Origin of the sequence: Pseudomonas sp. ES3-33, assembly GCF_000952175.1 — a bacterium.
GTDB classification, from domain to species: Bacteria; Pseudomonadota; Gammaproteobacteria; order Pseudomonadales; family Pseudomonadaceae; genus Aquipseudomonas; species Aquipseudomonas gregormendelii.
The window spans coordinates 230266-287936 of sequence record NZ_JZRI01000044.1 but is presented as its reverse complement, the minus strand read 5'-3'; the positions used below and the strand labels follow the sequence as shown (position 1 = coordinate 287936).

General features: G+C 61.7%; 48 protein-coding genes and 3 pseudogenes (2 of these 51 only partly in view). 41 read left to right on the top strand and 10 right to left on the bottom strand.

The annotated features are described in order from the left end of the window. Positions 1-1068: pseudogene (locus UB23_RS06925) on the bottom strand (FAD-dependent oxidoreductase); its annotated part reaches 90 nt to the left of the window's first position; the annotation flags it as partial. Between the two features lies 1 nt (position 1069). On the opposite strand from UB23_RS06925, the pseudogene UB23_RS06920 reads away from it, so the two are divergent. Together UB23_RS06920 and UB23_RS29745 are read left to right on the top strand one after the other, a co-directional pair. After that, positions 1070-1732: pseudogene (locus UB23_RS06920) on the top strand (glycine betaine ABC transporter substrate-binding protein); the annotation flags it as partial. Between the two features lie 8 nt (positions 1733-1740). Next, complete coding sequence (locus tag UB23_RS29745) at positions 1741-1896, top strand: hypothetical protein (RefSeq protein ID WP_160298061.1); 156 nt, start codon at positions 1741-1743, stop codon at positions 1894-1896. Positions 1897-1955: 59 nt separating this feature from the next. Here UB23_RS29745 and UB23_RS06915 read toward each other — a convergent pair whose 3' ends face one another. After that, positions 1956-2420 (bottom strand): YMGG-like glycine zipper-containing protein, encoded by a 465-nt coding sequence (locus UB23_RS06915; RefSeq protein ID WP_045058672.1) that lies wholly within the window; start codon positions 2418-2420, stop codon positions 1956-1958. Between the two features lie 92 nt (positions 2421-2512). After that, entirely contained in the window at positions 2513-2851 is a 339-nt protein-coding gene (locus UB23_RS06910; protein WP_045058575.1) for a DUF7693 family protein, read from the bottom strand. Positions 2852-3103: 252 nt separating this feature from the next. Here UB23_RS06910 and UB23_RS06905 point away from each other — a divergent pair, with 252 nt between their 5' ends. Both UB23_RS06905 and UB23_RS06900 read left to right on the top strand, forming a co-directional pair. Continuing rightward, a complete protein-coding gene (locus UB23_RS06905; protein WP_045058574.1) occupies positions 3104-4177 on the top strand; it encodes an NAD(P)-dependent alcohol dehydrogenase in 1074 nt (357 codons plus the stop codon). Between the two features lie 37 nt (positions 4178-4214). Beyond that, complete coding sequence (locus UB23_RS06900; RefSeq protein ID WP_045058573.1) at positions 4215-5453, top strand: MgtC/SapB family protein; 1239 nt, start codon at positions 4215-4217, stop codon at positions 5451-5453. Positions 5454-5549: 96 nt separating this feature from the next. Here UB23_RS06900 and UB23_RS06895 read toward each other — a convergent pair. Further along, positions 5550-5870 (bottom strand): annotated as a pseudogene (locus tag UB23_RS06895) (GNAT family N-acetyltransferase); the annotation flags it as partial. A gap of 98 nt (positions 5871-5968) precedes the next feature. Beyond that, positions 5969-6523: a cytochrome b gene (locus tag UB23_RS06890; RefSeq protein WP_045058572.1), complete on the bottom strand. Its 555-nt coding sequence runs from the start codon at positions 6521-6523 to the stop codon at positions 5969-5971. 204 nt (positions 6524-6727) lie between these two features. Between UB23_RS06890 and UB23_RS06885 the strand changes: the two genes are divergently transcribed. Genes UB23_RS06885 through UB23_RS06855 form a run of 7 tightly spaced genes read left to right on the top strand, consistent with a single transcriptional unit; the run spans position 6728 to position 13022 of the window. Further along, the gene (locus UB23_RS06885) at positions 6728-7405 is read left to right on the top strand and encodes a thermostable hemolysin (protein WP_045058571.1); all 678 of its coding nucleotides are present in this window, start codon (positions 6728-6730) and stop codon (positions 7403-7405) included. Continuing rightward, on the top strand, positions 7395-8876 hold the full coding sequence (locus UB23_RS06880) for an AMP-binding protein (protein ID WP_045058570.1): 1482 nt from the start codon (positions 7395-7397) through the stop codon (positions 8874-8876). The genes UB23_RS06885 and UB23_RS06880 overlap by 11 nt, the downstream gene beginning before the upstream one ends. Further along, entirely contained in the window at positions 8873-9547 is a 675-nt protein-coding gene (locus UB23_RS06875; RefSeq protein WP_045058569.1) for a TenA family transcriptional regulator, read from the top strand. Before UB23_RS06880 ends, UB23_RS06875 begins: the two co-directional genes overlap by 4 nt. Next, positions 9534-10343, top strand: coding sequence for an SDR family oxidoreductase (locus UB23_RS06870; RefSeq protein WP_045058568.1), 810 nt, complete (start codon positions 9534-9536; stop codon positions 10341-10343). The genes UB23_RS06875 and UB23_RS06870 overlap by 14 nt, the downstream gene beginning before the upstream one ends. Beyond that, positions 10340-10984 (top strand): tetratricopeptide repeat protein, encoded by a 645-nt coding sequence (locus tag UB23_RS06865; RefSeq protein WP_045058567.1) that lies wholly within the window; start codon positions 10340-10342, stop codon positions 10982-10984. Before UB23_RS06870 ends, UB23_RS06865 begins: the two co-directional genes overlap by 4 nt. 11 nt (positions 10985-10995) lie before the next feature. Further along, positions 10996-11658: a response regulator gene (locus UB23_RS06860; RefSeq protein ID WP_045058566.1), complete on the top strand. Its 663-nt coding sequence runs from the start codon at positions 10996-10998 to the stop codon at positions 11656-11658. Further along, on the top strand, positions 11655-13022 hold the full coding sequence (locus tag UB23_RS06855) for a sensor histidine kinase (RefSeq protein WP_045058565.1): 1368 nt from the start codon (positions 11655-11657) through the stop codon (positions 13020-13022). The genes UB23_RS06860 and UB23_RS06855 overlap by 4 nt, the downstream gene beginning before the upstream one ends. Before the next feature lie 37 nt (positions 13023-13059). Here the strand turns inward: UB23_RS06855 and UB23_RS06850 are convergent, their stop codons facing one another. Continuing rightward, positions 13060-13962 carry a LysR family transcriptional regulator gene (locus tag UB23_RS06850; RefSeq protein WP_045058564.1) on the bottom strand — a complete coding sequence of 301 codons (903 nt, stop codon included), beginning with the start codon at positions 13960-13962 and terminating at the stop codon, positions 13060-13062. A 337-nt stretch (positions 13963-14299) separates the two neighbouring features. Between UB23_RS06850 and UB23_RS06845 the strand changes: the two genes are divergently transcribed. The 4 genes from UB23_RS06845 (at position 14300) to UB23_RS06830 (ending at position 18880) form a co-directional block, all read left to right on the top strand. Next, a complete protein-coding gene (locus UB23_RS06845) occupies positions 14300-15640 on the top strand; it encodes an MFS transporter (RefSeq protein WP_045058563.1) in 1341 nt (446 codons plus the stop codon). A gap of 354 nt (positions 15641-15994) precedes the next feature. After that, positions 15995-17836 (top strand): potassium transporter Kup, encoded by a 1842-nt coding sequence (locus UB23_RS06840; protein WP_045058562.1) that lies wholly within the window; start codon positions 15995-15997, stop codon positions 17834-17836. 147 nt (positions 17837-17983) lie between these two features. Continuing rightward, positions 17984-18274: a hypothetical protein gene (locus UB23_RS06835; protein WP_045058561.1), complete on the top strand. Its 291-nt coding sequence runs from the start codon at positions 17984-17986 to the stop codon at positions 18272-18274. Positions 18275-18289: 15 nt separating this feature from the next. Continuing rightward, entirely contained in the window at positions 18290-18880 is a 591-nt protein-coding gene (locus tag UB23_RS06830; protein ID WP_045058560.1) for an isochorismatase family protein, read from the top strand. Here UB23_RS06830 and UB23_RS06825 read toward each other — a convergent pair. Together UB23_RS06825 and UB23_RS06820 are read right to left on the bottom strand one after the other, a co-directional pair. Continuing rightward, positions 18851-20176 (bottom strand): spinster family MFS transporter, encoded by a 1326-nt coding sequence (locus UB23_RS06825; protein WP_177328534.1) that lies wholly within the window; start codon positions 20174-20176, stop codon positions 18851-18853. The genes UB23_RS06830 and UB23_RS06825 overlap by 30 nt on opposite strands. Further along, positions 20173-21156 carry a flavin reductase family protein gene (locus tag UB23_RS06820; RefSeq protein ID WP_045058559.1) on the bottom strand — a complete coding sequence of 328 codons (984 nt, stop codon included), beginning with the start codon at positions 21154-21156 and terminating at the stop codon, positions 20173-20175. The genes UB23_RS06825 and UB23_RS06820 overlap by 4 nt, the downstream gene beginning before the upstream one ends. Positions 21157-21352: 196 nt before the next feature. On the opposite strand from UB23_RS06820, the gene UB23_RS06815 reads away from it, so the two are divergent. From UB23_RS06815 to UB23_RS06795, 5 genes are all read left to right on the top strand, one after another. Further along, positions 21353-22789 (top strand): coniferyl aldehyde dehydrogenase, encoded by a 1437-nt coding sequence (locus UB23_RS06815; RefSeq protein WP_045058558.1) that lies wholly within the window; start codon positions 21353-21355, stop codon positions 22787-22789. Between the two features lie 29 nt (positions 22790-22818). Further along, positions 22819-24399, top strand: coding sequence for an amidase (locus UB23_RS06810; protein WP_045058669.1), 1581 nt, complete (start codon positions 22819-22821; stop codon positions 24397-24399). Between the two features lie 241 nt (positions 24400-24640). Beyond that, on the top strand, positions 24641-26359 hold the full coding sequence (locus UB23_RS06805) for an FAD-binding protein (RefSeq protein WP_045058557.1): 1719 nt from the start codon (positions 24641-24643) through the stop codon (positions 26357-26359). Next, a complete protein-coding gene (locus UB23_RS06800) occupies positions 26359-28059 on the top strand; it encodes an FAD-binding protein (protein WP_045058556.1) in 1701 nt (566 codons plus the stop codon). Before UB23_RS06805 ends, UB23_RS06800 begins: the two co-directional genes overlap by 1 nt. Continuing rightward, positions 28056-28838 (top strand): SDR family oxidoreductase, encoded by a 783-nt coding sequence (locus tag UB23_RS06795; protein ID WP_045058555.1) that lies wholly within the window; start codon positions 28056-28058, stop codon positions 28836-28838. The genes UB23_RS06800 and UB23_RS06795 overlap by 4 nt, the downstream gene beginning before the upstream one ends. Before the next feature lie 212 nt (positions 28839-29050). Here the strand turns inward: UB23_RS06795 and UB23_RS06790 are convergent, their stop codons facing one another. After that, positions 29051-29836, bottom strand: coding sequence for an enoyl-CoA hydratase (locus UB23_RS06790; protein WP_045058554.1), 786 nt, complete (start codon positions 29834-29836; stop codon positions 29051-29053). A 140-nt stretch (positions 29837-29976) separates the two neighbouring features. Here UB23_RS06790 and UB23_RS06785 point away from each other — a divergent pair, with 140 nt between their 5' ends. The 10 genes from UB23_RS06785 (at position 29977) to UB23_RS06740 (ending at position 41387) form a co-directional block, all read left to right on the top strand. Then, positions 29977-30762, top strand: a complete 786-nt coding sequence (locus tag UB23_RS06785) for an SDR family oxidoreductase (protein ID WP_045058553.1) — start codon at positions 29977-29979, stop codon at positions 30760-30762. Between the two features lie 56 nt (positions 30763-30818). Further along, positions 30819-31787 carry a bifunctional MaoC family dehydratase N-terminal/OB-fold nucleic acid binding domain-containing protein gene (locus UB23_RS06780; RefSeq protein ID WP_082069148.1) on the top strand — a complete coding sequence of 323 codons (969 nt, stop codon included), beginning with the start codon at positions 30819-30821 and terminating at the stop codon, positions 31785-31787. A gap of 8 nt (positions 31788-31795) precedes the next feature. Then, complete coding sequence (locus UB23_RS06775) at positions 31796-32929, top strand: acyl-CoA dehydrogenase family protein (protein WP_045058551.1); 1134 nt, start codon at positions 31796-31798, stop codon at positions 32927-32929. Continuing rightward, entirely contained in the window at positions 32901-33320 is a 420-nt protein-coding gene (locus tag UB23_RS06770; protein WP_045058550.1) for a MaoC family dehydratase, read from the top strand. The genes UB23_RS06775 and UB23_RS06770 overlap by 29 nt, the downstream gene beginning before the upstream one ends. A gap of 17 nt (positions 33321-33337) precedes the next feature. Beyond that, positions 33338-34516, top strand: coding sequence for a lipid-transfer protein (locus tag UB23_RS06765; protein WP_045058549.1), 1179 nt, complete (start codon positions 33338-33340; stop codon positions 34514-34516). Positions 34517-34526: 10 nt separating this feature from the next. Next, a complete protein-coding gene (locus UB23_RS06760) occupies positions 34527-35696 on the top strand; it encodes an acyl-CoA dehydrogenase family protein (RefSeq protein ID WP_045058548.1) in 1170 nt (389 codons plus the stop codon). A gap of 64 nt (positions 35697-35760) precedes the next feature. Then, entirely contained in the window at positions 35761-36966 is a 1206-nt protein-coding gene (locus tag UB23_RS06755) for an acyl-CoA dehydrogenase family protein (RefSeq protein ID WP_045058547.1), read from the top strand. Continuing rightward, positions 36963-38105, top strand: coding sequence for an acyl-CoA dehydrogenase family protein (locus UB23_RS06750; protein ID WP_045058546.1), 1143 nt, complete (start codon positions 36963-36965; stop codon positions 38103-38105). Before UB23_RS06755 ends, UB23_RS06750 begins: the two co-directional genes overlap by 4 nt. Before the next feature lie 124 nt (positions 38106-38229). After that, positions 38230-39912: a class I adenylate-forming enzyme family protein gene (locus UB23_RS06745; RefSeq protein ID WP_045058545.1), complete on the top strand. Its 1683-nt coding sequence runs from the start codon at positions 38230-38232 to the stop codon at positions 39910-39912. A 92-nt stretch (positions 39913-40004) separates the two neighbouring features. Further along, complete coding sequence (locus tag UB23_RS06740) at positions 40005-41387, top strand: DUF1329 domain-containing protein (RefSeq protein WP_045058544.1); 1383 nt, start codon at positions 40005-40007, stop codon at positions 41385-41387. A 500-nt stretch (positions 41388-41887) separates the two neighbouring features. Here the strand turns inward: UB23_RS06740 and UB23_RS06730 are convergent, their stop codons facing one another. Continuing rightward, positions 41888-43216, bottom strand: a complete 1329-nt coding sequence (locus tag UB23_RS06730; protein WP_045058542.1) for a spinster family MFS transporter — start codon at positions 43214-43216, stop codon at positions 41888-41890. 254 nt (positions 43217-43470) lie between these two features. Between UB23_RS06730 and UB23_RS06725 the strand changes: the two genes are divergently transcribed. The 11 genes from UB23_RS06725 to UB23_RS06675 all read left to right on the top strand — a co-directional run. Continuing rightward, positions 43471-44556, top strand: coding sequence for an alkene reductase (locus UB23_RS06725; RefSeq protein ID WP_045058541.1), 1086 nt, complete (start codon positions 43471-43473; stop codon positions 44554-44556). After that, positions 44553-46406 (top strand): long-chain-acyl-CoA synthetase, encoded by a 1854-nt coding sequence (locus UB23_RS06720; protein WP_045058540.1) that lies wholly within the window; start codon positions 44553-44555, stop codon positions 46404-46406. The genes UB23_RS06725 and UB23_RS06720 overlap by 4 nt, the downstream gene beginning before the upstream one ends. Continuing rightward, positions 46399-47484, top strand: a complete 1086-nt coding sequence (locus UB23_RS06715; RefSeq protein ID WP_045058539.1) for an MBL fold metallo-hydrolase — start codon at positions 46399-46401, stop codon at positions 47482-47484. Before UB23_RS06720 ends, UB23_RS06715 begins: the two co-directional genes overlap by 8 nt. Positions 47485-47551: 67 nt before the next feature. After that, the gene (locus tag UB23_RS06710) at positions 47552-49219 is read left to right on the top strand and encodes a DUF1302 domain-containing protein (RefSeq protein ID WP_045058538.1); all 1668 of its coding nucleotides are present in this window, start codon (positions 47552-47554) and stop codon (positions 49217-49219) included. A 92-nt stretch (positions 49220-49311) separates the two neighbouring features. Further along, a complete protein-coding gene (locus UB23_RS06705; RefSeq protein ID WP_045058537.1) occupies positions 49312-50523 on the top strand; it encodes a thiolase family protein in 1212 nt (403 codons plus the stop codon). Between the two features lie 4 nt (positions 50524-50527). Continuing rightward, positions 50528-51478, top strand: a complete 951-nt coding sequence (locus UB23_RS06700; protein ID WP_045058536.1) for a bifunctional OB-fold nucleic acid binding domain-containing protein/MaoC family dehydratase — start codon at positions 50528-50530, stop codon at positions 51476-51478. A 288-nt stretch (positions 51479-51766) separates the two neighbouring features. Then, positions 51767-52753: a WD40/YVTN/BNR-like repeat-containing protein gene (locus UB23_RS06695; protein ID WP_045058535.1), complete on the top strand. Its 987-nt coding sequence runs from the start codon at positions 51767-51769 to the stop codon at positions 52751-52753. A gap of 14 nt (positions 52754-52767) precedes the next feature. Further along, positions 52768-55200: an efflux RND transporter permease subunit gene (locus UB23_RS06690; RefSeq protein ID WP_045058534.1), complete on the top strand. Its 2433-nt coding sequence runs from the start codon at positions 52768-52770 to the stop codon at positions 55198-55200. A 147-nt stretch (positions 55201-55347) separates the two neighbouring features. Continuing rightward, positions 55348-56583 (top strand): helix-turn-helix transcriptional regulator, encoded by a 1236-nt coding sequence (locus UB23_RS06685; RefSeq protein WP_045058533.1) that lies wholly within the window; start codon positions 55348-55350, stop codon positions 56581-56583. Between the two features lie 135 nt (positions 56584-56718). Next, positions 56719-57486 (top strand): SDR family oxidoreductase, encoded by a 768-nt coding sequence (locus UB23_RS06680; protein WP_045058532.1) that lies wholly within the window; start codon positions 56719-56721, stop codon positions 57484-57486. A 12-nt stretch (positions 57487-57498) separates the two neighbouring features. Further along, positions 57499-57671, top strand: the 5' end (the start) of a protein-coding gene (locus UB23_RS06675; RefSeq protein ID WP_045058531.1) for an SDR family NAD(P)-dependent oxidoreductase. The gene runs 661 nt beyond the window's last position; only the first 173 of its 834 coding nucleotides appear in the window; it begins with the start codon at positions 57499-57501; the stop codon falls past the right edge of the window.

Sequence of the window (57671 nt, the reverse complement as noted above, 5' to 3'; positions counted from 1 at the left end):
GCGCCCCTCGGGGTGGGTGACGAGGTGCTGCGCATTACCGGCGATCAGGTCATGCTGCTCGACTGCTCCGCCATTGCTGGAGAGCGGGCGCAGCTCGAAGTACAGGTCATCCAGGGGCAGGGTGCCGTGGTTGATTACTACCTGATCGACGACTCGCTGCTTGTGGACCTGTCCGTAATCACTGCCAAAAATCGCAACCAGCGTCCCATCGCGCTTGTGCACCTTCTCAACCCGGTAGGTCACGGTAAAGGTGACGTCCAGATCCTGCAGGCTGCGCATGTAGGGCACCAGGTTCATGGCCATGACTTCGGGGGCAAATGAGCGGTCGGGCGTGACGATTTCAAGGGTCGCGCCGCTCCTGGCGATGACTTCGGCGGCTTGCAGTGCGGCGTGATCCCCCGCGTCGTCGAAAATCAGCACATTGCGCCCGGGCTTGACGTCACCGGAGATGATGTCCCAGGTCGAGACCACCAGTTCGTTGCCCTCGCGCAGGACTTCGGTGTGCGGCAGGCCCCCGGTGGCGACGATGACCACGTCTGGCTCGAAGGCTTGCACGGTGTCGGCCTCGGCCCAGGTGTTGAAATGAAACTTGACCCCCAGGCGTTCGCACTGCGCCATGCGCCAGTCGATGATGCTGATCATTTCGCGCCGGCGCTCGCTCAGGGCCGTCAGGCGTATCTGCCCGCCAGGCTGGTCCGCCGCTTCCAGCACGGTCACGTCATGGCCTCGTTCCCCAGCTACTCGCGCCGCCTCCAGCCCCGCCGGGCCGCTACCCACCACGACCACCCGGCGCTTGACCGCTGCCTTGGGAATGTCGTGGGGCATGGTGGTCTCGCGACCGGTCGCCGCGTTGTGGATGCAATAGGCGGCGCCGCCCTGGTAGATGCGGTCCAGGCAGTAGTTGGCGCCCACGCACGGGCGGATGTCTTCTTCGCGCTTCTCGATGATCTTGCGCACGATGTGCGGGTCGGTCATGTGCGCCCGGGTCATGCCCACCATGTCCACCTTGCCCGAGGCAATCGCATAGCGCGCCGTGGCCACATCGGGAATTTTCGCCGCATGGAAAGTGATCGACCTGATCCCGATGGTCTGGCTGCCGAGCACGCACAAGGCGTTCTATGACAAGTACAAAGACCGGCTCGAAGACCTTGGGGTGCTGTATGAGGGGCGTATCGGCATGGCGGTGCCGAGTTCGGTGCCGTTGAGCGAGGTGGCCAGCGTCGAAGACCTGAACAAGCCTGAGGTCCGGGCCAGGCTGGAAGGCAAGATCCTCACCTCGGAAGTGGGTAACGGCCAGTACAAGCTGACGGTCAAGGCCATCGATGAGTACAAACTTGAGGGCTACAAGCTGGTGGCGTCCTCTGAGACCGGGATGCTCAATGAGCTGGATCGCAATCTGAAGCGCGATAAATGGTCGCTGGTCAATGCCTGAAGCCCGCACTGGATGTTCTCCAAGTGGCCGTTGCGCTACCTGGATGATCCGAAGCAGATCTTTGGCGGCGCCGAGCAAATCCACGCTGTGGCGCGCAAGGGCTTTAGCGAGCAGTACCCCGAAGTGGCGTATTTCTTCGCCCACTATTCGGTGCCCAAGGCGGACCTGGACGCGCTGATGATGGAGGCTCGGCAGAGTTCGTCCGACAAGGTGGTAGCGGCATATTACGCGGCCAACAAACCGCGTTTCGACGCCATGTTCCAGCAGGGCGCAGAGGCCGTCAGCAGCCGTCAGCCCTGAAGGCTGCGGTGACCAGAGGCAGCCATGGAGTGGCGCCATTCGGTCGCCCACGGGTGCCGGTCCCGCAGGGTTGCTGCAAAGCCGAAACCAGCCCGCCGCCGGTGTACCCGGAGTCGCACCTGTCGTTCCTGGCCAACGTCTACAACCACCGCATTGATCCATAGGCGACGCGGCCGGGGTTGCGGCTGCGTTCGCCTTGGCCAAGGTGTGTCCGCGAGAATCCTTATGGCGTTACCTGATAACCACGCTGCTGCATGCAACTGCTGTAGGCGGATGACACCGCCGTCGTATTCTGCTCTGCGCTGCGGCGGTCCTGGCGACGATCCTGGCGCTGGCGGGACCCGCCCACCACTGCGCCAGCCACCGCTGCATCCTTGGCCTGGTTCTGGCGGTATTGCTGTTTGACGTCGTCGTCCACCCGATCATAGAACTCATCGTGCTGACGACCCCGCGCGCCGGCAACCGCAGCTCCGGCAACGGCGCCAGTCGCGGCTCCGCGTACACGCCCACCTGATTGCGGCGTCGTGCTCGAGCTCGTTGTGCTGCCAGCCTGGGACTGGCAGGCGCTGACGTCCTGCTGGATGATTGCCTGCGTCTGTCCTTTGAGAGGGGTGATGGTCTCGGCTGCTGCGCTTGACGAGACCGCGCAAAGGATCAGGGTAATGCAAGGGGCGAAGACGATTTTCATGGTGAACCCCACTGCGGCGAGTGTGCGTTGGAGTTACGACGCTTGAACCTTTACAGATTAGTTCACCTGTCACGCTTGGCTCGCACCTCTCATCATATCGCACGTGCCTCGACGCTTTGCGGGTCGGCCAACAGCCCCTCGACTTGCGCACGCTCCCAGGTACTCAGCAGCTCCACGGGATCAGTCCCATAACGATGCCAGTCGGCAAACGTGGCCGAGCGGCCATCCGCAGCGATGCAGGATTCACAGCGGGTGAGGGTGCCCTGGTCCTGGCACAGGTTGAGCACCCAGCCATCGACTTCAACACGGATCTGGCCCGCGTCAATTCCCGGAGAGGCCTGACGGCTGATTCGTTGGATAGACCGCGTACCCAGGGCCAGGTCTCTCAGGATCTGGCATACCTCACGGCTTGAAAGTGATTCGCGGGTCATTGTTCTGGCAATCTGGGGCAGTCATCAGGAAGGACTACAGCGTATCCGCAGCTCCCGCAAAGATCTATGACCCGTTTGCTGAAGCCAAACTCGTCCGAACTGATGGGCGAGAGGTCATGAGCATAAATGTTGTCAAGCATGCGGTCGTCAAAGCCAGTAACTGTTGATCGTTATCAACCTTTCATCGGTCATTGCGGTGCAATCTGCTGGCTGTGCTGAACTTTGGCGCACACGGACAAAGGAGCAATCAGCATGGCGACCATGAAAGCAGCAGTTTTCGTTGAGAAAAACCGGATCGTGCTGGAGGACAAACCCATTCCCGAGGTGGGCCCACTGGATGCGCTGATCCGTATCACCACCACGACCATTTGCGGCACCGACGTACACATCCTGCGCGGTGAATACCCAGTGGCCAAAGGGCTCACCGTTGGGCACGAACCGGTTGGTGTGATTGAACGACTGGGCTCTCAGGTGCGCGGCTTCGTCGAAGGGCAACGGGTCATTGCCGGAGCCATCACCCCCAGCGGCCAAAGTTACGCCTGCCTGTGCGGCTGCGCTTCCCAGGACGGCCCGGATACCCGCCACGGGTTTCGCGCCACAGGCGGCTGGAAATTCGGCAACATCATTGACGGGTGCCAGGCCGAGTACCTGCTGGTGCCGGACGCAATCGCCAATTTGTGTCCCATTCCCGACGGCCTCAGCGATGAGCAGGTACTCATGTGCCCGGACATCATGTCCACCGGATTTTCCGGGGCCGAGCGCGGTGAAGTGAGCATTGGCGATACCGTTGTCGTGTTTGCCCTCGGGCCGATCGGCCTGTGCGCGGTGGCTGGCGCCCGCCTCAAGGGCGCGACCACGATCATAGGCGTTGACGCCGTACCCGAACGCATGAGCGTCGCGCGGCAGCTGGGCGCGACCCATGTGGTCAATTTCAAGGACGGCAACGTGGTCGATCAGATCATGGCCCTGACCGATGGCCGAGGTGTCGATGTGTCCATCGAGGCATTGGGCACCCAAGGGACTTTCGAATCTGCCCTGCGGGTGCTGCGTCCCGGCGGTCGCTTGTCCAGCCTGGGGGTTTATTCAAGCGATCTGCGCATTCCGCTGGATGCCTTCGCCGCAGGATTGGGGGACTACAGCATCGTCACCACCCTGTGCCCCGGCGGCAAGGAGCGCATGCGTCGCCTGATGGCGGTGGTCAACAGCGGGGGCGTGGATCTGTCACCCCTGGTGACGCACCGCTACAAACTCGATGATATTGAAGCCGCCTATGACCTGTTTGCCCACCAGCGGGACGGGGTGATGAAAGTGGCGATCACACCGTGAGGATCGAACGTGCTTTGCCCAGGCGAATGAGCGCCTCATGATCGAGAGCCCGGGCCTCACGGGAGCCGCCGCTGCGCTTGGAATTGGCCTGCTCATCGGTCTTGAGCGCGAGCGGCACAAAGGCGAGGGGCAAAGCCGTGCCTGCGCCGGGTTGCGCACTTTCGCGATTACCGCGCTGCTGGGCTATGGGGCGATGCAGGTGGCTGGCGGCCTGCTGGTCGCGGCCCTGGCGATCACCCTTGGGGGGCTGGTGACGGTCGCCTACTGGCGCAGCTTAAGCGACGACCCGGGGGTGACCAGTGAAGTGGCCTTGCTCACCGTCTTGGTACTGGGGGCCCTCTGCAGCAGTCAGCCACAACTGGCGGTGACCATGGCGGTGGTGATGGCCGGATTGCTGGCGTACCGCGAGAAGTTGCACCACTTCGCCCGCAGCCAGTTAACCGATGGCGAAATGCGCGACGCACTGGTCCTGCTGACGGCCGCCCTGGTGGTGCTGCCGCTGGCGCCTGATCGCTATATCGGTCCGTATGGGGCGATCAACCTGCGTACCATTTGTACCCTGACCGTCCTGCTGATGGTGGTTGGGGCAGTGGGGCATGTCGCGGTTCGTGCCTTGGGCACCCGCTATGGCTATGCGATCAGCGCCATTGCCTCCGGATTCGCGTCCAGTACTGTGACAATCGCCGCGATGGGCCATATCGCCGCCAGGGAGCCGGTCAACGTCAAGCTCCTGAGCGCCGCCGCGATCTGGTCCAACCTCGCGACCTTCGTTCAAGCGGGCCTGATCCTGGGTGCGGTCGACACCGGTCTGCTGCGGCCGGTTTTCGGTCCACTGGTATGCGGCGCGCTTGCTACCGCCCTGTATGGCCTGTGCCTGATGTTTCCGAAAACCGCGACGAACGCCAGCCAGCCGATCAAGGTCGGCGGTGCGTTCAATCTCAAGCTGGCGCTGGTGGTGACCCTGACCGTGACCGGCATCACTTTCCTGTCCTCGGTGATGCTCAGGTACTACGGGGAAGCGGGGGTGATGGTGACGGCGACCTTCACCGGTTTCGCCGATGCCCATGCTTCGACGGCGTCGATTGCCTCCCTGGCCAAATCGGGTCAGTTGCCATTCGACGCCATTGCCGTGCCTGTACTGATCGCCATCAGCAGTAATTCGCTGAGCAAATGCGCGGTGGCGTGGGTCAGTGGTGGAAGCCGGTTCGCCCTTTACGTAATTCCGGGTCAGGTCCTGCTCACACTGGCTATGTGGGCTGGGATCTGGTTGCTCTGAATGAGGCCTCTACGCAAGCTGATAGAGATCAAGTCGCCCTTCACATAACCCATCAATCCTGATCAACCGTTGGCCGAAAGATCGCGGGGCGACGGTTCACAGTTGCAGACGATGAATGACCTGGTGGCGGTCATCAGGGTCAGTGTAAGTTTCAAACCCAAGCGATCTGGCGAGGTCACGCATGGGCGCGTTGCTGGCGGAATCGACCGAATACATCTGCCGGTAACCGTTGTGGCGCGCCGCCTTGATCAAATGTTCCATCAGCAGTGTACCCAGTCCCAGGTGATTCCATTCATCGGCGACCGTAATGGCGCATTCACATTGCTGTTCACCCGTGGCCGCATAACGACTGACGCCCACCTCAATCAATTGTCCGTTGTCGTGCACCAGGGCGATGAAGGCCAGGCGCCCTCGATTTCTGCACCTGACAGGCCAAGCGGAGTCAAGCCGTTGCCCTGGCTGGACCAGGTCAGCGGTTCAGTAGTGCTGAAGGTTGGAATGATTGCCGTCAGACACTAGCGCACAAAGCGCTTGGGCAGGATCCGGGTCAGGGTGTTATCGCGCATCCAGTAATGGTGGAAAATCCCGGCGCAGGCGTGCACGCCAATCAGCCAGTACCCGGCGTTACCCAGCCATTCATGCCATTCTTTGAATTGCTTCGCCAAATCAGGATCGAGTGCGATAGGCGAGGGCAGGGTAAAAGCAAAGTACGGTATTGGTTTACCGGCGGCACTGAGCATCAGCCAGGCGAGCAGGGGCGTGACGATCATCAGCACATAGAGCGCCAGGTGGGTGAGGTGGGCCAGCGCAGTCTGCCACGCGGGGGGGCGAGGCGTGATGGGCGGACGTTTTTGTAAACGACCGAGTAAGCGCACCCACACCAAGGAAAAAATCGCCAGTCCAAAAAGCGCATGGGTACCCAGTAGTGGTCCTTTCAACGGGTGCTGGCGCGGCAGCCAGCCCCTGATCTCGATACAGGCATAGACCCCGACAAACAGCCCGAGCATCAGCCAGTGCAAGGTGATCGAGAGTTTTGCGTAGCGGTCGTGAGCGAGTAAATCGCGAGTCATAACAGGCCTCTTGGACGTTGGTGTGGCTGCACAATCATTTGCGCGGTCCGGTTTCGTTCGGTAAGCGAACCGAATGACGCCAGCCTGCCTATCCAGTCTTAAGGCAATCTGAAGACTGCCCCTGCCGATCTTTTGGCCACCTTCAGACTCCGTTAAGAAATGCCTCGGATACTTCTCCCACACTTTCCCGGGAGGCGTCTTCCAATGCCCGATATTGACTGGAACATCGCTCTGCCCCTGCATTTCGGCCAAGCCGAAACCCCGCAGCTGAGTCTGGCCCGCGCTCTGCCGGACGAACCCCTGCGCCCCGTCCTGGAAGCCTTTATCCAGCAGCGTTTCCGCAAGGCCCACGGCGCGGACATCCGTCATTTCATGCCGGAGCTGTTCGGCATGAACAACGCCTCAGGTGAACTGTGTGCAGTGGCCGGCGTGCGCCTGGCGAGCCGTGAACCGCTGTTTCTGGAACGCTACCTGGACGAGCCGGTCGACCCGCTGATCAGTGCCGCTGCCGACTGTGAAGTCGCCCGCAGGGGCATCGTTGAAGTGGGCAACCTGGCCGCCAGCGACACTGGCAGTGCACGCATGAGCATCATCGCCATTACCTATCTGCTGGCCATGGGCGGCCTGGAATGGGTGGCGTTCACCGGCAACATCGGCCTGGTGAACAGCTTTCACCGTCTGGGCTTGAAGCCCGTGACCCTTTGCGCCGCCGATCCCGCGCGTTTGGGCGAGGACCGCCACAGCTGGGGCAGCTACTACGAGAGCAAACCCTGGGTGCACGTTGGCAACATCCGCGCCGGCTTCATTCATTTGCGCAACATAGGGATGTTCAGCCGATTGGGGTTGCCAGCGTCCATCGAGGAATCCAGCCATGTCGCCTGAAATCGAGCGTTTCAAACAGACCCTGCGCTCCCATGCCGAACGCAAGACCAATGCCATCGCTATTTGGGGGGATCACCTGAAGCTGGACTACGCGACGCTCTACGCGGAAGTGATGTACCGCCAGCAGCGTCTACGGGATGAAAACGTCCAGGTTGTTGCACTGGCCCTGGACAATGGTGTCGACGCCATGCTGTGGGACCTGGCCGTGCTGTTCGAAGGCTTGACCTGCCTGGCGTTGCCCCCTTTCTTCACGCCAGCTCAACGTAAACATTGTCTCAAGCAAAGCCAGGCTGCCCTGGTGATTGCCGAGCCGGCTCTGGAAGCGGAACTGCAAACGGGCGGCTACGAAAAGAACGGTGAATTCTGGCGGCGCACGTTCAACGGCCCGAACCGAATGCCCGAGGGCACCGCCAAACTGACCTTCACCTCGGGCACCACCGGCACTCCCAAAGGCGTGTGCCTGAGTGCCGAAAGTATCCTTCGGGTCGCCCGCGAACTCGATCAGGCAAGCAAGCCCACTGATCCACAGCATCACCTTGCGCTTTTGCCACTGGCGATCCTGTTGGAAAACATCGGCTGCTATGCGGCGCTGTACGCCGGCGCGAAGCTGAGCCTGCCCAGCCAGAAAACCCTCGGTATCGAGGGGGCCAGCGGTGTGGATGTGCCGCGACTACTCGGTTGCCTGGCCACCCGTGCGCCCGAGAGTGTGATTCTGGTGCCGCAGTTGCTGTTGTTATTGGTCAGCGCCGCCGAGCAAAAAGCCTTCAGCCCCTACTCGTTGCGTTTTGCCGCAGTGGGCGGCGCCCGGGTGAGTGAAGATTTGCTGCACCGGGCGCGACGGGCCGGTCTGCCGGTTTATGAAGGCTACGGGCTGTCGGAGTGCGCGTCGGTGGTGTGCCTGAACCGGCCAGAGGCACGTCGCGCCGGCAGCGTCGGGCGGCCTCTGCCCCACGTGGAGATCCGTCTGGCCGACGACGGCGAAGTGCTGATCAAGGGCTCGACCCTGCTGGGTTACCTCGGCCAGGCTGAGCACTGCGATGAGTGGTGGCCCAGCGGCGATCTCGGTGAATTCGACGCCGAGGGCTTTCTGTATCTCAAGGGGCGCAAGAAACACCAGTTCGTCACCAGTTATGGCCGCAACGTGAACCCCGAATGGGTCGAGTCCGAACTGACTCAACGCCGCGATATCGCCCAGGCCTTTGTCTACGGCGAGGCCATGCCGGGCAATCACGCGCTGCTTTGGCCTCATCGCCTCGATTGCACAGACGCGGAGTTGGCCGCCGCCGTGGCTCAGGCCAACGCGGCCTTGCCCAATTACGCCCAGGTTCACCACTGGACCCGTCTCGCTCAACCGTTCACCTCCGCCAACGGCTTGCTGACTGCCAATGGCCGACCACGCCGGGACGCCATCGTCGAGCAGTACCGCGCGCAACTGACTAACGCTTTTTTTTCAGAGGAATCTGCGTCATGAGTTTTTTCGACAACCTGCAAGAAGCCACTCAACACGAACGCCACGCGCTGTTCAACCTGCCGGTCATTCGCGATGCTCTGGAGGGCAAGGTCAGCCTGGAGAGCTACCGGGCCTTCCTGGCGCAAGCCTATTACCACGTGCGCCATACCGTGCCGTTGATGATGGCCTGCGGTGCACGCCTGCCGTCGCGTCTGGAATGGCTGCGCAAAGCAGTGTGCGAGTACATCGAAGACGAATACGGCCACGAACAGTGGATCCTCAACGATATCGAAGCCTGCGGTGGCGACAAGGCGGCGGTGCGCGACGGTCGTCCCTCCTTGCCGATCGAATTGATGGTCAGCTACCTCTACGACCTGATTGCCCGGGGCAATCCGGTGGACCTGTTTGGCATGGTCAATGTGCTGGAAGGCACCAGTATCGCCCTGGCCACCCACGCCGCCGAGAGCATCCGCGAACGCCTGGACTTGCCGCAAAGCGCGTTCAGTTACCTCAGCTCCCATGGCTCGCTGGATATCGAGCACATGCAGACCTATCGCCGCTTGATGAACACCCTTGATGATCCGTCTGACCAGGCTGCCGTGATTCATGCCTCCAAAGTGGTGTACGCGCTGTACACCGATATGTTCCGCGGCTTGCCGCGCGACGGGGAGACCCCCCATGCGCCTGTCTGAAGCCCGCGTGGTGCTGACCGGCGCCAGTGGCGGCATCGGCCTGGCAATCGCCACGGCCCTGTGCGCCAGTGGCGCCAGGGTATTGGCCGTGGCTCGGCACCGGGAACCGCTGGTGCCTTTACTGGAACGCTACCCACAGCAGTTGTCCTGGGTCGGCGCCGACCTGACGTTCCTCACCGACCGCCGTAAAGTACTGGCCGCCGCCGAAGGCATCGGGGGTCTGAACCTGCTGATCAACGCCGCCGGGATCAATCACTTCGCCATGCTTGAACAGCTCGATGACAGCGACATCAACGCCATGCTGGCGGTGAACGTCAGCGCGCCGATCTGCCTCACCAGGTTGCTGCTGCCGCTGCTCAAGCAGGCTGAAAGCGCCATGGTGGTGAACGTCGGCTCGACCTATGGCTCGATCGGTTACCCCGGCTACGCCAGCTATTGCGCCACCAAGTTTGCCCTGCGGGGGTTTTCCGAAGCCCTGCGTCGTGAGCTCGCCGACACCCGGGTCGGGGTGTTGTACGTCGCACCACGAGCCACCCGCACCAGCATGAACAGCGCGGCAGCGCAGGCGTTGAATGATGCCCTCAAATCCAACGTCGATGATCCGCAAAAAGTTGCCTCGGCGGTGATGCACGCCATTGCCGGTGACCACCGTGACCTGTACCTGGGCTGGCCGGAACGCTTCTTCGTGGGCCTGAACAGCCTGTTGCCCAACCTGGTGGATCGCGGCCTGCGCAAGCAGCTGCCACTGATCCGTCGTCTGAGTCAGAAGCCTGATAACGAGAACCTCAAGCCATGAAAAAAATCTTCGCCTGCCTGCTGATGGGCGCCTTGAGCGCAAACGCCTGGGCGCTTGATGCCGCCGATCAACAACGTCTCAGTGGCATCCAGCAAAGCTGGGCACACATTCAATATGAAATGCCCGCCGATCAACGTACCGCCGCTTTTGAAAAGCTGGCCGGCCAGGCGTCGGCGTTCACGCACGACCGCCAGTCCGTGGCCGAAGCCTGGATCTGGTCCGGAATCGTCACCAGCAGTTGGGCCGGTGCCCAGGGCGGGCTCGGAGCATTGAGCAAGGTCAAGGATGCAAAAGTCGATCTGGAGAAAGCCCTGGCCCTGGACCCCAAAGCCTTGCAAGGCTCGGCCTACACCAGCCTCGGCGCACTGTACGACCGTGTGCCAGGCTGGCCGATCGGTTTCGGTGACGCTGACAGGGCCGATCAGTTGCTCAAGCAGGCCTTGCAACTGAACCCTGACGGCATCGATAGTCTGTACTTCTGGGGCGATCACCTCTACCGTCAAAAACGCTACAGCGAAGCCCGGGGTGCGCTGCAAAAAGCCCTGCAGGCTGCCCCAAGGCCAGGACGGGAACTGGCCGACGCCGGACGGCGCAAAGAGATCGAAGCGCTGCTGGTGGACGTGAACAAGAAAATAGACTGACAGGAGTCCGTGTGCGCTTATTACTGATTGAGGATGACGTGGCGCTGGGTGAAGGCATTCATCAGGCCCTCGGCCGCGAAGGGTACACCGTGGACTGGTTGCAGGACGGTAGCAGTGCCTTGCACGCGCTACTCAGCGAATCCTTCGACCTGGCGGTGCTCGACCTCGGCCTGCCACGCATGGACGGGCTGGAAGTGCTGCGCCGCCTGCGTGACAGCGGCTCCAACCTGCCGGTGTTGATTCTTACGGCGCGGGACGCCACCGAAGACCGTATCGCCGGGCTGGATGCCGGTGCCGACGATTACCTGATCAAGCCCTTCGATCTGGCCGAACTCAAGGCGCGTCTGCGGGCCTTGCTGCGGCGCAGCGCCGGGCGTGCGCAGATGCTCATCGAACACGCTGGCATCAGCCTCAATCCGGGCACGCAGCAAGTCAGCTATATGGGTGAACCGGTGGCACTGACGCCCAAGGAGTATCAACTGCTCCACGAACTTCTCTCGCCACCGGGCCGGGTCATGACCCGCGATCACCTGATGCAGTTGCTCTACGGCTGGAACGAAGAGGCCGAAAGCAACACGCTGGAAGTGCACATTCATCACCTGCGCAAAAAGTTCTCCACTGACCTGATCCGTACCATTCGCGGAGTTGGTTACCTGGTGGAGGAACGTCGATGACCTCCATCCGGCGTCGCACGCTGACGCTGATCATCGGCCTGATGCTCGCCGGCCTGGCAGTGATCACCGTGTTCAACTGGAACGACAGCAATCACGAAATCGCCGAAGTCTACGACGCCCAGCTAGCCCAGAACGCCCGGCTGCTGCAGGGCGTGATGCGCATGCCGCTGGCCAGCAAGGAACACGCCGAACTGTACCAGGCGTTCAATAAGGCCTTGGGCGAGGCGGTGCCCAAGGTCGATGGCCATCCCTATGAAAGCAAAATTGCCTTTCAGGTCTGGAATCGTCAGGGCCAGGTGCTGGTGCACACCGCCAGTGCACCGTCTTTTGGCACACCGCCAGTCACCCCAGGCTTCAGTGATGTGGTGGACCTGAACAACCGCCACTGGCGCGCCTTCATGCTGGAGGACAAACAAACGGATCTACGGATCTGGGTGGGTGAACGGGACGATGTGCGTTCGGACCTGGTGGACCGGATCCTGCGCCATACCCTGTTGCCCAATGTGCTGGGCAGCCTGATTCTGGCAGCGATGGTGTGGATGGCCATTGGCTGGGGCCTCAAGCCCCTGGCCGACATGGCGGCCACGCTGCGGGCTCGGCATAGCGGCTCGCTGGAGCCGCTGCAACTGACCCCGCTGCCCAGCGAGCTGGAACCGATGCAAGCGGCGCTCAATCGCATGCTCGCGCAGATCCAGGAAGTCATGGGGCGCGAGCGGCGTTTTATCGCTGATGCGGCCCATGAGATGCGTACGCCGTTAGCGGTGCTCAGGGTCCATGCACAGAACCTGATGGAGGCGGGGAGCGAAGAGGATCGCCGTGAGTCCCTGGAACATTTGATCGCCGGCGTGGACCGTACCACCCGACTGGTCAACCAATTGCTGACCATGGCCCGCCTTGAACCGCAATCAGCGATACCGCCATCACCGGCCATTGATCTGGCGGCCACCGTGCGTGCCAGCCTGGTGCAGTTGACGCCCTGGTTGTTGAACAAGGGGCTGGAACTGGCCTTCGATGTCAGCGACGACATCGGCCCCGTCAGGGTCGATCCCGCCGCCATCGACATCGCCTTGAACAATTTGGTGACCAATGCCGCCAACTTTTCGCCTAAGCACGGTTTGATCACTGTCAGGCTGAGTAAACAGGGCGATCACTACCAATTGTCTGTTGAGGATGAGGGGCCGGGGATCAATGAGGAAGATCGCGACAGGCTGTTCGAACGCTTCTACAGCCGCGGCAATGATCAGGGCGCGGGTCTGGGGCTGAACATCGTCCAGGCGATTGCCGATCGCCTGGGAGGGCAGGTCCGGTTGGAAAACCGCACGCCCACGGGGCTGCGCGCTACGTTGGAGATTTTGCGTTTTTAACGCGGCCATCCATAACCGGCCGGGTGATTGTCAGCCACTAATCAGAAAATAACTCAAACATCAGCTGGCGCAGCCAGCGATTGGCGGGATCCTTGTTATAGCGCGCATGCCAGAACAGGTTTATTTCGATGTTGGGCAGTTCCACTGGCGTCGGTAAAACCGCGAGCCCGAAGGGTTGTTCGCAACTGCTGGCAAATCGTTCAGGCACTGTGGCCATCAAGTCGGTGCGTTGAAGTATGTGGCCGACGGCGACGAAATGCGGAACCTCCAGGCGTATGTTGCGCTCGATGCCGGCCCGCGCCAGGAACGTATCTACTTCACCGTGACCGGTGTTCGCCGCGACGACCCGAACGTGGCCATAACTGCAGAAACGCTCAAGCGTCAGCGGCTCCCGGGTCGCGGGGTGGTCCTTGCGGCATACGCAGACATAGCGATGGTGAAACAGGCGCTGCTGAAAAAATCCGGCTTGCAGGTGCGGAAGCAAGCCGACTGCGAGGTCAATTGCACCGTTCTGCAAGCCTTCGGCCAGGGTATTGGAGGTGTTGCGCAGGGTACTGATCGAGCAACCCGGCGCGCGCTCAGCCAGGGCGTCCATCAGCCGCGGCATGAAGTAGATTTCGCCAATGTCGGTCATTGCCATGGTAAATCGGCGATTGCAGTTGCGCGGGTCGAAGGTGTCCTGACGGCTCAGCGCATCGCGCAAGGTCTGGATGGCCATGGCCACCGGCTCAGCCAACTGCCGGGCGTAGGGCGTGGGCTCCATTCCCTGATACGTGCGAACGAACAGCTCGTCATTCAAAGCGACACGCAAGCGCTTCAACGCGTTGCTCACAGCGGGCTGGGTCAACTCAAGGCTATCGGCCGCCGTTGATACCCGGCGGTCGATGTGCAACTGGTTGAATACCAGCAGCAGATTGAGATCAAGTTCACGTAATTCCATAACGTCTCGTGCAGATTGCGTGCTCATAAGGGCCGTAAATCTTTGCCCACCCTTGGGGTCTGCACCGCTCTGAAATGGCCGCTGCAAGGGCCAAAGCCTAACAAGTGCCAGAGGGGCGCGTCCATTGGATATCAGTGGGGCTTTTGTTTCGTCCGAGGTTTATTCACGTTCGAAATAATACCTATTCACCTGGCTGCATTTATCACGGGCGCGGGTTTGCCCATCATCGAACCCATGTCCAGTGCTCAATGCTCTGCTTAACACCATTGGACACCGCGCGATTTCCGGGGGGCGACAGATCCTCCGGCTCTATAACAATGACAAGAAGAGCGATGCCATGCGTACGATTGATGTCTCGGCCCTGATTGACGGGGCGCGTTTTAATGCCTTCCATGCCCGCGTGCTGTTCTGGTGCGCACTGATCATCATTTTCGACGGTTATGACCTGGTCATCTATGGGGTCGTGTTGCCCTCACTGATGGCCGAGTGGGGCTTGAGTTCGTTGCAGGCCGGGGCGCTGGGCAGTTGCGCGCTGGTGGGCATGATGCTGGGGGCATTGTTTTTCGGTTCATTGTCGGATCGCCTAGGCCGACGTAAAACCATCATGATGTGTGTTGCCATCTTCAGCGTAGTCACAGCCCTGAACGGTCTGGCCCGGAGCCCCGAGGCCTTCGCCTTGTGCCGATTCATCGCTGGCCTGGGGATCGGCGGCGTCATGCCCAACGTGGTCGCGCTGATGAACGAGTACGCACCGAAGAAATCCCGCAGCACCCTGGTGGCGATCATGTTCAGTGGCTATTCGCTAGGGGGGATGCTCTCAGCGGGCCTGGGCATGGTGCTGATTCCCCAATGGGGCTGGCAGGTGGTGTTCTATGTGGCGCTGATTCCGCTGTTGGCCTTGCCGTTTCTGATTCGGCAATTGCCGGAGTCGATAGATTTCCTGCTGCGCACCGGGCAGACCGTCGAGGCCCAAAGACTGCTGGCACACGCTACGCCGTCATATGCACCCACCGCCGGTGACCAGTTGAACCCGATGGTCGCCAAAGGGACGACGGTGTCCATTGCGCAACTGTTCCAGGACGGGCGCAAGTTGAATACCCTGATGCTGTGGCTGGCGTTTTTCTGTTGCTTGCTGATGGTATATGCATTGAGCTCCTGGCTGCCGAAACTGATGACTGCCGCCGGTTATGGCCTGAATTCCAGCTTGGCGTTTCTGTTGGCGCTCAACGGCGGCGCGATCATCGGTGCAGTGGCCGGAGGCTGGCTGGGAGACCGGATTGGCATCGCCAAGGTGTTGTTCGCTTTTTTCACTTGCGGGGCGATCGCCCTGAGCCTGCTGGCGCTGAAAGCACCTTTACCCGTCCTGTATTTGCTCATCGCCATTGCAGGGGCGTGCACCATTGGCACGCAAATCCTGGCTAACGCCTGCACGGTGCAGTACTACCCAGCGCATATTCGGTCTACAGGGCTGGGTTGGGCCATGGGTATCGGTCGGACCGGTGCCATCATCGGTCCCTTGCTGGGGGGCGCATTGCATGCTTCTTCATTGCCGTTACAGGCAAGCTTTCTCATCTTTGCGGTACCCGGTCTGATCGGTGCCATCGCTATTCTGGTGTTCCTGATCCAGAACTCTGCGACCCGTCGAACAACTTCATCCAAACAAGCCGTACCGCAGTAGAAAAGCTCACGCCCAGGGATGGGCACCCTGATCCCACCTGGCCAAGCGACGCGCCATGGGTGCGCAATGCCAGTCAGGAAGAAATGCTGTCCGCCTTCGATCATTGGGGTGACGCTGCAAAGGCGGTGGCTGACCAAATTTTTTTACGTTTTTTTTACAGTGAGCGTTTTTGCCGGACACGATACTGGCGGCGATTTTTTAATCGCCCAGGCCTTTCCTTCCCGATAGGCCTGGAGCAGAGGCATTGCGCAAGGAAGGCGTGCAGTACTCCCCGATGATTGAGAGAAGCGCCCCTTGAGTGAGACAGTGACCGTTGCAAACGAAAATTACCCATCCAAAACGTCAGGAGTGGGCATGCTCGTCGCCGCTGTCGGCGTGGTATATGGCGACATTGGCACCAGCCCCCTCTACACGCTTAAAGAAGTGTTTTCCGGCCACTACGGCGTTCAGGTAAACCACGACGGCGTGCTGGGGATCCTGTCGTTGATCTTTTGGTCACTGATCTGGGTCGTCTCGATCAAATACGTGCTGTTCATCCTGCGTGCCAACAACCAGGGCGAAGGCGGCATCATGGCATTGACGGCTTTGGCCCGCCGCGCGGCCAGCCCTTATCCCCACATGAGCAAGGTACTGGTGCTGCTCGGTCTGTTCGGGGCGGCACTTTTTTACGGGGACAGCATGATTACCCCGGCGATTTCGGTGCTGTCGGCGGTTGAAGGGCTGCAGCTGGCTTTTGATGGCATAGAACATTGGGTGGTGCCCCTGTCAGTGGTCGTGCTGGTGGCGCTGTTCCTGATACAAAAACACGGCACCGCCCGCATCGGCATCCTGTTTGGTCCGATTATGGTGCTGTGGTTTGTGGTATTGGGCGCGCTCGGGATCCACGGTATTTTGCAGCGTCCCGAAGTGCTGCAAGCGCTTAACCCTGTTTGGGCAGTGCAGTTCTTCGTGGTTCATCCGGGAATGGGTGTGGCGATTTTGGGCGCCGTCGTGCTGGCATTGACTGGCGCTGAGGCGCTGTATGCCGACATGGGCCACTTTGGTCGCAAACCGATTTCCCGCGCCTGGTTCATTCTGGTGTTGCCGGGGCTGGTGCTCAATTATTTTGGCCAGGGTGCCCTGATCCTGGAGAACCCGGAGGCGGTGCGCAATCCGTTCTATCTGCTCGCGCCAAGCTGGGCGCTGCTGCCGATGGTCGCGCTCTCCACCCTGGCAACCATCATCGCGTCGCAAGCCGTGATCTCCGGCGCTTTCTCCCTGACGCGCCAGGCTATCCAGCTAGGTTACGTCCCTCGCATGTTTATCCAGCACACCTCCAGCCAGGAGCAGGGGCAGATTTACATCGGCACGGTCAACTGGGCGCTGATGGTCGGTGTCGTGCTGTTGGTGATCGGGTTCGAGTCGTCCAGTGCCTTGGCCGCTGCCTATGGGGTCGCGGTGACGGGCACCATGTTGATCACCACCATCTTGTCCTCGGCTGTCGTGCTGCTCCTTTGGAAAACGCCTCGGTGGCTGGCGATACCCATGCTGATCGGGTTTCTGCTGGTCGACAGCCTGTACTTCGCTGCCAACGCGCCCAAGATTTTCCAGGGCGGCGCGTTCCCGGTGATCGCCGGTATTGGTCTGTTTATCTTGATGACGACTTGGAAGCGCGGGCGGAAAATCATCGTCGAGCGGCTGGATGAGACCGCGCTGCCTTTGCCGCTGTTCATCAGCAGTATCCGTTCACAGCCGCCGCATCGTGTGCAGGGGACTGCGGTTTTCCTGACGGCCAGGGCCGATGCGGTTCCCCATGCACTCTTGCACAATCTGCTGCATAACCAGGTGCTGCACGAGCAAGTGGTATTGCTCACCGTAGTGTCCGAGGACAGTCCTCGAGTGAGTGCAGATAGGCGGTTTGAAGTTGAAGCCTATGGCGACGGGTTCTTCCGGGTCAGCCTCCACTTCGGCTTCATGGAGGAGCCGGACGTGCCTACAGCCTTGAGTCTTTGTCATTTGAATGAGCTGGATTTCAGCCCGATGCGCACGACCTATTTCCTCAGCCGTGAGACGGTGGTCCCAACGAAGCGCATGGGTATGGCACGCTGGCGAGAGGGTCTGTTCGCGTTTCTGCTGAAGAACGCCAATAGCAATCTGAAGTACTTCAAATTGCCCCTCAACAGGGTGATCGAACTGGGGACTCAGGTGGAGATGTGAGGACGAGCAAGGCCTTTTGGTGGAGTGAGCCGCGCAACCGTTTAGAGACAGGCTCAAGGTGACGTGCGTCCACAGGTATCCAGGTTTACACTTTTGGCGCGAATCTGGTGAAAACTGGGTACCTGACGAGATCAAAAAGGACTGCACATGAGCAAGTATCTGGCATTGTTGTTTGTTGGCGCCGCAGGTTTTGTCCAGGCGCAATCGCCGTGCTCTGAGGCATGGTACCAGTCGATCGACAAGAAACTGCTGACCGCCGATGCGCAAGGGCACGGGCCGGATATAGGCTCTGAGGAATGGAAATCCGTGATCGAATTCAAGCTGGGGGTGCGGGGCAGGGCAAACGTCCCTGATCGAAGCTCCGAGCAGTGGTGCACGTATATTGACCAGCAATCCAAGGCGGTGCGGTGGCCGGCAGCCGACTCGCGGTCCACTTGAAGGAACTGACATCACATGAAGGATGAAATCAGCCTGATCCCCCTTGTCATCCTTGACGTTCAGGACGCGATCGATCGCCCAAACTGGGATGGAAAAAACAATCCTGGGTACTTGGCAGTGATCCAGCGCCTGCTTGGCCTATGGCGATCAAACGGTTGGCCCGTTTTGCACGTGAAGCACGATGAACAGGCGCCTGCGTCCAGCTATTACGTGCATGGCCCATGGAATGGCATCAAGAAAGAAGTTGCCCCGATCCAGGGAGAACCGGTCATCACCAAACAGGAAAACTGCGCGTTCATTGGTACCGAACTGGATGCCGTGCTGACCAGCATGCGAGTGAAGCGCTTAGTGCTGACGGGGGTGGTGGTTCATAACAGTATCGACGCCACCGTTCGTGCGGGGAAAGCCCTTGGCTACAGGATCATCCTTCCCTCAGACGCTACGACCGCCGTGCCTGTCGTCGGGGCGCATGGGGAGTGCTGGGACGCGACAACGGTTCAGGCACTGACTTTGGCAATACTGGGTGATGAATATGCCGATGTCATGTCTTCGGACGAATTGCTCGCACAGCTCAGCTTAACCCCCGTGGCCATAACCCGTGCTTGACGCATGGCTCGCGGTCCGCATCAGCAATAGCACCGAGCAAATGACCGGCAGATTCACCAACAGCAGCGCATATCGCAATGACTCGTGGCCAAACAGAGGAAGCAGCATGTCGCTGATCAAGCCGGTTGCCAGTGGCCCGATACCGACGCCGAGCAAAGTGCTGACGATGGTTTGTAAAGCCATGGCGCTACCCCGTCGACCGGGTGGCACCAGTTGGGTGACAAGGTTGTAGGACGGGGCGACCCACCAGACGGCAAAGAATGCGTAAAGCGCGCACCAGAGCATGGCGGTTGGAATCGGCACATCACCCAGGCGCACCAGCAGGGAGTCGGACCAGAGCAGATAGGGGACCAGCGCACAGATAGCCGCCAAGTGGCCGAAAATCGGGATTGAAACTTGCCAGTGTGGATTGCGCCGGCACAGGCGGTCACTCAACCAGCCGCTGAACAAACCACCGATTCCCGCCGAAATTCCGCAGATCACTCCTGCCAGCAATCCGGCGTGTTGCAGGGACAGGCCGTGTGAGCGCACCAGGAAGCTGGTGTTCCACATGCCAATGGCATAGGAACTGAGTGTGGTCAGTCCACCTGCGAGGATCAGGCAACGATACGCTGGCAGCGCCCACAGCTTGCGCGCTTCAGCGCCCATGCCCAGCAGGGCGTGAGGGGTGTGGGACTGTGTAACATCCCAACGACCGCGTTGAGGGTCGCGTACGAAAAGCGCGAGGATGGCGCTGAACACCAGCGCCGGCACCCCAAGGGCAATGAACGCACTGCGCCAGCCATAGTGCTCCACCACCCAGGCACCGATGCTTAACCCGATGATCGAGGAGAAGGTCGGTGCGGCGGTAAAGCAACTGATGGCAAATGAACGCCGTTGTGGTGGGTACAGGTCTGCGATCAACGACAGCGAGGCCGAAGTTGTCGGCGACTCGCTGACTGCAACCAGCATGCGCGCGAAGGCCAGCGCCAGGAAGCTGCCGGCCAGGCCACAAGCCATGGTCGCCAAGGCCCAGAGCAAACAGGACATTGCCAGCAGCCGTATACGTGGCATGCGGTCCACCAGGCGACCCGCTGGCAGGCCCATGAGTGCATAGACTGCCGCGAACGCCAATCCCGAGATCAACCCGATGGCGGTGTCGCTGACCGCAAATTCGGATTTGATCGGTTCGACCATGACCGCCAGTATTTGTCGACCGACGAAATTGTCGGCAAATACCATCGCCAGCAACAACAGCAACCCATGGCTGCCCCAGCCGACCCTGGCCGGTGGCAACAAACCTGCGCGGGCAGTCAACGTGGTGCCCACAGATCCGGCAGGCCGGGGTCGCTTACGACGATCAGGCGCTTGAGCAACACCTTCAAGGCTTGAGCGTCGGCCGCGCCGAGCTTGACGGCAAGATCTTCTTCCACGGCCTTGGCCAAAGCGACTTGATGCAGCGAAACTTCGCGGCCCTGGGCCGTGAGGACAAACCGCAAGGACTCTGCCGAGCCCTCGAACGCCACCAGGCGCTGGCGTTCGAGAAAACGCATGCTGGCCAGGGTGACTTCGCGGCCTGTGTAGTTCACAAAGGTGTTGATTTCCTCAAGGGTGAGGTTGTCGCGGATACACAGTATGGAAAGAACAAAAAACGTCTGTTCGTCCAGCTGCTGACTGTTCAATAGCTTGCGCAAGACGTTCAGCACTTGATAGTGCCCACGTCCCAACAGGTAACCGAGCAAGTCCTCGGTATAGCTGCACTCGGGCGGTGGCGGGGTGGTCGCCAGTCGCAGTTCGCTGCGTGGCTTACGCGTTGCCAGGGCGTACTGGCCGCTTTGGAACGCCAGCGGCGCGCGGTCGCTGTGATCGAAGGCGAGTACCTCACCGACAAAGATCACATGGTCACCGCCTTCGTACTGGAACGCCGTGCGGCATTGGAAACGCGCCGTGCAATCTTGCAATAGCGGTGCCTCGCTGATGCCATTGTCGAGTTCGATCTCGGCGAATTTGTCCTCGCCCTGAGTGGCAAAACGTCCCGACAGTGTCTCCTGCTCCGTGGACAGCACGTGCACATTCCAATGCTTGCCGCTGCTGAAGATCGGCAGACTGCGTGCCTGCTTGGAGAGGCTCCAGAGTACCAACGGCGGGTTAAGCGACACCGAGTTGAAACTGTTGGCGGTGATGCCAACCGGAGAGCCGTCTTCGGTCTGGGTGGTGATGATCGTGACCCCGGTGGTGAACGTGCCGAGCGCGGCGCGGAATGCCTGGGGATCGAAGCTGATGCTTTGCATTGCCATGACTGGCCTCATGGAGTGGAGTTTTCGTATGGCCAGTATTGGGCGTTTGCAAATGCCCAACATCGTCTCAACGGACTAACACTATTGCAGGGGCTCGTCCGATTGGACGAGGCGGCGCAGATGTCCGCAAGGCTAGGGTGGCGCCAGGCGCATGGGGCGCTTAACGGCCAATGAGCCGACCTGCAAGGGGATAACAATGAGTTCAGCCACGTCTTGCGTCGAAGACCTTTCCAGCCTGCTGGCGCGACAGAAGAGTGCTTTCGCCAGTGCCGGGAGAGTCAGCGGCGAAACCCGACGCCAGCGCCTGCAGCAGGTCATCGACCTGCTGGTCCATAACCACGCCGCATTGACTCAGGCCATTGACCAGGATTTCGGCGGGAGGCCTGCCGGTTTCTCATTGATGAATGATGTGCTGGGCGCACTGGCCTCGCTTAAACATGCCCGCGATCATCTGCAGGACTGGATGCCGGACGAACCCCGTCAGATGTTCAGCCCTTATGACCAGCTTGGCGCCACCGCCTGGGTCATGTACCAACCCAAGGGCACGGTAGGCATCCTCGGTACGTGGAATGCTCCGCTGTATACCTTGCTCAGCCCGTTGGCATCGGCTCTGGCGGCCGGCAATCGGGCCATCCTTAAGCCCTCGGAGGTGGTGCCACGCACCGCTCGACTGTTGGCGGATCTGTGCGCTGAACACCTCGATCCGTTGGTCGTTGCAGTGGTCAACGGCGGGCCGGAGCTGGGCGAGGCCTTCAGCAGCCAGCCCTTCGACCACCTGGTGTTCACCGGCAGCACGGCGATTGGCCGGCAGGTAATGGGCAGTGCTGCGAAAAACCTGGTGCCGGTAACCCTGGAACTGGGTGGCAAGTCGCCGGTAATCGTCTCTGCCAGCGCCGACTTGAACAAGGCCGCTTTCAGCATCGCCGCGGCTAAGGCCAGTAATGGTGGACAAATCTGCATCAACCCGGACCTGGTGCACGTACCCAAGGCCCGCCTCGAATCCTTCCTTGAAGCCTTGCGCAGCGCCTATCGCGATCTCAACCCAACCGTAGCGGGCAACCCGGATGTGGTAGCAGTGGTCAATCAGCGACATCTGCAGCGGGTCGAGAGCCTGGTCGAGGACGCGCAGGCACGCGGTGCGCGCGTCGAATGCCTGCCCGAACCCCTGGCCGTGGACACCCAGGACCGCCGTCGCCCGCTGCGGGTGGTGGTTGATCCGGCCCCGGAGAGCTCGATCATGCAAGAGGAAATCTTTGGTCCGGCCATGGTCGTGCTGGGGTATGACGACCTCGATCAGGTCATCGCGCAAATCAATGCAGGGCCACGTCCGCTGGCGCTTTACTACTTCGGCGAAGATGCGCAGGAGCAGCGCCACGTGCTGGAACACACCCTGTCCGGCGGGGTCACCCTCAACGACGTGATGATGCACGCCGCCCTGCACGATGCGCCATTTGGCGGTGTCGGCGCGTCGGGCATGGGCCATTACCATGGTCGCGAAGGATTTCTTGAATTCAGTCACATGCGCACGGTGTTCAAGGCTTCGGCCCACGACCCGCGCCGCGAGTGGGGCCTGTTGCCGCCCTACGGTGAGCACTACCTGGCGGCCATGCTGGCCGGTGTTACATCCGACTAATAATGATCAATCAGGGCGTCATCACTATCATGGCTAATCACGAACACTCACCGCTCAATCCTTCGACAACCTCTGAAGCCGGCTGGCCCCGTCGCAGCGTACTCAAGGCCGGTGCCGTGGCTGTTGGCGTCGGGCTTCTGGGGCGCTATGCAAACGTCCGCGCGGCGGGGATTTCGGCCAGCGACTACCAGGGCCTGGACGCCTGGGCGATGAGCCAGGCGATCCGCAGCGGCGAACTGAGTGCCGAGGACCTGATGGCGGCGGCCCTGGCTCGCTACAACGAAGCCAACCCCAAGGTCAATGCAGTGAACATGCTGCATGAAGGTTACGCTCGCACCTTGCTGGCCCAGCGTCGCGCGGCGGGCACTGAAAATCGGGGCGCCCTGGCCGGAGTGCCGCTGCTGCTCAAGGACCTCAACACTTCCTTGCAGGGCACCATTACCAGCAACGGTTGCCGGATGTTCAAGGACTCACCACCGGCCAGCCGCACCAGTGTCCTGATCTCCCGTTATGAGCAGGCCGGTGCGGTGCCATTCGGCAAGACCACATGCCCTGAGTTCGGCTTGACCACCACCACCGAATCCCTGGCCTGGGGCCAGACGCGTAACCCCTGGAACCTGGCCATGAGCGCCGGCGGTTCTTCCGGAGGCGCGGCGTCAGCGGTGGCGGCGGGGATCGTGCCCGTGGCCCATGCCACCGATGGCGGCGGTTCGATCCGCATTCCTGCTTCGTACTGCGGCCTGGTCGGACTCAAGCCCAGCCGGTATCGAACCCCCAGCGGACCGCTGCATTTCGAGAGCTGGTTTGGCGCCAGTGTGGCCAACGTCGTCTCACGCACGGTGCGCGATACCGCACTGTTCCTTGATGTCGGCCAGGGCCATGAGGCCGGCAGTGCGTATTGGTGCCCGCCCTTGGTCCGACCCTACGTAGAAGAGTTGCAACGCGAACCGGGCAAGTTGCGCGTGGCTGTCGTGCGCCAATCGTTGACCGGCGCGCCGCTTGAACCGGCGATTGCCGCGACTCTGGAACAGACCATCAAGCAACTGCTGGCGCTGGGGCATGAGATCGACGAGCTGGAGCTGAGGGTCGATCCCCGCCAGTTGTTCGGCGCCCATGGCATGGTGATCGGGACGGCCGTGCGAACCTTGATCCACGACCGTGAGCAGGTGCTCGGACGCGCTGCCACGGCGCAGGACCTGGAGCAAATCACCCTGGTGAATCTGGAACGTTCCAAGGATACCAGTGGTGAGGATCTGTACCGCGCCCGGCAATCGTTCGAGAGCATCGGCGCGACCATGGAACACCATTTCGAACGCTACGACGTGATCCTGTCGCCGGTCACCGGTAGCCTGACGCCGAAGCTGGGGCTGTTGTCCCTGGACCAGCCCTGGGACAGTTACGCCCACAACGCTATGGGCAGCGCCGGCTTCACGGTACTCGCCAACGTAAGCGGCCAGCCGGCGATCTCTCTGCCGCTTGGCCAGAGTGACGACGGCCTGCCGGTGGGCATGATGTTCACTGCGCGCCTGGGTGGCGAAGACGTGCTGCTGCGCCTGTCCAACCAGCTGGAACAAGCCCATCCGTGGGTCGCCAGGCGTGCCACCTTTTAGTTCCACGCCCTTGCAGTTCCGCACCTTTGTGGGAGCCAGTCTGCTGGCGATGGGCGCTGAAGTTCAACATCCTGTTGACTGATCCACCGCTAACGCGAGCTGACTCGCCTCCACAGGCAACCCCTAGTCCAATTTGACGATGAGCCAATCCCCCCGCAGCCCTGATCATGGGCTGCACTCCGCCAGCGCACCCTGCGTGGTCGGCGGTTTCTTTCTGACCTCAGCTAATGGCATAACAACAATGACGGCTCAAGTTCAGTCTCAGACCCACTATGACGTGATCGTCGTCGGTTCGGGCGCAGGTGCGATGACTTCGGCGGTGTTTCTCGCCGACCAGGGTATGCGGGTGCTGGTAGTGGAGAAAAGCGACCAGTACGGCGGCACGTCGGCGATCTCCGGCGGCGGTATCTGGATTCCGAACAACCACTATTTCGCTCGCATGAACGGCAATGACAGCTACGCAACGGCCCTGACCTATCTGCAAGCGGCGGCGGGCGAGCATGTCGACGAAACTCGCTTGCGCGCATACCTGGACAACGCGCCGAAGATGATCGAACAGCTCACCCGTATAAGCCGGGTGCGCTACGCGGTGGCGGCGAAATACCCTGATTACTATCCACACCTGCCCGGGGCATTGGCCGGTGGACGAACACTGGACCCGGAGTTTTTCGATACCAGCCTGTTGGGCGAGGAACTCGCGAACCTGCGCAAACCGTCGCCTTCAACCCTGCTGATGGGGCGCATCGCCTGGACTGCGCGCGATGCACACAAAGCCATGGCCCGCAGTTTCGGCTGGCGCTTGCTGATCATGAAGCTGATGTTGCGCTACAAGCTGGACTTCAAATGGCGACGCAAAAGCAAGATGGACCGCCGTGCATCCCTGGGAAGTTCGCTGGTGGCCTCCCTGCGCCGCTCGCTGATGGACCGCAACGTACCGCTTTGGCTTAACACCGATTTCTGTGGCCTGGTCACCGAAAGCGGCCGGGTCAGCGGTGTCACGGTGATGCGTGACGGTGCCGAGCTGCAATTGCAGGCCCGCCTGGGGGTGATCCTTGCCTCGGGTGGCTTTGAACAGAACCAGGCGCTGCGCGACCAGTACTTGCCCAAGCCCACCCGTAAGGCCTGGAGCGCGACACCGCCTGGCAACAACACTGGGGCCGCCCTCGAAGCCGGCATGGCGCAAGGCGCCGCCACCGCGTTGATGGATTGGGCCTGGTGGGCGCCGACCATTGCCGTGCCGGGAGAGGACAAGCCCCGGGGGATCTTCGCCGAGCGTGCGTTCCCCGGCGCTATCGTGGTCAACGGTCTGGGGCAGCGCTTTGTCAATGAAGCGGCACCGTATCTGGAGTTCGTCGACGCCATGCATCGGGACAACCAGAGTACCGACGGGAGATCGGTGCCGGCCTGGGTGATCTTCGACGCGCACTTCCGTTTCAACTACGCCATGGGGCCATTGATGCCTGGTCAGGTCATGCCCGATAGCCGCCTGCGCAAAGAGTGGCTCAACAACCTGTACTGGAAAGCCGACACCCTGAGCGGCCTGGCCCGGCAGATCGGCGTCGACGGTGCTGGCCTTGAAGCCACCGTGGCCAAGGTCAACGGCTACGCAGAAAGCGGTGTGGACATCGACTTTGCCCGTGGCGGCAATGTCTTCGACCGCTATTACGGCGACTGCAACATCAAGCCCAACCCTTGCCTGGCGCCGCTGCGCAAAGGGCCTTACTACGCCATGCGCCTGGACGCCGGTGACATCGGCACCAAGGGCGGTCTGTTGACCAACGAACATGCCCAGGTGGTACGCGATGACGGATCGACCATCGCCGGCTTGTACGCCATTGGCAATTGCTCTGCCTCGGTGATGGGCACCAGCTACCCGGGAGCCGGTGGCACCCTCGGGCCGGCGATGACCTTTGGTTATGTCGCCGCCAACCACTTGGCCCGTCAGCTGCAGGAGGCGTGATGTCAATGACGGATAACGTCCCCAGCACCGACGTAATGCCATCCTTGCAGGTGGCCGATGGCAACAGCGTAACCTGGGACGAACAATGCGATGTACTGGTCGTCGGCTGGGGTGCTGCCGGTGCCTGCGCGGCGCTTGAAGCTCGGGCCGAGGGTGCCGACGTGCTGATCGCCGACCGCTTCACCGGCGGCGGTGCCAGCGCCAAAAGCGGCGGGGTGGTCTATGCCGGGGGCGGCACGCGCCATCAACAGGCGGCGGGCTTCAACGACAGTCCCCAAGCCATGTTCGACTACCTCAAGCACGAAACCCGCTCCGTAGTCAGCGATGACACGCTGCGGCGCTTCTGCGCCGACAGCGTGAGCAACCTCCAGTGGCTGGAAAGCCACGGCGCGCCCTACGCCCACCAGATGCCACCGGGCGGGGGAAAGACTTCTTATCCGCCCGACGGCTACTTCCTCTATTACTCGGGTAACGAATTGGTGCCTGACCACGGTGGCCCCTTGCCGCCTGCGCCACGAGGGCATCGCACCGTGGGCAAGGGGCAGGGCGGGGCGGTACTTTTTTCCCACCTGAAAGCAGCGTGCCTGAAGGCCGGAGCGAGAACGCTGTTGCAGGCGGCGGCGCGACGACTGGTCACCGATGCCCAGGGGCAGGTACTGGGTGCCGAGTTTTGGTGCATGCCCAAAGGCAGCAAGCAAGCCCACTTGCATGCCCGACTGTCCGCCCGCGCCGAACGTCTGCAGAACTTCGTCCCTGGCTATTGCAACAAACTGCGCAAGAAGGTCTGCCAACTGGAACGGGATTTCGCCAAGCCTCGCCGGGTGCGAGCGCTCCGCGGGGTGATCCTGAGCACTGGTGGCTTCATCTTCAACCGCCAATTGCTCGAACAGCACGCGCCGAAATTCCGGCGCAATTTCAAGGTCGGCGCCACCGGCTGCGATGGCAGCGGCTTGCGGCTGGGTGCCAGTGTCGGTGGTCAGGGGGCTGGGCTTGAGCGAGTATCGGCGTGGCGCTTCATCAACCCGCCGTACAGTTGGCACAAAGGCATCGTGGTCAACCGCGAGGGGCTGCGCTTCTGCAACGAAGAAGTCTACGGCGCCACCCTCGGCCAGCCCTTGATGGAAGAGCAGGGGGGCAAGGCGTGGCTGGTGCTGGATGCGCCGTTGCGCAAGAAAGCCATCCGCGAAGCGCTGTTCGGCGGCTACTGGTGGTTCCAGAGTTTTCCGGCCCTGGCCCTGATGCTGTTCAAGGTGCGCAAGGGCAAGAGCCTGACTGAGCTGGCCAGTGCGACGTCCATGGACCCCAACGTGCTGCGCGACTCTGTGCTGGCCGCCAACGCCGCCGCCCGTGGCGAGGCGCCGGAGCCGTTCGGCAAGTCCGAGGGTGGGCGCCAGGTGCTTGAACAAGGGCCGTTCTATGCCTGCGATATCTCCGTGACCAATCCGGTATTTCCCCTGGGCGCCCTGACCCTGGGTGGATTGCGCGTGGATGAGCGCAGCGGCGCGGTGCTGGACGAGCAAGGCCAGGCGATCAGCGGCTTGTACGCCGCCGGACGCAGCGCCCTGGGCATACCGTCGCACCTGTACATCAGTGGCCTGTCCCTGGCGGACTGCGTGTTCTCCGGCCGTCGAGCCGGCGCCGCCGTCGTCCGCGCATACAACCAGCAACCGCAAAACACCCACGCACAGGAGACCCCATGATGCCCCTCGAGCAAACGAGCAAGAATGGACGGGTTCACGGCAAGGTGGCGCTGGTCACCGGCGGCGCCAAGGGCATCGGCGCCGCCAGCGCGTGCCTGCTGGCAGCCGAAGGTGCCCAGGTACTGATCAGCGACCTGGACGTCGAGGCCGGCCAGGCTTTGGCAGCGGAAATCGGGCCGACGGCCGCCTTTATCCGCCACGACGTCAGCAACGAAGACCAGTGGCGCCAGGTCATCGAACATGTGCGCAAGCGCTACGGACGCCTGGATATCCTGGTCAACAACGCCGGTATCCTGATCGCCGGATCGATCGAAGAAACCAGTCTGGCTGACTGGCACAAAGTCATGCGCGTGAACGCCGACAGCGTGTTCCTGGGCTGTCGCGAAGGCATCGCGTTGATGAAGGACAGCGGTGGCTCGATCATCAACCTGTCGTCCATCGCGGCCCTGGCCGGGCGCGACGATTACCTGGCCTACAGCGCTTCGAAGGGGGCGGTGGCGGCGCTGTCGCGCTCGGTGGCGGTGATGTGCCGACGGCGCAAGTACCGCATCCGTTGCAACACCCTGCACCCCGATGGGGTACTCACCGATATGACCCGCGGCGGCTTCCCGGAAGGCGTCGACCCCAACCGCCTCACCATCGACAGCGACCCGATGAACCGCATGTGCCGCCCGGAAGACGTGGCAGCCAGCGTGTTGTTCCTGGCAAGCGACGAAGCCCGGGCGATCAATGGGGTAGAGTTGCGCGTTGATAGTGGGCAGATGGTGATGAGTATCTAGCGCCTCCTGAAACCCACTTCTGATGTTCACTCCGTAGGAGCTGCCGCAGGCTGCGATCTTTTGATCTTTTGATCTTTTGATCTGCGAGCTGACAGAGAACCAGGCGCTGGATCGGATTGATCAGGCTGAATGGAAGATCAAAAGATCGCAGCCTTCGGCAGCTCCTACGGGGGATCGCAAGAGCTATAGAAATGAGGCCGACAGACGAGCGTCTAGTACCCCTCGAACCGGGCCGGACGCTTGTCGATAAATGCCTGCATGCCTTCCTTCTGATCCCGTGACGCAAACAGCAGCGCATTGGCCTTGCGCTCCAGCGCCAGGCCGGCTTCCAGCGGGGCGTCCATGCCCGCCAGGATCACCTCCTTGATCTGCTCGGCGGCCAACGCCGGCATCGCCGCGATGACGCGTGCCAGTTCCAGTGCGTGGGCCTGGACCTGGTCATCGTCCACCAGGTCGCTGACCAGCCCGGCTACCCAGGCTTCCTCGGCACTGATCGGTTGCCCGGTGAGTGCCATGCGCATCGCCTTGACCTTGCCTACCGCCCGCACCAGCCGTTGGGTGCCACCGATGCCGGGCATGATGCCAATACGAATTTCCGGTTGGCAGAAGCGCGCGCTGCGTCCGGCAACGATCAGGTCGGCGTGCATCGCCAGTTCGCAACCACCGCCGTAGGCGTAGCCGCAGACGGCCGCAATCACTGGTTTCGGACAGTGCTGGATCGGCCCCCAGACCCGCTCGGTGTGGCGCTTGTAGATATCGATGGGGCCGACCCCGGCCATGCTGGTGATGTCGCCACCGGCAGCAAACACCTTGTCACCGCCCGTAAGGACGATGCACCGCACCTCGGGATCAATTGCCAGCTGGCTGAAATAGCGCGACAGCAGCGCCTGCAATTCCAGGCTCAAGGCGTTGGTCGCCTGGGGGCGGTTGAGCCGCAGCAGGGCGACGCCGGGCAGCGGGCGTTCGAGCAGAACCGGTGCAGCAGATGAGTCGGACATGGGCATTCTCGAAGACCAGAGAGGGTATCAATGGCGCCAGTGTCCTGTTCACGGCGCTGAATTTTCATCGTCCGTTCAGACGTAGTTTGGCCTGCGGTTCGTCCCTAGAGTGGCTCTTGTCAGTAGAAAAGGAGCACATGATGGAGCTGCATTCGGGTCTTGATTACAGCGGCAAGGTGGTGCTGATCACCGGTGGCACCAAGGGCATCGGCGCTGGTATCGCGCTTGGATTTCTGGCCGCGAACGCACGGGTGATTGTCTGTGCCCGGCGCGAACCTGAGCAGGTGCCGACAGCGGGAGGCAAGCATGCGACCTTCATTGCCGCCGATGTACGTGACCAGGATTCCCTGCAACGACTATTCGCCACCATCGAGCGAGATTTCGGACGCCTCGATGTGGTGGTCAACAACGCCGGAGGCAGTCCTGCCGCCGACGCCGCCACGGCCTCGCCCAGATTTCATGAAAGCATTATCGGGCTGAATCTCATCGCGCCACTCAATGTCGCCCAGCACGCCAATCGCCTGATGCAGGCACAGGTGCAGGGTGGTTGCATCATTTTTATCGGCAGCATCAGTGCGCTGCGTTCCTCGCCAGGTACGGCCGCTTATGGCGCGGCGAAGGCCGGCGTGCTGGCGTTGGTGCAATCGTTGGCGGTGGAGTGGGGCCCCAAGGTGCGGGTGGTTACAGTCAGCCCGGGGCTGGTGCTGACCGAGCAGGCGCATCTGCACTACGGCACGCAGGCCGGTATCGCTGCCGTCTCTGCCGGCATCCCGGCTGCACGCATGGCGGTGGCCGAGGACATTGCCAACGCATGCCTCTACATCGCATCACCGCTGGCCAGCTATGCCAGTGGTTGCAACCTGTTGCTGCATGGCGGTGGTGAACGCCCGGCGTTTCTCGGTGCTGCGCAAGTTCTGCCCACCTGATCGACCTAATGCGGCAACCGGGTTCGGTAGCCGCCTTCAATGTGAAGGAGACGACTTTGGCTGATCCACAACTGCTATCCAATGTGCGCGCCCTGCTAGGGCGCCAGTACGGCCGGGTGTATGCCTGGGACGAGGTCAATGCCCCGATGATTCGCCAGTGGTGCGAAGTCATGGGCGTGGACAACCCGCTGTACACCGACCCGGGCTTTGCCTTGGGTACCGAACATGAGGGCCTGATCGCGCCGCCTGCGATGTTGCAGGTTTGGACCATGGAAGGCCTGCACGCCAATAACTATCCGCCCGGCTCCACCACTGAGAACCCTTACGAGGTGCTCAAGGAAATGGAAGCCTACGGCTATGCCTCCACAGTGGCGGTGAACTCCGAGCTGAGCTTCACCCGCCCGCTGCGCCTGGGGGAAAAACTCTACTACACCACGCGCCTGGATTCAGTTGGCGATGAGAAAACCACCGCCCTGGGCACCGGCTTCTTCGTCACTCTGATAATGAGCCACTTCGTGGAAAAAGCCGGCGGCGACGAGCCGGTGGGCGAGTTGCTGTTTCGCGTATTCAAGTTCCGTGCGGCGAACGCCCAGGCTCCAGCCAAGGTGGAAGCGGCACCGGTCAAGGCCAAGCGCCCGTTGCCGGGAATCAGCGACGACACGCGGTTCTTCTGGGAAGGCTGCGAGAAGGGGCAGTTGTTGATCCAGCGCTGCACGGCCTGCCAGACCCTGCGGCATCCACCGGCCCCCGTTTGCATCCAGTGCCACAGCTTCGACTGGGACACCCTGCAGGCCAGTGGTCGCGCCACTTTGTATTCATTCGTGGTGATGCACTACCCCGAAGTGCCGCCGTTCGATTACCCCAACCCGATTGGCCTGATCGAACTGGAGGAGGGTGTGCGCCTGATCGCCGGGCTGGTCGGCATCGAGCGCGAGCAACTGCAGATCGGCCAGCGTTTGCAGGTCGAGTTCCAGTCCTTCGATGACCAACAGACCCTGCCGTTATTCCGGCCGGTAGAGGCATAGGAGCCACCATGGATTTCGAATTGAGCGAAGACCAGCGCGCCATTGCGCAAATGGCCGATGGCCTGTTTGTCGACCATTGCCATGATGACTACATGCGCCAGTGGGACACCAGCGGCGAAGCGATGATGGCGCCGTTGTGGACGTTGTGTGTCGAGACCGGCCTGCATGCCTTGGCAATCCCCGAAGAGCACGGTGGCAGCGGCCTGGGCATGACTGAGTTGATGCTGGTGCTGCAAGCCCAGGGTAAGGCCCTGGCCCAGGTGCCCTTGTGGCGTCATCAACTGGCCGCTGCGACCCTGGCCCGGTTTGACGCCGTCGACAATGGAGCGTGGGTTGCCAGGGCGGCATCCGGCGAGGTGCTGCTGAGTCTGTCTGTCGATGGTTTGAGCAGTGCGCTCGGCATCGAACTACGAGCCCGTGCTTGCGCCGACGGCTGGTTGATCGACGGCCGGGTTGCAGCCTTGGCGTTGGGTGATCAGTCCCAGGCGGCGCTGGTGTTGGTAGAAGCCGAAAACCAGCCGCGCTTGCTGCTGCTCGACCTTTCGGCGCCCGAGATACGACGGGTGTCGGCGGTGCTGACCCACGGCGAAGCGGTGGCCGACTTACACATCCAGGGTTTGACCGTGAGCGCCACCTCGCTGTTACCGGCTGAAGCTGTCGCCTGGCTTGAACTTCGCTGCACAGCGGCATTGGCGTCCTTGCAGCTGGGTGTCAGCGAAGAGCAGATCCGCCGCACCGTGGCCTACGTCAGCGAGCGTCGGCAGTTCGAACGGGTAATCGGCAGCTTCCAGGCGGTGCAGATGAGCATGGCCGATACCCATATCGCCGTCGAAGCCTTGCGTACGACCTTGTGGCAACTGGTCTATCGCATCGATGCCGATATGCCGGCGCCCAGTGAAGCGCTGGCCACTGCCTGGCTGGCCTGTGAAGCGGGGCACCGCATTGGTCACACCGCGCAGCACGTACATGGCGGCATCGGCGTCGATCTGACGTACCCGATCCACCGTTTTCTCTACTGGAGTCGCGGCTTGTCCCTTGCCTTGGGTGGCTCGGCGGCAAACCTGGAACGCCTGGGCGACTGGCTCAACGATAACGACAAGCTGGGATGGAAATATGACCTCGAAGAACACCAAGCGCTTTGAAGACGTGCGCCCCGGCGAAGTACTGCCGCAGCTTGCGGTGCCGATCACGGTGACCCTGATCAACGGTGGTGCGATTGCCACCCGTGACTACTTTCCCGGTCACCACGACGCGGAGGCGGCCCGAGCCCTGGGTTCGCCCCACGTGTTCATGAACATCCTCACCACCAATGGCCTGGTGCAGCGATTCATCGAACAGTGGGCCGGGCCGCTGGCGCAATTCAGCGCACTGAAAATCAAACTCGGCGCACCGAATTATCCCGGCGACTGCATGACGTTCAGTGGCAGCGTCAGCGCAGTCGATGCGGACACCCGCTCGGTGGAAATCACTTTGAGCGGCAAAAATTCCATGGGCAACCACGTGACCGGCACGGTCGCGCTGGTCCTGCCCTGACAGCCGGAGAGACACAGATGACTGATTCATCGATTTCCGGGCGTGCCGCGATCGTTGGTCTGGGCGCGACCGAATTTTCCAAGAACTCCGGACGCACCGAATTGCGCCTGGCCATGGAGGCCACCTTGAGTGCGCTCAAGGATGCCGGCATCGATCCGTCGGAGGTAGACGGCTTCAGCTCCTACTCGGTGGACAAGGTCCCGGAGTACGAAATTGCCCGTCTGCTGGGGTGCAAGGACGTCAAATTCTTCTCTCAGGTGCCCCATGGCGGCGGCGCTGCCTGTGGGCCGGTCATGCACGCGGCGATGGCGGTAGCCACCGGGGTGGCGAAAGTGGTGGTGGTGTACCGGGCCATGAACGAGCGTTCCTGGTACCGCTTCGGTACCGGCAACTACGGCTTTGCAGCTTCGCCGATATTCGACAACGTCAACTACGGCTGGTACATGCCCCACGGCTTCCATACGCCGGCAGCCTGGGTCGGGATGTTCGCCCAGCGCTACATGCACACCTATGGCGCCACCAGCGAAGACTTTGGCCGGATCGCTGTGGCCGCGCGGGATTTTGCGTCGACCAATCCCCAGGCGTTTTTCCACGGCAAGCCGATCACCCTGGAAGAACACCAGGCCTCGCGCTGGATCTGCGAGCCGCTGCACTTGCTCGATTGCTGCCAGGAGTCCGACGGCGCCGTGGCGATGGTGATTACCTCCGCCGAGCGCGCCCGTGACCTTCGGCAGAAACCGGTGACCATCAAGGCTGGCTCCCAAGGCATCAGCCACGGCCAGCAGAGCATGACCTCGTTCTACCGCGACGACATCACCGGGCTGCCGGAAATGGGCGTGGTGGCCCGCGAGTTGTATCGCCAGTCAGGCCTCGGCCCGGAGTCTTTCCAGACGGCGGTAATCTACGACCATTTCACTCCGTTCGTGCTGCCACAGCTGGAGGAGTTCGGCTTCGTCAAACGGGGTGAAGCCAAGGAATTCATCCGCGCCGGGCATCACGCCCGTGGCGGCAAGCTACCCATCAACACCCACGGCGGGCAACTGGGTGAGGCCTACATCCACGGCATGAACGGGATCGCCGAAGCGGTCCGCCAGGTGCGTGGGACGGCAGTCAACCAGGTGGCGGATGTGCAAAACGTACTAGTCACCGCCGGCACCGGCGTACCCACCAGCGGCCTGATTCTCGGCGCAGCCTAAGGAGCAGCAGATGTTCGTTGACCTCACTCCCGAACAACATGCCCTGCGCCATAAGGTGCGGGACTATTTCCAGGCCTTGATGACCCCGGACATGCGCGACCAGTTGCGGGGCAAGGAAGGCGGTGATCTATTTCGCCAGACCATCCGCCAGATGGGCCGCGACGGCTGGCTCGCGGTCGGTTGGCCAAAGGCCCACGGCGGCCAGGGTTACGCGGCCACCGAACAGTTGATCTTCTTTGAAGAAGCCAACATCGCCGGCGCGCCACTGCCGTTCGTCACAATCAGCACCGTCGGCCCTTCCTTGATGGCCCATGGCAGCGAGCTGCAGAAGGAACGTTTTCTGCCTGGCATTGCGGCCGGTGAAATCATGTTTGCCATTGGTTACTCCGAACCCGACGCTGGCAGCGATCTGGCCGTGCTCAAAACCAGTGCCCGCCAGGACGACGAAGGCTTCCTGGTCAATGGCAACAAGCTGTGGACCTCAGGTGCCGAATCGGCCGATTTCGTTTGGCTGGCGGCCCGGACCCATTCGACTCAGGCGAGGCATAAAGGCATATCGCTGTTGATCGTCGACACTACGACGCCGGGTTTCTCTCATACCCTGATCCCCACCACGAGCATTCCGACCACGGCCACCTACTACGACAACGTACGGGTGCCCAACGAAATGCTGGTGGGCCAGTTGCACGGCGGCTGGAAGTTGATCACCTCGCAACTGAACCACGAACGTCTCGGCCTTGGCACCTGGTCGGACAAGGTCGTGGCGCTGTTTCGCCGGGTCTATCTGTGGGCGCGGGCCTGTGACGAACAGGGCCGTCGAGCGATGGACAAGGCCTGGGTGCGCAGCTCGCTGGCCGAGTGTTACGCGCGCCTGGAAGCGATGCGCCTGATCAATATGCGCATTGCTGCCGACCTGGACCGCGATCGGATGGACGTGGCGCTGAGCTCGACCACCAAGGTGTTCGGCTCGGAGTCGGCCATCGAGATCCTGCGCAAGCTGGCGGGGATCCTCGGCGCCAACGGCTCAATGCGCAGTGGCTCGGCAGCGACCCTGCTGCAGGGAGAGCTGGAATTCGAGTTGCGCAGCTCACCGACCCTGACCTTTGGCGGCGGCACCAATGAAATCCAGCGTGAGCTGATCGCCCAGTTTGGCCTCGGCATGCCGCGCACCCAACGCTGACGCTGGTCCATCAACAACAAAAACGTACTCGGCCCGGTTCCGGCGCGGGTCGAAGGGGACTTTCATGAGCACTATCGAGCAATTTCGGCACGACACTCGTGCCTGGCTGGAGGCTAACTGCCCGCTGTCAATGCGCACCGGTATGGCTGAAGGCGATGTCGTGTGGGGCAGCCAGAACCCGCAGTTTCCGTGCGAAGATGCACGACTGTGGTTTGAACGCATGCGCGACAAGCGCTGGTTCTGTCCCGAGTGGCCTGAGGAATACGGCGGGGCGGGGCTGAGTGACGAGCAACTGGCGGTGCTCGAAAGCGAGATGCGCCGCATCAAGTGCCGGCCGCCACAGATCAACCTTGGTATCTGGATGCTCGGGCCGGTGCTGCTGGCGTTTGGCAGTGAGCAACAGAAACGCGATCTGCTGCCTCCCATTGCCCGTGGTGAAGTGCGCTGGTGCCAGGGGTTCTCCGAACCAAACGCCGGTTCCGACCTGGCCAGCCTGAAAATGGCCGCTCGCGATGCAGGCGATCACTTCATCGTCGACGGCAGCAAGATCTGGACCTCCTACGGCGACAAATCCGACTGGATGTATGCCCTGGTACGCACCGATTTCAGTGCACCGAAACACGAAGGCATCAGCCTGATCGTACTGGACATGCGCAGCCCGGGCGTCAAGCCGCAGCCGATCGATTTGATCAGCGGCAAGTCGGCATTTTGCCAGGTGTTCTTCGACGCGGTGAAAGTCCCCAAGAGCCAGTTGATCGGGCCGTTGAACGGCGGCTGGACTCTGGCCAAATACCTGCTGCAGCACGAACGTAAGGCGATGTCGAAGTTCGGTGAGTTCAGCCTGCCGTCGCACTTCGACCTGCTGGCGCTGATGCGCGAGTACGTGCCGGCGCCACAGACCCAGGGCGAGCATGCCCTGCAGGCCCGGGCCACGGCCTGTGCGATGAATGAACAGGCCTACAACCTGACCGTGCAGCGCATGGGTGAGGAGGCGCGGGCCGGCGACGACATCGGCGGCCTGATGTCGATCATGAAACTGGTGCACACCGAGCAGGAGCGCGACAAGTTCGAAGTGCTGCTCGATGCCATGGCCGGGCACGCCTTTGGTTGGGAGAGTGGTGCGTTCAGCGAGCAGCAACTGGCGGTGACCCGCTCCTGGTTGAACAGTTATGCGCTGACCATTTCCGGCGGGTCCTCGGAGGTCCAGTTGAACGTTATCGCCAAGCGCGTGCTGGGCTTGCCGGACGCCAAAAAAGGAGTTGCTGCATGAGCCTGCGTTATAGCGATGAACAGCGTTTGCTGGCCGACAGCGCCCGGGACTTTCTCGCCGCCCGCAGCCCGGTCAGTGCCCAGCGCCGATTGCGCGATGAGGCCGTAGCTTTCGGCTTCGAACCGCAGCTGTGGCGTGAAGCCGTGGAGTTGGGTTGGAGCGCGATTCCTTTTCCGGAAGACTTTGGCGGTCTGGATTTCGGTTGCAAGGGGCTCGGTCCAATCTTCGAATCCATAGGGCGCAATCTGTCCGCCACGCCGCTGTTGTCCAGTGTGGTACTTGGTGGGTCATTGGTTCTTCTGGCGGGCAACTCGGCGCAACAGACACGTTGGCTGCAAGCTGTGATCGGTGGTGAGCAGCGCCTGGCCCTGGCCGTGGACGAACGTTCTCGCCACAACCCGAGCCACATCGCCCTGGCGGCCAAGGCAGATGGACAGGGCTATTGCCTGCAGGGCGACAAATTCTGGGTGATCGACGGGCTGGGCGCCGATGCCTATGTAGTGGCGGCCCGCACCAGCGGCCAGCCAGGCGACACTCAAGGTATCAGTCTGTTCCTGGTGCCGGCCGATAGCCCGGGGGTGACCGTCAGCGCCTTGGGGTTGATCGATTCGCGCAACAGCGCCCGCCTGCGACTGGACGAGGTGCGCGTGGGCAGCGATGCCTTGCTGGGCAACCTGGATGAGGGTTGGGCCGTGCTGGAAACCGCACTGGATCGCGGCCGCACCTGCCTCGCGGCGGAGCTGTTGGGGATGGCCGAGCAACTGTTCGAAACCACCCTGGAGTACCTCAAGACTCGGGTGCAGTTCGATACGCCGATTGGCACTTTCCAGTCGCTGCAACACCGCGCTGCGCAAATGTACATCGATCTTGCGCTGAGCCGCAGCGCCTTGATGGCCGCTTTGGCGACCCTGGATGACGCCGGTCATGACGCTCGGGCACGTGCTCGACTGGTCAGCCTGGCGAAATGGAAAGCCGGCGACACCGCGCTCAAAGTCGCCAATGAAGCCGTGCAGATGCACGGCGGCATAGGCGTTACCGACGAGCTCGATGTCGGCCTGTACCTCAAGCGCGTTCGTGTGGCGCAGAGCTGCCTCGGGGATCGGGATTTCCATTGCGAACGCTACTGCGCCCACGCCTGAAACCCTGTGGGAGCGGGCTTGCCCGCGAACGCGGAGTGTCAGGCAATGAGGATGTTGAATGTGCCAGCCTCTTCGCGGGCAAGCCCGCTCCCACAGGTCTCTCGGTTGTTCTGGAGATACACAAATGAGCATTGAACGCTGGCAAACCGCGTGGCGACAACTGATCGCCCCCGGTGCGCCGTTTGAGGTGGTGACGTCCGATGACGGCGCTCCACGTTACTTCCGGCACGCCGCGCGCGATTTGACGCAGGTTTTCGACGCCGGTCGGGTCCACGGTGACCGTGAATTCCTGGTCTGGCAAGCGCAACGCCTGACCTTCAACCAGTTCTTCGATCAGGTTGATCGACTGGCCGGGCAAATGGTGGCTCGTTTCGGACTGCAGCCCGGCGAGCGCGTGGCCATCGCAATGCGTAACCAGCCAGCGTGGCTCGTGGCGTTCGCCGCGATCGTGCGCTGTGGTGCAGTGTGTGTGCCGCTAAACAGTTGGGGGCTGCGCGACGAACTGCAGTACGCGCTGCAAGACAGCGATTCGCGCCTGCTGGTGTGTGATGAAGCACGGTTAAATACCCTGCATGAAGATTTGGCCCGTGAGCAGCGAGGCACGATAGTCGTCGGGGCGCAGGAAACTGCCTCTCCCGAGTACTGCCTGCGATTCGAAGACTTGATCAACGCCCCGATATTGCCGGCACCCACGCTGGAAATCGATCCTGACGCGCCGGCACTGATCCTCTACACCTCGGGCACCACCAGCCGCGCCAAGGGCGCCGTGTCCAGTCACCGGGCAATCTGCCAGGCACTGTATGCCCTGGATTTCCAGGGTGCGTTTTGCGCCATGAGCTCACCCGAGCGTATCGGCGTGGTGATCAACAGTGGCTATGCACCTACCACATTGGCGGCAGTACCGCTGTTCCATGTCAGCGGCTTGCATGCGCAGTTCCTGTCGGCACTGCGCGGCGGCCGGCGCTTGATGCTGATGTACAAGTGGGATGTCGAACAAGCCATCGACCTCATTCGCGATGAGCGTTGCACCCAGTTCAACGGGGCACCGGTGATGATGCAGCAACTGCTTGCTTCGCCACGTTTTGGCGGCGAGCACACCGCCAGCCTCTTCGGTCTTGGACTGGGAGGTGCAGCTTCGTCCGCCGGGGTGCTGGACAACATGCTCAAGCTCAAGCCCGACGTGATTGGCGGTGCCGGGTACGGCCTGACCGAAAGCAACGGGATCGGCGCTGCCATCGGTGGTGATCCGTTCGTGTACAAGCCGCAGACCGCTGGCTGGCCGCTGCCGATAGTCGATATTCATATCGGCGAAAGCCCTGGCCAGCCCCAGGTGGCCGGGACTCGTGGGGTGATCTGGTTGCGCTCCCCAACCTTGATGAGCGCCTACTGGAACCTGCCCGAAGCCACTGCGCAAAGCCTGCACGACGGTTGGCTCGACACCGGCGATATCGGTTACCTCGATGAGGAAGGGTTTCTCTACATCACCGGCCGGGTGAAGGATTTGATCAACCGTGGTGGCGAGAAAATTTCCGCCGCGGAAATCGAGACGTGTGTCCTCGATTTACCCGGGGTTCTCGAAGCGGCGGCATTTGCCATTGCCGACCCGCTGCTGGGGGAGACGGTGGGGTTGGCCGTCCACGGCCAGGCTTCGACGCTGCCCCAGGAGGCACAAGTCTGCGCATTCATTGCCGAGCGCCTGGCCGCCTACAAAGTCCCGGCCCAGGTCTATCGGGTACTTGAACCATTACCACGCAATGCCACCGGCAAGGTGCTCAAGGCACAGCTGCAAGAAAAGTTGGGCGTCTGATTGCACCTTAGTCTTTCCGGACGATGTCGGGACCGCCAGAACACGAACAATGGGTCCATCTCACACAGCCTTATCAGCGTAGGAGGCATTACATGAAAATAACAACAACCGGTCTCATGCTCGCGGTCGCAGTCACAGCCAATAGCGGGCTGATGGTTTATGCGCACGCCGCAGTGTCACCTCAGGAAGCGGCCAAGCTGGGCAAGGAGCTGACCTGTGTCGGCGCCGAGCAAGCCGGCAACGCCGAGGGCACGATTCCACCCTACACCGGCAAGTACCTGGGCGAAGTACCGGGCTGGAACCATGTGAAATTTTCCGGGGACCAGCCAGTTGATCCTTATGCGGCGGAGAAGCCGATCCTGGTGATCACCGCGCAGAACATGAGCCAGTACGAGGCGCACCTGACCGAAGGCCAGAAGGCACTGCTGAAGAAGTACCCGACCACCTACAAGATGAATATTTACCCAGGCCATCGGGATTTTCGTTACCCCGATTACGTCTGCCGCCGTGCGATGGACAACGCGTTGCACGCCAAGCTGGTCAACGACGGCGACGGTTTCACCGGGATTGGCCAGGTGCCGTTCCCGATCCCCAAAAGCGGCGTGGAAGTGTTGTGGAACCACCAACTTCCGGCCCGAGCCTACACGGAGGAAAAAACCTCCGACCTGGCCTCGGTCCTGCCCAATGGCAGCATTGGCTGGGGTCGTGCCTACGCGCGCAACCTGTCGTTGGCCAACTCACCCACCACCGATTCCCGCACCGAAGAGAAACTCTCGGCCATGAGTAACAACATGACCCTGAAACCGGCCCGGGACAACGGCACCCTCAGCATTGCCCATGAACCCTACAACTATGGCACCGATGCGCGTCAGGCCTGGTCCTACAGCCCATCGACGAGGCGCGTGCGGCAACTGCCGGGTTATGGTTACGATCAGCCGATGATCGGCACCAACGGCACCATGACCGTCGACGAGGACCGTTTGTTCAACGGTTCACCGGAGCGTTTCTCCTGGAAACTGATCGGCAAGCGCGAGATCTATACCCCGGCCAACGCGTTCAAGCCTAATACCGGGACGGTCAAGTATGCCGACCTCCTGACACCCAATCATCCCAACCCTGACTTCATGCGTTACGAGTTGCGCCGCGTGTGGGTGGTGGAAGCCGACTTGAAGGAAGGCTTCCGTCATGTCTATGGCAAACGTGTGCTGTTCATCGACGAAGACACCTGGAACTCGGTGATGGCCGACAACTACGATGCCCGTGGGCAGCTGTGGAAACACGCCATGGTCAACTATTACTACCATCCTGACATGAGTGGCTGGCAGGCTGGTTCGCAGTTCTTCATGGACTTGAACTCCGGCCAATATACCGGCTACGGCATGACCAACGAGGCGAAGAAAGGTCCGATCCTCAACGAAGGCAAATTCACGCCGGACCAGTACACTGCGGATGCGGCACGGGCGATCGGGCGGTAACAGCTCGCGGCAATGAAAAAAGCCCTATCGGATTTCGATAGGGCTTTTTTTTGGTTCTTGATCGCTCCCTGGAGCGAGCTTGCTCGCGAAAAACCCGAGGGCGCTGCGGGCCATCTGGTTTAACGCGATATCGTCCACGACCAGCGCGAGCAGGCTAGCCCCTGCAAAGGGGAACGTCAGTTGATCGGCGCAGAGGTGATAGACCATTGCGGATCAAGTGACCCGCTCATCTCCAGTAGCCGTTTGTAACCGGTACGAAGAACGCGCCGCTCGCCTTGCAGCTTGACGCAGTGACCCTCGTAGGTGGCGCTGCCGTTGCGCTCGCCCGCATTTCTACGCTGACGGCCTGCAGGCTCTACACGCTGGCGCAAGGGCCTGCTTGCGGGCAAGGGAGGCAGGCCCTTTTTGGTTTTAAGGGGGAACTTACCGACAGGGTAATCCGAAAAAAATGCCGCTGGAACCTGGCAAGGTTGCAGCGGCGTGGTGGTGCGCGGAGGTGGTCAGGCCGCCACGGGCCGTACCGCTGTGAGATGCGCCGCAGGTTCCTTCATCTGTTGTCGATAGCGCGGCAGTGCCAGGGTCAGGAACACGCAGGCCAGCACCAGCATCGACACCGACGAAGCCAGGGCATAGCGCAGGGATTCACTGCCCAGGGTCGGCACGAAGAAATCGCTGAGCATGCCTACAAACAGCGGCCCGATACCGACGCCCAGCAGGGTCATGGCCATCACAAAAATGGCCGTGGCCTGTGCCAGCCGTGTGGCCGGGAACAGGTGGGTGATGGCGCTCAGGCACGGTGTTGCCCACCAGACACCAAAAAAAGAGAACGCGCTGTAGAACACAAACGCCTGTGGAACGGCGATGCTGCCGATGTAGAAGGCCGTGCCTTGGGGCCAGAGAAAGTACGAAAGAGCAAAGGGAATGCTGATCAGCGTCCCTGCCAATGGCACACCGATTTGCCAGCCGACATCGCGCCGCGCCATGCGGTCGGTAAGGATGCCGCAGGCCAGGGTGCCGACAGTCGCACCGGTGCCACCCACCACGCCTACCAGGAATCCGGCTTCTTGCAGGTTGAGCCCGTGGGAACGGATGAGGAAGCTCGGGCTCCAGGTGCCGATGGCGTAGCCAGCAATCGCCGCCGCGCCGCCGGTGAGTACCAGGCACAGGAACGAGGGCATGCGAAACAGTTCGACAAGCGTCTTGAGCCAGCCTTCCTGTTGTGCCACGACCTGACCCAGCGGCACGACGCGCTTTGGCGCACGCACGGTCAGCAGCAGAAGCAGGCCCAGGAAGATCCCGGGGGCGCCGATCAGCAGGAAAGCGTAGCGCCAGCCGTGGTGTTGGGCTATCCAGCCGCCGAGGCCCAGGCCGACAATCGCGCCCAGGCTCGAACCGAGCATTAACACCGACAGTGCAGTGGATCGGCGGTTGGCCGGGTACAAATCCGAGACCATGGCCACCGACGGCGCCGTGCCTCCGGCCTCGCCGACTGCCACACCGATCCGCGCCAGCACCAGGGTCAGGAAGTTGCCGGCCATGCCGCAGAGCATGGTCATCAGGCTCCAGGCAATGCAGCTGAAGGCGATCACCGGCTTGCGCCCGATGCGGTCCGACAGGCGCCCCAGCGGAAAGCCGAACACGGTATAGAACACCGCGAAGGTCACCCCCGAAAGCAGGCCGATACCGGTATCGGAAATGCCGAATTCGAGCTTTACCGGTTCGATCAATATCGCCATCAGTTGGCGGTCGATGTAGTTGAACACATAGATGCTGGCGAGCACGAACAGCGCGTAGTGCGTTCGCCATGTCACGGGGGTGGATTGATTCACTGCGGGTGCTCCCGGTTTTGTTCTAGTTGACGCGATGCTCGGCGTGTCACGGGTTTTTCTCATCGTCCGTTCAGACCATTTTTGCTCTGCGCACCGTCCTGTTCTGCAGGATCGCCGACCTAGTCTTGTCGGACGATGTTTCGCATGTGCTCACGGTCAATCATTCAGCCCATATTCGCTGGCCTGTCAGGGTTTGCCCACGCTGTGGCAGGCCCTGGAAAAGCCTGAAAACAATAAGAAGCTGAGGAATTGCAATGAGCGTCTTGTTCGAGCCGGTCGCCCTGGGCGAACTGCAACTGGCCAATCGCATCGTCATGGCCCCCATGACGCGCAGCCGCGCCCTTGCCGATGCAGTACCCGGCAGCGATATGGTCGAGTACTACCGCCAGCGGGCCGGCGCCGGGCTGATCGTGGCCGAGGGTACCGCGCCTTCCGCGAGCGGTCTGGGCTATTGTCGCACCCCGGCCATCTATAACGATGAGCAGATCGTCGGCTGGCGGCGTGTCACCGAGGCGGTGCATGCCGAGGGCGGGCGCATCGTCCTGCAGCTGATGCATGTCGGTCGTGCCGCCAGCCGGCACAACAAGCCAGTCGGGGCGGCCACGGTGGCGCCGTCGGCATTGCGTGCGCGCACACAGGTGTTCAGTGATGCCGCCGGCCTGGTGGACACTGACGAGCCGCTGGCGCTGAGCCTGCAAGGCATTGGCGAGGTCATCGAAGACTACCGTCAGGCCGCACTGAATGCGCGCCTGGCGGGCTTCGACGGTGTCGAACTGCACTGCACCAGCGGTTACCTGCCGATGCAGTTCATGGCCTCAGGCAGCAACCAGCGCAGCGATGCCTACGGCAGCGACGTGACCGGACGGGTGCGTTTCGCCAAGGAGGTCATCGAGGCCATGGCCAGTGCGATCGGCGCTGGCCGTGTCGGTTTTCGCCTGTGCCCCGGTAACCCCTACAACGACATTGACGACCGCGATCCCGCAGGGACGGCGGCCGCCTTGTGTGAAGCCGTGGCGCCGTTAGGGCTGGCATACCTGCACATCATGCGCTCGCCTCTGGCCGACCTCGATGCCTTCGCCCTTGCGCGTCGCCACAGTCCCCATGCCTTGATTCTCAATGATGGTTTCGACGGCCACTCGTCCAGTGCCGCTCTCGCGTCGGGCGAGGGGGCTGCCGTGTCGTTTGGCCGTCACTTTATTGCCAACCCCGATCTGGTGGAGCGCTTGAAGCATGGCCTGCCTTTGAGTGGCTTCAACCGCAAGACCCTGTATACACCGGGTCGGGCCGGGTACTCCGATTACCCGACTTATCAAGCGAATGCGCAGGAGGTGGCGCGATGAACCTGAATGACGTCAGCCACCTCCTGCCGACCCGCGCGGTACCACGGGAGCAGACCCAGGCACTGCTTGACCGGCGCTCGGCGGCGGCCGGGCTGATCAAGCCGAGTGATCGGCATACCCTGGCGGACCGCCTGGAGCAACAGGCGCGCGAGCAGGGTGAACGCACATTTCTGATCTACGGCGAGCAGGCGCTGAGCTACCAGGAAGTCGATGCCCGGGCCAATCAGATGGCCCACACTTTTTACGCCAACGGCCTGCGCGCCGGTGATGTCTGTGCCCTGGCCATGGAAAACCGCCCGGCGTTCTTCTGCACCTGGTTCGGCCTGGTGAAGCTGGGGGTGGTGGTGGCCTTCATCAATACCCAGGTAAACGGCCGTGCGTTGCTGCATGCATTGCACACCACCGACGCCAAGGCGTTGGTGATCGGTGAAGAATGCCTGGCCAATATACAGGCCACCGAAAGCTTTCCGGACTTGCCATGCTGGCTGATACGCGACGCGGAGAACCCCTGGAGCGGACCGCTGCCCAAGGTGATCGACGGGCATTTCGGTGCGCGCCTGGAAAAAGCGCCACGCACGCCGTTTCCACGCGATATTCGCGCGCACATCGAAGCGCAGGCGCCGACCCTGCTTATTTTTACCTCGGGCACTACCGGCTTGCCCAAGGCGGCGCGCTACAGCCACATGCGCTGGATGTCCTCGGGCGATGTGATGGAAGTCACCCTGCAAGCCACCTGCGAGGATGTGTTCTATTGCTGCCTGCCGCTGTACCACGGCGCCGCAGCCACTTCGGTCACCTCTACCGCGCTGCGCGCCGGTGCAGCCATCGTGGTGCGCCGCAAGTTCAGCGTGCGTGAGTTCTGGAAGGACGTGGCTCGTCATCGGATCAGCATCTTCCAGTACATCGGTGAAATCTGCCGCTATCTGCTCAATCAGCCGGTGCGCGCCGGTGAGCGCGAGCACAGCTTGCGCTGCATGCTCGGCGCCGGGCTGTCGCCGGATTCCTGGCAGCGCTGGCTGGAGCGCTTCGGTCCGATCCAGGTGTTCGAGGGCTGGGGCGCCACCGAAGCCAATGCGGCGGTGATCAACGTCGACAACTATTTCGGTTCTTGCGGACGCGTGCCGGACTGGAACAAGACCAATTTGCGGCTGGTGCGTTACGACATCGAAAACGACTGCCATCCGCGGGACGAAAACGGTTTCTATCAAGTCTGCAAAGTGGGGGAGATCGGTGAGGCCATGGGCTTTATCGTCGACCACCCGGACATTGGTGGCGGGCGTTTCGAGGGCTACACCTCAAGCGAGGCAACCGAGAGCAAGATCCGCCGCAATGTGTTGCGCGAAGGCGATGCCTGGTGGAGTTCCGGCGACTTGTTGCGCGAGGACGCTGAGGGTTACTGCTACTTCGTCGACCGCATCGGCGATACCTATCGCTGGAAGAGCGAGAACGTTTCGACCCAGGAAGTGGCGGACGCCTTGGGAGATCTCAAGGGCCTGGAACTGGTGAATATCTATGGGGTGCAGGTGCCGGGCCATGAAGGCCGCGCTGGCATGGCCGCCGTCCAGATGCAGGCGGACCAGGTGTTTGATCCGGCCGCACTGTATGCCGTGACTGAAGCGCGCCTGCCGCGCTACGCGGCTCCGGTGTTCGTGCGGGTTACCCAAACGGCCGACCTGACGGCCAGCTTCAAGCTGCGCAAGGTTGATCTGCAGCGCCAGGGCTACTGCCCGAAGCGTTGCGGCGACCCATTGTTCATCCGCGACGAACAGGCCCGCACTTATGTGCCTTACTCGCAAGCAGCTCTGGAGCGGGCTGGCCTGGCGCCCTTCGCGGTGGCCGACCATGGCTGATCTCGACGCCAACGGTCACGAACTGCGCAGCGGCTTGCGCTATCCCTGGCCACAGCCGCCGGATTCCGGACAGGTGCTTGAAGTGGCGCCGGGTGTCTGGTGGTTGCGCATGCCGCTGCCGTTTCGCCTGGACCACATCAACCTCTATCTGCTGCGTCACACCGACGGCTGGGTAGTGGTGGACACCGGCATGAACACCGCGCAAACCCGAGAAGTCTGGGACCGGGTGCTCGGCGACGTGTGTGGCGGGCTGCCTCTGCTGGCGGTGGTGTGTACCCACTTCCACTCTGACCATGCCGGTGTGGCCGCATGGCTGTCGGAGCGTTTCCACTGCCCGGTGTATATGACCGCCAGCGAATTCCAGTCACTGCACGTCAGGTTTCCCGCCGAGCAACCACCGGGCTGGGACCTTCTCGATTTCTACCGCAAGGCCGGCGTCAGCGATGAGCAGAGTGCCGAGATGTTCGCGGTGATGAGCAATGCGCATTTCCTGCCAGCTGCGCTGAACCATTTCCGCCGTTTGCGCGAGGGCAGCTGCCTGCACATCGGCGGTCGTACCTGGCAGGTGGTCATCGGTCGCGGTCACTCGCCGGAGCATGCGTGCCTGTACGCCGCCGATGACGACTTGCTGATCTCTGGCGACCAGGTGTTGCCGCGCATCACCTCCACCGTCGGTGTGCATGCCACAGAGCCGTTGGCCAACCCACTGCGCGAATGGCTCGACTCCATCGAACACCTGCGCAGCCTGCCCGACAGTGTGCTGGTGCTACCTGCACACGAGCGGCCGTTCTTCAATTTGCATCAGCGCCTGGATCAGCTGGAGGACCATCACCGCGGGCATCTGGCACTGATGCTGGCCAACTGTGACGAGCCGCGCACCGTGCTCGAACTGATGGCTTTGCTGTTTCCCAAACTGTCGGGTCGTTTCGACGAACTGATGGCGCTTGGCGAAACGTTGGCCCATGCCAACTACCTGGTGGCCGAAGGGTCGCTGGAGCGGGAAGAGGACCGGGGGCTATATCGCTACCGGCGTGCTGTAAGGGGAGCGTGCGCGGTGACATCGCTCAAGGTGTTTTGAGCGGACGGCACGGCAGCAGTGTTGAACATTCCAGGCAGCCAACCGGTTGCCCTTCAGGAGAGTCAGTGTGATCAACAAAAACAACAATAACTCTACGGTCATCGGTTCAAGCGCGTTTCAGGTCACCAGCCTGGCGGCGGCCATTGCGCTGGTGTCGACACCGGTATGGGCCGGTGAAACCATCGAGTTCGACAACGGCGCGACCATCGACTGGTCGGTGACCACCAGCTACGGCCTCGGTGTGCGTACGGGCAGCCAGAGCGATCGCTTGCTGACGGTCAACGCCGACGATGCCAACCGCAACTTCGACAGTGGCAGCCTGACCACCAACCGCGTAGGGGCGCTGGGTGAAATGATCCTGCGCAAGGACAACTACGGCGCGGTGGTGCGGGGCAGTACCTTCTATGACGATGTCTACCATCGCAAAAATGATAACGCCTCGCCCGCCACTGTGAACAAGAACGGCAGCAACGACGAGTTCACCAGTGACACCCGTTACTACAGTGGTGGTCGCAGCAAACTGCTGGATGCCTACGTGTTCAGCGGCTGGCGCTTTGACAACAACACCATGCTTGACGTCAAGGCCGGTCGGCACATCGAATCCTGGGGCGAGAGTTTGTTCTACCCCGGTGTGAACGGCGTACAGAACCCTTCCGACGCGGTCAAAGCATCCCAGCCGGGTGTTGAAGTGAAGGAGATTCTGTTGCCGGTAGGCCAGTTCTCCGGCTCTTTCCGCCTCAACCCCAACATCACCCTCGGCGCTTACGTGCAGTACGAATGGAAGGGTACTGAATTGCCGCCGGTGGGCAGCTACTTGTCGAGCAGCGATGTAGTCGGGCCCGGGCGCGAATTCATCTTTGCCAACGGCCAGAAGGTCGCCTACCGCGGCACCGACGAACCCCGCGATAGCGGCCAGTGGGGCGTTCAGGTTCGCTACCGCCCGGTACAGGCCATCGAACTGTCGCTGTTCCACGTCAATTACCACGACAAGAATCCTGCCACCGCCCTGGTCGGCTATGACCCGCTGCCAGTGGGTGGAGGCCTCAACGCCTTCGCCATCAATGGTTATCGGATCATGTACTTCGAAGACATCAAGCTGACCGGCATCAGTGCCTCGACCAAGCTCGGCGATACCCAGATCGGCGCCGAATGGTCGTATCGCGACGGTGCTCCGGTGATGGTCAACACAGGTCTTGGGGCCGTCCCGGCCAGGGGCAAGGGCCAGCAAATGCAATTGTCAGCGTTGCGAATCCTGGGGGATCGTCCCTGGGCCAGTCAGACGACGCTGACCGCCGAAGTCATCCGGGTGCAGGTCGACAGCGTCGAAGCCGCTTCGGCCGCGCCGAACCTGCAGGGTGTAAACCTTCTTCCTTCCGTGGCATCTCTCGTGGCGGCTTCCGATGACTACACCTACAGCACCGGTGCAGGCTACCGCACCAAATCTTCCAGCGCCTACACCGTGGGCGCATCGTTCAGTTATCCGGGGGTTTTCCAAGGATGGGATCTGGAAGTCCCCTTCAGTTTCTCCAATGTCTTCAGCGGCTCCACGCCCATGTCCGGAAGCATCTCCGGGGTGCAGGGCGACCGACGCCTGAGCATGGGCACCACGTTCAAATACTTGAGCAACCTGGAAGTCGGCTTGAAATACATCGCCTATCTGGGCGAGGCGGACCCGATCGACCGTCCGTTCGCTGACCGCGACTACGCCACATTCTCGATGAAATACACCTTCTGATCGACCACAAAAGGTCCGCGGCCGCCTTGCTGCGCCCGGACCTCAACACACTGGAAAAAGCCGCAGCGTAACGCTTCGGCATGGAGGCACTAATGGGGCTCAAAGGGCATGCGGCCATTGTTGGCACCGCACAGTACAAACCGGAGAAGTATTCGACCGCACCCAAGATGTTCCACCTCGAGCAGGTCGCCGACCTGGCAGCGCAGGCCCTGCGCGATGCCGGGCTCAAGGCCTCGGACCTCGACGGGTTGGTGATCAACGGTCCGCACTTTCATGAGGCCTCGGTGTTTGTACCGGCGATGGCTGCCGAGTACCTGGGCCTGCGACTGAACTTTGCCGAAGTGGTGGACCTGGGGGGCTGCACCTCGGTCGGTATGGTCTGGCGCGCCGCCGCCGCGATCGAATTGGGGCTATGCCAGGCCGTGCTGTGCGTGATCCCTGCACGCATGGCGCCATTGGGGCCCGATGAGGATCCTGGCTGGATGGCCCGGTCCATGCGCTTTGGCGGGCATAGCACGGCATTCGGCGCGCCCGAGGCTGAATTCGATCTGCCTTACGGGCACATGGGTCAGAACACCGGCTACGCGATGATCGCCCAGCGTTATGCCGCGCACTACGACTACGACCAGCGGGCCATGGCCAAAATTGCCGTGGACCAGCGCACTAACGCCCTGGCCAATCCGCAAGCAATGTTCTATGGCCAGCCGTTGACCATCGAGCAGGTGCTGGCCAGCAAGATGGTGGCCGACCCCTTGCACGTCCTGGAAATCGTCATGCCGGTGGCCGGCGGCGCCGCGATGATTATCACCAACAAGGAAGTGGCCGCGCGGGCCCGCAAGCGTCCGGCCTTCATCACCGGGTTTGGCGAACACCTGGCATTCAAGTCGCCGTCCTATGCCGAGGACATGCTGCACACGCCAATTGGTCCGGCTTCCCAGCGAGCCTTTGCCATGGCTGGGCTCAAGCCACAAGACGTCGATGCCGCGCAGATCTACGACTGCTACACCATTACCACCCTGCTGACCCTGGAGGATGCCGGTTTCTGCGCCAAGGGCGAGGGCATGGCGTTTGTGCGTGAACACGACCTGACCTGGCGTGGTGATTTTCCGATGAATACCCATGGCGGACAACTGAGTTTCGGCCAGTCGGCCTCGGCCGGTGGCATGAGCCAGGTGATCGAGGCGGTGACGCAAATCGCTGGCACTGCCGGAGAACGGCAACTGGGTCGCTGCGACAGCGTCTACGTCTCGGGCACCGGTGGCGTAATGAGTGAGCAGGGCGCATTGATACTTCAGGGAGCATAAGCACATGTCCAACAACAAACCGATGCCCGTGGCGACACAGATCTCCGCGCCCTTCTGGGAGGGTCTGAAGGCTCGCCGACTCTTGATCCAGCAGTGCAATGCCTGTGCACACTGGAACTTCTACCCGCGCCGACATTGCCCTGTGTGCCTGGAACACGACCTGGCCTGGCGCGAAGTCGACGGCGCAGCAACGCTGTACAGCTATACCGTGACGCGCATCGCGACCTTGCCCGATTTCATGGATGAAATGCCGCAGAAACTGGCGGTGGTCGAGCTGGCCGAAGGGGTGCGCATCAACACCAACCTGGTCGGCCTTGAGGAAAACGAAATCGAGATCGGTATGGCCTTGCAGCCGGTGTTCGCCGAAGTCGACGCCAAGGGCAATCGTCTGCTGCGCTTCACCGGCACTGACAAGGATGCGGCGAGCCTTGAGCCGCTGCCCGCAATGGGCAGCGAGCCGGCGCCTTCAACGGCGGCACAACCTCCCGCGCGACAGGTCGACCTCAACGACGGGCCGGCCTTGCAGGCGTTGGTCAGTGAGCAATACAGCGACTGGAGCAATGTGGTGATGGTCGACCAGGCGCTGATCGACGACTTTGCGCGGTTGTCGGGGGACGATTACTGGATTCATACCGATCCGCAGCGGGCGCGGCTGCAAAGTCCATTCGGCGGCACCATTGCCCATGGTGCGCTGGTGCAAGTGCTGCAGTCGCGGATGAAATTGGCGTTGGGCTTCGAAATCAGCGGCTTCACCACTCAGATCAATTATGGCTCCGATCGCCTGCGCTTCCCTGCGCCTGTTCCAGCCGGCTCGCGCATCCATTCGCGGGCCCGGGTGAAAAAAGTCGAAATCCTGGCCCGTGGCACCCAGCTCACCCTGGAACTCAACATTCATGTGGTGGGCCAGGACCGGCCGTCGGTGATCAACGACCTGGTGATCCTGTACATGGCTTGATCGCCACCCAATCCAATGAGCGGTGATCTCCTGTGGGAGCGAGCCTGCTCGCGAAGAGGCCATACCTGTCGGCATCAATGCCCACGGGTCTACCACCATCGCGAGCAGGCTCGCTCCCACAGTTGCATAAGCCATTTGGACGATGTGCCACCCATTCCTTGCACCGACTATTGATCCAGAGGCAACGCCCATCTCGATTGCCTCGCATGCCTTGGTGCGTGACAAAAACAAGAGGATTGGCCCTATGACTTGCCTTATCCACGCCGTCCCCGAACAGGAGCGTTGCTCATGCGCTCGGTGATCGGCTACGCGGTCTGCCTGGTGGTCGCCTTGACCATTGGCTACACCTTTTCCCCCAAATCCCCTCCGCAAGCAGAACTGTTGGCCACGCGCCCGGACCGGGTGCAGATCAACGGCCTGCTCAATCTTGGCGCCCGAGTGGTGGCCGTGGGCGAACGTGGCAGCATTTTGCTCAGCGATGATCAGGGCGTCAGTTGGCAGCCAGCCAGCGTCGCCACGCAGCGCAATGCCACACTGACTGCAGTGGTGGCGCTTGACGCCAAGCGTTTGCTGACCGTGGGACATGATGGCTGGATCCTGCGTTCCGAGGATGCCGGCAGCAGCTGGCAGGAAATACGTTACGACAGCGATCTGGGCGAGCCGCTGCTTGGCATCTGGACCGGCGGTGGCGACAGCGTCATGGCGTTCGGTAGCTTCGGCAAGTTCTATCAATCTCTGGATGGCGGACAAACCTGGGCACCGCGGCAGCTGGACATCGACAGCGCGCACCTGAACAGCATGGCAGGTGGCAACGATGGCCGACGCATGCTGGTGGGCGAGCAGGGCCTGGTGCTGCGTACTACCGACAGCGGCCAGCACTGGCAGCCCCTGCCGGCGTTCTACAGCGGTTCGCTGTTCGGCATTGTGCGTTTGAGTGCGAACAACTGGGTGACCTACGGCATGCGCGGGCATGTGTTCGTCAGCCACGACTTCGGCGACAGCTGGACCCAGATCAAGCTCGGTAACCAACTGCCGTTGTACGGCCATGTGTTACTGCCCGATCACTCCGGCCTGGTGATCGTCGGGGCCGGCAGTTCGGTGGTACGCCTGGATGCACAGGGCGCGCTCGTCGGCGTCGGACGCCTGGCCGGTCTTGGCACGTTGACCTCGGCGACGATGGTGGGCTCGCGACTGCTGGTAGGTGGCGAGCGCGGCGTGTTGCAGGGCTCAGGTGGCAGCGTCGCTGCCCTAGTGGCCACACAGGCCACCCAGTAAATGAGAGGCGGTCAATGAATCAAGCTAAACACTGGGTGACGCGCTGCGTCGAAACGTGCGCCGACCACCTGATGGCCTGGCGCAAGGGGCTGCTGGTGTTGTTCGTCCTGGTGACGCTGGGCCTTGGCTACAGCGCCACCCATACGCAACTGGATCCGGGTTTCAACAAACAGATCCCGGTGCGTCACGAGTACATGATCAATTTTCTCCAGTTCAGCCGCTACTTCACGGGTGCCAACCGTTTCCTGGTCAGCGTGCGCTGGAAAGGCGAAGGCGACATCTACAACAACGAGTACCTGGAGACCCTGCGCAAGGTCACCGACGACGTGTTTTTCATTTCCGGGGTCAGTCGCCCCAGCGTGACGTCGCTGTTTACCGCGAATGTGCGCTATATCGAAATCACCGAAGAAGGGTTCTTCGGTGATGTGGTAGTGCCTCCGCGTTTCAGCGGTACTCCAGAAGACCTGGCGCAGGTGCGCAGCAACACGGCGGCCTCCGGGCAGGTCGGTCGTCTGGTGGCCAACGACCTCAAGTCGGCCATGGTCCGCGCCGACTTGCAGGACGTCGATCCCAAGACTGGCCAGCCGGTGTCCTATGTCGAGATCGCCAAGCGTCTGGAAGAGGTCCGCAGCAAGTACAACAGCCCCAATATCGAGATCAACATTGTCGGCTTCGCCAAACTGGTGGGGGATGTGGTTGAAGGGTTGAACACGGTGATCGGTTTCTTTGTGGTGGCCTTCGTCATCACCGGGTTGCTGCTGTGGCTGTATTCGCGGTCCCTGCGCCTGGCAGTAGTGGCGTTGCTGGTCGCGTTGCTGCCGGTGGTCTGGTTGCTGGGTGTGCTGCCGCTGCTGGGCCTGGGGATCGATCCGATGTCGATCCTGGTGCCATTCCTGATTTTCTCCATCGGCGTGTCCCATGCGGTGCAGATGACCAACGCCTGGAAACAAGACGTGCTGGCCGGCAGTACGTCGAAGGAAGCGGCGCGCTCCGCGTTCTGCAAGATCTTTATCCCGGGCTCGCTGGCCTTGCTGATGAATGCCCTGGGCTTCGCAGTGATCATGATGATCGACATTCCGATCGTTCACGAATTGGGCGTGACGGCCTGCATCGGCGTCATGTTGATGATCATCACCAACAAACTGATGCTGCCGGTGATCATTTCCTACCTGCGGCTGGAACCTGCGCTGTTGCGTCGGGCGCAATCGCGGCCGGCGGGCAGGCACCCCCTGTGGTGGCGCTTGTCGGCACTGGCCGAGCCTGGGCCTGCCCTTGGGGTATTTGTTGTCAGTCTGTTGCTGCTGGCGGCCGGGGCCTACAAGGCTCGCGACCTGGCAGTGGGTGATATCGGCGCGGGCGCGCCGGAACTGCGCGCTGATTCGCGCTACAACCAGGACAACGCCAGGATCATCAGCAGCTACTCCATCGGGCTGGATGTGATGTCAGTGTTCGTCCAGGTCAAGGGTGTCGAAGAGGGCTGCTTGTCGCCTACCGTGATGCGCGCGGTGGAAGCCTTCGATTTCCGCATGCGTACCGTCTCGGGTGTGCAGTCGATTCAAAGCGTGGCGGACATGGGCAAACGGGTGATTGCTGGCAACAACGAAGGCAATCCGCGCTGGGCGGCGATACCGGGATCACCCCGCGGCCTGAGTCAGGGCGCTCGGGCCTATATGCCGGATGATGGCCTGGTCACCGACGGTTGCCAGCAGATGCAGATCCTGGTGTTCCTCACCGACCACGAAGGCAGCACGGTCAGCCATGCGATCACTGAAGCGAGGCGGATCATTGCCGAAGTCAGCTCGCCGCAAGTCGAGTTCCTCCTGGCGGGTGGCAACGTGGGGGTTATGGCGGCCTCCAACGAGGCGGTCAAGCGTGCGGAAGTGATCATGCTCGGGGCGTTGTTTGGATCAGTGGCACTGTTTTGCTGGCTGACTTTCTTATCCATCCGCGCGGTGTTGTGCATTCTGGTGCCGCTGGCGATTGTCGCTATTCTGTGTAACGCACTGATGACCATGCTCGGTATCGGCCTGAAGGTCTCCACCTTGCCTGTCATGGCTCTGGGTGTCGGAGTGGGCGTGGACTACGGCATTTACCTGTACGAACGTATTCAGCACGAAATGCTGCGCGGAGCCAATCTGCGCGAGGCGTTCTACCAGGCCATGTGCCAACGCGGCACGGCGGCGGTATTCACGGCCGTGACCATGTCCATTGGCGTGTGCACCTGGGCGTTCGCACCGCTGAAGTTTCAGGCTGACATGGGTGTGTTGCTGTCGTTCATGTTTCTGGTCAACGTGCTGGGGGCAATTTTCCTCCTTCCGGCGCTGGCCGCCTGGTTCAATCGTGGGCGGCCGTTGGTCGCCGACAGAATGCGCCAGCCGGTGCCGTTACAAGGGCAGTTTCGTCTGAAAAACAGCCCGGCCGAGCGTGATCGAGGAGGCGAAAAATAAACCTGTCCGACCTATTGTGGAGTCCGCACACACTAGGGAAACTGGCTGAGAAGTTGCAGTCGAATGAGGGGGAACCCGGGTTCCCCCAGCCGAAATTATAAAAATAACAAGGGAAGGGCGCAGTCCTTACCCGAGCGAGATAAGACTATGCAAAACGCTGACTTGACGCACCAGGCCCTGGCCAGTCTTGGCCTCGATCTCACGCACTACAACCAGTTGGTGGGCGAAATCTACGAAGGCGCCCTGGATCCAAAGCTGATGGCGCACGCCCTTCGAAGCTTTCTCAAACTCTACGGTGCCAACTACGTCACCTTGATCCTGCGGGTGCCGGAGCAACCCGAAACCGGCGTGATGATCATCGTCGGTGACATCGAAGGCGCCGGTGATATCTGCTACATGACCTACCCGCAAATCGATTCGCCGTTCTCCAACCAGCCGCTGGACCATGTGTTCACCGTGGACGACCTCATGAGCGCAACGCAATGGGAGCAGAACGGCTACTACAAAATGTTCTGCGAACCCTATGACGTGTACCACTTAATGTGTGCCGATATTTCCACACCGGACGGCGGCAAACTGCGCTTGCGCATGACTCGCCCCAAACGGGCTCCCAACTTCTCTGCCCACGACCGCGCAGTGTGCGCCAGCTTCCTGCCTCACCTGCGACGTGCCTCCCAACTGCATAACTTGCGAGACCGCAGTGAATCGCTGAGCGAGTTGTACTCCCAGGCCATCAGCCGGTTATCGGTGGCGACCCTGGTGCTCGACGAGAGCGGCAGTGTGTTGCAGATCAATCCCGTGGCCCAGGAAATCCTTTCCCGTTCCGATGGCTTGAAACTGGTGGGCGGACGCCTTGAGGCGACGTATCCCAGCGATAACCGTGAGTTGCAACGCCTGATTCGTGGCGCGTTCTGTCCCGATGCCCCAAAAAGCGCCGAGGCCATGTCGGTGACGCGTCCATCCGGCTTGGTCAACCTCGGCGTGGTCGTCGAATCGATTCCATCACTGGACTGGGCAGAGGAGAAGGGGCAACCGGCGGCGTTGGTGTATATCCGCGATGCGTCGAGCAAATCCCTGGCCAGTGAAGTGGTGACCAAGCAGCTGTTCAACCTGACCAAGGCCGAAACCGCCCTGGCCATGGAACTCGCCAACGGCTTGTCCCTGGAGGAAGCTGCCGAAGTGCTCAATATCCGGCGCAACACCGCGCGGGCACACTTGCGCTCCATCTTCTCCAAGACCGGAGTGCGACGCCAGACGGAACTGGTGCGCATCATGCTCAACAGCGTGGTTGCCTTGGGCAAGCCGCAACTCGCGTTGAAGGTGGCCGAAAAAATCAAGGTGCCGCCGCTGCGGCTGGCCGTGCCGATCTACCGTCAGGCCTGATCCTGCCCACCCTTCGCCGGGCCATTCGCCGCCCGGCGTAGCTAACATTCACGCAGCACATTTTTAGTCCGCACAGACGATGCCGTCCCGTGATCGCCCTGTCGATACTGGGCGGACCAATCACGGAGAATCACCATGCCAATTACAGCCATCACCGGCAGCGCCTCGGGAATCGGGGCGGCCGTATCTGCGGCCATGCGCGCCGCCGGGCATCAGGTCATAGGGATCGATCGCAGTAACGCCGAAGTGATCGCCGACCTGTCCACTGCGCAAGGGCGTGAGGCCGCCATCGGGCAAGTGCTTGAACTCAGCGGTGGGGTCCTCGATGGGCTGATCTGTTGCGCCGGGGTCGGTGTCACGGCATCCAACTGCGGTTTGATCCTTGCGGTGAATTACTTCGGCGTCAGCCAGTTGCTCGACGGCTTGCAGGGAGCGTTGGCCAAGGGCCAACAGCCGGCTGCGCTGGTGATCGGCTCGGTGGCGGCGACTCATTCCGGGCCCGATGGCCAGCCGATGACCGACGCGATGATCGCCGGTGAAGAGGCCCGGGCGCTTGAGTTGGCCAACGACCTCGGTCAACCGCACGTCGCCTATGCTGCTTCCAAATGTGCCATCAGCCAGCATGCCCGTAGCCTGGCGGTGAGCTGGGGCAAGCAGGGCATGCGTTTGAACGTAGTCGCGCCGGGTGCGGTTGAAACGCCATTGCACCAGGCCTCGCTGGACGATTCGCGTTTTGGCCAGGCTACCCGCGAATTTGTCGCACCTCTGGGTCGTGCCGGACAACCTGCGGAAATTGCCGCAGTAGTTGCCTTCCTGCAATCGCCCCAGGCTTCGTTTATTCATGGCAGTGTCGTGTTCGTCGATGGCGGCATGGACGCCATGGTCCGCGCCACGCGCTTCTAAAAAGGAACTTGCATGAACAAAGTGGCATTCATCACCGGCGCTAGCCGGGGCATCGGCCGTGAGGCGGCGCTGGCATTCGCCCGCGCCGGCTTCGACCTGGCGATCAGCGCCCGTACCCTCAACGAGGGGGAACAACATGAGCATGCCCTGCGCGACGCCGCCGGGGCGCCCCTGGCCGGCAGCCT

Excerpts from the sequence above, each read along its gene's own strand:
- UB23_RS06915 (WP_045058672.1), bottom strand. The coding sequence starts at position 2,420 with ATGAAAATCGTCTTCGCCCCTTGCATTACCCTGATCCTTTGCGCGGTC.
- UB23_RS06910 (WP_045058575.1), bottom strand. The coding sequence starts at position 2,851 with ATGACCCGCGAATCACTTTCAAGCCGTGAGGTATGCCAGATCCTGAGA.
- UB23_RS06905 (WP_045058574.1), top strand. The coding sequence starts at position 3,104 with ATGGCGACCATGAAAGCAGCAGTTTTCGTTGAGAAAAACCGGATCGTG.
- UB23_RS06900 (WP_045058573.1), top strand. The coding sequence starts at position 4,215 with ATGATCGAGAGCCCGGGCCTCACGGGAGCCGCCGCTGCGCTTGGAATT.
- UB23_RS06890 (WP_045058572.1), bottom strand. The coding sequence starts at position 6,523 with ATGACTCGCGATTTACTCGCTCACGACCGCTACGCAAAACTCTCGATC.
- UB23_RS06885 (WP_045058571.1), top strand. The coding sequence starts at position 6,728 with ATGCCCGATATTGACTGGAACATCGCTCTGCCCCTGCATTTCGGCCAA.
- UB23_RS06880 (WP_045058570.1), top strand. The coding sequence starts at position 7,395 with ATGTCGCCTGAAATCGAGCGTTTCAAACAGACCCTGCGCTCCCATGCC.
- UB23_RS06875 (WP_045058569.1), top strand. The coding sequence starts at position 8,873 with ATGAGTTTTTTCGACAACCTGCAAGAAGCCACTCAACACGAACGCCAC.
- UB23_RS06870 (WP_045058568.1), top strand. The coding sequence starts at position 9,534 with ATGCGCCTGTCTGAAGCCCGCGTGGTGCTGACCGGCGCCAGTGGCGGC.
- UB23_RS06865 (WP_045058567.1), top strand. The coding sequence starts at position 10,340 with ATGAAAAAAATCTTCGCCTGCCTGCTGATGGGCGCCTTGAGCGCAAAC.
- UB23_RS06855 (WP_045058565.1), top strand. The coding sequence starts at position 11,655 with ATGACCTCCATCCGGCGTCGCACGCTGACGCTGATCATCGGCCTGATG.
- UB23_RS06850 (WP_045058564.1), bottom strand. The coding sequence starts at position 13,962 with ATGGAATTACGTGAACTTGATCTCAATCTGCTGCTGGTATTCAACCAG.
- UB23_RS06845 (WP_045058563.1), top strand. The coding sequence starts at position 14,300 with ATGCGTACGATTGATGTCTCGGCCCTGATTGACGGGGCGCGTTTTAAT.
- UB23_RS06840 (WP_045058562.1), top strand. The coding sequence starts at position 15,995 with ATGCTCGTCGCCGCTGTCGGCGTGGTATATGGCGACATTGGCACCAGC.
- UB23_RS06835 (WP_045058561.1), top strand. The coding sequence starts at position 17,984 with ATGAGCAAGTATCTGGCATTGTTGTTTGTTGGCGCCGCAGGTTTTGTC.
- UB23_RS06830 (WP_045058560.1), top strand. The coding sequence starts at position 18,290 with ATGAAGGATGAAATCAGCCTGATCCCCCTTGTCATCCTTGACGTTCAG.
- UB23_RS06820 (WP_045058559.1), bottom strand. The coding sequence starts at position 21,156 with ATGGCAATGCAAAGCATCAGCTTCGATCCCCAGGCATTCCGCGCCGCG.
- UB23_RS06815 (WP_045058558.1), top strand. The coding sequence starts at position 21,353 with ATGAGTTCAGCCACGTCTTGCGTCGAAGACCTTTCCAGCCTGCTGGCG.
- UB23_RS06810 (WP_045058669.1), top strand. The coding sequence starts at position 22,819 with ATGGCTAATCACGAACACTCACCGCTCAATCCTTCGACAACCTCTGAA.
- UB23_RS06805 (WP_045058557.1), top strand. The coding sequence starts at position 24,641 with ATGACGGCTCAAGTTCAGTCTCAGACCCACTATGACGTGATCGTCGTC.
- UB23_RS06800 (WP_045058556.1), top strand. The coding sequence starts at position 26,359 with ATGTCAATGACGGATAACGTCCCCAGCACCGACGTAATGCCATCCTTG.
- UB23_RS06795 (WP_045058555.1), top strand. The coding sequence starts at position 28,056 with ATGATGCCCCTCGAGCAAACGAGCAAGAATGGACGGGTTCACGGCAAG.
- UB23_RS06790 (WP_045058554.1), bottom strand. The coding sequence starts at position 29,836 with ATGTCCGACTCATCTGCTGCACCGGTTCTGCTCGAACGCCCGCTGCCC.
- UB23_RS06785 (WP_045058553.1), top strand. The coding sequence starts at position 29,977 with ATGGAGCTGCATTCGGGTCTTGATTACAGCGGCAAGGTGGTGCTGATC.
- UB23_RS06775 (WP_045058551.1), top strand. The coding sequence starts at position 31,796 with ATGGATTTCGAATTGAGCGAAGACCAGCGCGCCATTGCGCAAATGGCC.
- UB23_RS06770 (WP_045058550.1), top strand. The coding sequence starts at position 32,901 with ATGACCTCGAAGAACACCAAGCGCTTTGAAGACGTGCGCCCCGGCGAA.
- UB23_RS06765 (WP_045058549.1), top strand. The coding sequence starts at position 33,338 with ATGACTGATTCATCGATTTCCGGGCGTGCCGCGATCGTTGGTCTGGGC.
- UB23_RS06760 (WP_045058548.1), top strand. The coding sequence starts at position 34,527 with ATGTTCGTTGACCTCACTCCCGAACAACATGCCCTGCGCCATAAGGTG.
- UB23_RS06755 (WP_045058547.1), top strand. The coding sequence starts at position 35,761 with ATGAGCACTATCGAGCAATTTCGGCACGACACTCGTGCCTGGCTGGAG.
- UB23_RS06750 (WP_045058546.1), top strand. The coding sequence starts at position 36,963 with ATGAGCCTGCGTTATAGCGATGAACAGCGTTTGCTGGCCGACAGCGCC.
- UB23_RS06745 (WP_045058545.1), top strand. The coding sequence starts at position 38,230 with ATGAGCATTGAACGCTGGCAAACCGCGTGGCGACAACTGATCGCCCCC.
- UB23_RS06740 (WP_045058544.1), top strand. The coding sequence starts at position 40,005 with ATGAAAATAACAACAACCGGTCTCATGCTCGCGGTCGCAGTCACAGCC.
- UB23_RS06725 (WP_045058541.1), top strand. The coding sequence starts at position 43,471 with ATGAGCGTCTTGTTCGAGCCGGTCGCCCTGGGCGAACTGCAACTGGCC.
- UB23_RS06720 (WP_045058540.1), top strand. The coding sequence starts at position 44,553 with ATGAACCTGAATGACGTCAGCCACCTCCTGCCGACCCGCGCGGTACCA.
- UB23_RS06715 (WP_045058539.1), top strand. The coding sequence starts at position 46,399 with ATGGCTGATCTCGACGCCAACGGTCACGAACTGCGCAGCGGCTTGCGC.
- UB23_RS06705 (WP_045058537.1), top strand. The coding sequence starts at position 49,312 with ATGGGGCTCAAAGGGCATGCGGCCATTGTTGGCACCGCACAGTACAAA.
- UB23_RS06700 (WP_045058536.1), top strand. The coding sequence starts at position 50,528 with ATGTCCAACAACAAACCGATGCCCGTGGCGACACAGATCTCCGCGCCC.
- UB23_RS06695 (WP_045058535.1), top strand. The coding sequence starts at position 51,767 with ATGCGCTCGGTGATCGGCTACGCGGTCTGCCTGGTGGTCGCCTTGACC.
- UB23_RS06690 (WP_045058534.1), top strand. The coding sequence starts at position 52,768 with ATGAATCAAGCTAAACACTGGGTGACGCGCTGCGTCGAAACGTGCGCC.
- UB23_RS06685 (WP_045058533.1), top strand. The coding sequence starts at position 55,348 with ATGCAAAACGCTGACTTGACGCACCAGGCCCTGGCCAGTCTTGGCCTC.
- UB23_RS06680 (WP_045058532.1), top strand. The coding sequence starts at position 56,719 with ATGCCAATTACAGCCATCACCGGCAGCGCCTCGGGAATCGGGGCGGCC.